This is a genomic window from Acinetobacter sp. YH12058 (genome assembly GCF_013419805.1).
Lineage (GTDB): Bacteria > Pseudomonadota > Gammaproteobacteria > Pseudomonadales > Moraxellaceae > Acinetobacter > Acinetobacter towneri.
The window spans coordinates 1-57,671 of sequence record NZ_VOZL01000009.1 but is presented as its reverse complement, the minus strand read 5'-3'; the positions used below and the strand labels follow the sequence as shown (position 1 = coordinate 57,671).

The 57,671-nt window shown below is 40.7% G+C and carries 53 protein-coding genes and 1 pseudogene (1 of these 54 running past the window's edge); 19 read left to right on the top strand and 35 right to left on the bottom strand.

Annotated elements, in window-relative coordinates:
- The 5 genes from rapA to FTU09_RS07360 form a co-directional block, all read right to left on the bottom strand.
- Positions 1-742 carry the 5' end (the start) of an RNA polymerase-associated protein RapA gene (rapA, locus tag FTU09_RS07380; RefSeq protein WP_180079917.1) on the bottom strand. Its footprint begins 2,096 nt before the window's first position, so 742 of the gene's 2,838 nt are visible here — the first part of the coding sequence; its start codon is at positions 740-742; its stop codon lies beyond the left edge, outside the window.
- A 146-nt stretch (positions 743-888) separates the two neighbouring features.
- Positions 889-1,533: an RluA family pseudouridine synthase gene (locus FTU09_RS07375; protein ID WP_004973024.1), complete on the bottom strand. Its 645-nt coding sequence runs from the start codon at positions 1,531-1,533 to the stop codon at positions 889-891.
- A gap of 486 nt (positions 1,534-2,019) precedes the next feature.
- Positions 2,020-3,321 (bottom strand): glutamate-1-semialdehyde 2,1-aminomutase, encoded by a 1,302-nt coding sequence (gene hemL, locus FTU09_RS07370; protein WP_131260835.1) that lies wholly within the window; start codon positions 3,319-3,321, stop codon positions 2,020-2,022.
- A 46-nt stretch (positions 3,322-3,367) separates the two neighbouring features.
- Positions 3,368-3,988 (bottom strand): thiamine phosphate synthase, encoded by a 621-nt coding sequence (gene thiE / locus FTU09_RS07365; protein ID WP_180079915.1) that lies wholly within the window; start codon positions 3,986-3,988, stop codon positions 3,368-3,370.
- A gap of 642 nt (positions 3,989-4,630) precedes the next feature.
- On the bottom strand, positions 4,631-5,020 hold the full coding sequence (locus tag FTU09_RS07360) for an Mpo1-like protein (RefSeq protein WP_373682974.1): 390 nt from the start codon (positions 5,018-5,020) through the stop codon (positions 4,631-4,633).
- 503 nt (positions 5,021-5,523) lie between these two features.
- On the opposite strand from FTU09_RS07360, the gene FTU09_RS07355 reads away from it, so the two are divergent.
- Both FTU09_RS07355 and FTU09_RS07350 read left to right on the top strand, forming a co-directional pair.
- On the top strand, positions 5,524-6,990 hold the full coding sequence (locus tag FTU09_RS07355; protein ID WP_179996251.1) for a CYTH domain-containing protein: 1,467 nt from the start codon (positions 5,524-5,526) through the stop codon (positions 6,988-6,990).
- Positions 6,991-7,194: 204 nt separating this feature from the next.
- On the top strand, positions 7,195-8,661 hold the full coding sequence (locus tag FTU09_RS07350; protein WP_180079913.1) for a CHAD domain-containing protein: 1,467 nt from the start codon (positions 7,195-7,197) through the stop codon (positions 8,659-8,661).
- A 121-nt stretch (positions 8,662-8,782) separates the two neighbouring features.
- Here FTU09_RS07350 and FTU09_RS07345 read toward each other — a convergent pair whose 3' ends face one another.
- Positions 8,783-9,415, bottom strand: a complete 633-nt coding sequence (locus FTU09_RS07345) for a hypothetical protein (protein WP_180079911.1) — start codon at positions 9,413-9,415, stop codon at positions 8,783-8,785.
- A gap of 108 nt (positions 9,416-9,523) precedes the next feature.
- Here FTU09_RS07345 and FTU09_RS07340 point away from each other — a divergent pair, with 108 nt between their 5' ends.
- A complete protein-coding gene (locus tag FTU09_RS07340) occupies positions 9,524-9,925 on the top strand; it encodes a DUF3144 domain-containing protein (protein WP_004973007.1) in 402 nt (133 codons plus the stop codon).
- A gap of 141 nt (positions 9,926-10,066) precedes the next feature.
- Entirely contained in the window at positions 10,067-11,131 is a 1,065-nt protein-coding gene (locus tag FTU09_RS07335) for an amidohydrolase (protein ID WP_096901876.1), read from the top strand.
- Positions 11,132-11,227: 96 nt separating this feature from the next.
- Here the strand turns inward: FTU09_RS07335 and FTU09_RS07330 are convergent, their stop codons facing one another.
- The 3 genes from FTU09_RS07330 to FTU09_RS07320 form a co-directional block, all read right to left on the bottom strand.
- Positions 11,228-14,044, bottom strand: coding sequence for a pitrilysin family protein (locus FTU09_RS07330; protein WP_180079909.1), 2,817 nt, complete (start codon positions 14,042-14,044; stop codon positions 11,228-11,230).
- Between the two features lie 184 nt (positions 14,045-14,228).
- A complete protein-coding gene (locus FTU09_RS07325; RefSeq protein ID WP_180079907.1) occupies positions 14,229-15,050 on the bottom strand; it encodes a PhzF family phenazine biosynthesis protein in 822 nt (273 codons plus the stop codon).
- Positions 15,051-15,154: 104 nt separating this feature from the next.
- On the bottom strand, positions 15,155-15,715 hold the full coding sequence (locus tag FTU09_RS07320) for a M23 family metallopeptidase (protein WP_180072563.1): 561 nt from the start codon (positions 15,713-15,715) through the stop codon (positions 15,155-15,157).
- A gap of 245 nt (positions 15,716-15,960) precedes the next feature.
- On the opposite strand from FTU09_RS07320, the gene FTU09_RS07315 reads away from it, so the two are divergent.
- The gene (locus FTU09_RS07315) at positions 15,961-16,746 is read left to right on the top strand and encodes an rRNA large subunit pseudouridine synthase E (protein ID WP_180079905.1); all 786 of its coding nucleotides are present in this window, start codon (positions 15,961-15,963) and stop codon (positions 16,744-16,746) included.
- A gap of 95 nt (positions 16,747-16,841) precedes the next feature.
- Here FTU09_RS07315 and FTU09_RS07310 read toward each other — a convergent pair whose 3' ends face one another.
- Positions 16,842-18,545, bottom strand: coding sequence for a M61 family metallopeptidase (locus tag FTU09_RS07310; RefSeq protein WP_180079945.1), 1,704 nt, complete (start codon positions 18,543-18,545; stop codon positions 16,842-16,844).
- A gap of 203 nt (positions 18,546-18,748) precedes the next feature.
- On the opposite strand from FTU09_RS07310, the gene FTU09_RS07305 reads away from it, so the two are divergent.
- From FTU09_RS07305 to FTU09_RS07295, 3 genes are all read left to right on the top strand, one after another.
- Entirely contained in the window at positions 18,749-20,059 is a 1,311-nt protein-coding gene (locus tag FTU09_RS07305) for a D-alanyl-D-alanine carboxypeptidase family protein (protein ID WP_180079903.1), read from the top strand.
- Between the two features lie 283 nt (positions 20,060-20,342).
- The gene (gene slyD, locus FTU09_RS07300) at positions 20,343-20,825 is read left to right on the top strand and encodes a peptidylprolyl isomerase (RefSeq protein ID WP_096901865.1); all 483 of its coding nucleotides are present in this window, start codon (positions 20,343-20,345) and stop codon (positions 20,823-20,825) included.
- Between the two features lie 269 nt (positions 20,826-21,094).
- Complete coding sequence (locus tag FTU09_RS07295; RefSeq protein WP_180079901.1) at positions 21,095-22,537, top strand: deoxyribodipyrimidine photo-lyase; 1,443 nt, start codon at positions 21,095-21,097, stop codon at positions 22,535-22,537.
- Between the two features lie 82 nt (positions 22,538-22,619).
- Here FTU09_RS07295 and yaaA read toward each other — a convergent pair whose 3' ends face one another.
- Positions 22,620-23,399, bottom strand: coding sequence for a peroxide stress protein YaaA (gene yaaA / locus FTU09_RS07290; protein WP_179990676.1), 780 nt, complete (start codon positions 23,397-23,399; stop codon positions 22,620-22,622).
- Positions 23,400-23,849: 450 nt separating this feature from the next.
- Here yaaA and FTU09_RS07285 point away from each other — a divergent pair.
- Positions 23,850-24,595, top strand: a pseudogene (locus FTU09_RS07285) (IS5 family transposase).
- A 73-nt stretch (positions 24,596-24,668) separates the two neighbouring features.
- On the opposite strand, the gene FTU09_RS07280 reads toward FTU09_RS07285, so the two are convergent.
- The 5 genes from FTU09_RS07280 to FTU09_RS07260 form a co-directional block, all read right to left on the bottom strand.
- The gene (locus FTU09_RS07280) at positions 24,669-25,034 is read right to left on the bottom strand and encodes a hypothetical protein (protein WP_004972981.1); all 366 of its coding nucleotides are present in this window, start codon (positions 25,032-25,034) and stop codon (positions 24,669-24,671) included.
- 135 nt (positions 25,035-25,169) lie between these two features.
- Entirely contained in the window at positions 25,170-27,416 is a 2,247-nt protein-coding gene (locus FTU09_RS07275; RefSeq protein WP_180079899.1) for a bifunctional prephenate dehydrogenase/3-phosphoshikimate 1-carboxyvinyltransferase, read from the bottom strand.
- 3 nt (positions 27,417-27,419) lie between these two features.
- Positions 27,420-28,511, bottom strand: a complete 1,092-nt coding sequence (hisC, locus tag FTU09_RS07270) for a histidinol-phosphate transaminase (RefSeq protein WP_004972978.1) — start codon at positions 28,509-28,511, stop codon at positions 27,420-27,422.
- Positions 28,512-28,584: 73 nt separating this feature from the next.
- The gene (pheA, locus tag FTU09_RS07265) at positions 28,585-29,694 is read right to left on the bottom strand and encodes a prephenate dehydratase (protein WP_004972976.1); all 1,110 of its coding nucleotides are present in this window, start codon (positions 29,692-29,694) and stop codon (positions 28,585-28,587) included.
- Positions 29,695-30,045: 351 nt separating this feature from the next.
- Positions 30,046-31,188, bottom strand: a complete 1,143-nt coding sequence (locus FTU09_RS07260; protein ID WP_180079897.1) for an acyl-CoA dehydrogenase family protein — start codon at positions 31,186-31,188, stop codon at positions 30,046-30,048.
- A 240-nt stretch (positions 31,189-31,428) separates the two neighbouring features.
- On the opposite strand from FTU09_RS07260, the gene FTU09_RS07255 reads away from it, so the two are divergent.
- A complete protein-coding gene (locus FTU09_RS07255; RefSeq protein ID WP_179991055.1) occupies positions 31,429-32,439 on the top strand; it encodes a glycosyl transferase family protein in 1,011 nt (336 codons plus the stop codon).
- Positions 32,440-32,525: 86 nt separating this feature from the next.
- On the opposite strand, the gene FTU09_RS07250 is transcribed toward FTU09_RS07255, so the two are convergent.
- A complete protein-coding gene (locus tag FTU09_RS07250; protein WP_004972971.1) occupies positions 32,526-32,795 on the bottom strand; it encodes a YeaC family protein in 270 nt (89 codons plus the stop codon).
- Positions 32,795-33,712, bottom strand: a complete 918-nt coding sequence (locus FTU09_RS07245) for an NAD(+) kinase (protein ID WP_207973958.1) — start codon at positions 33,710-33,712, stop codon at positions 32,795-32,797. Before FTU09_RS07245 ends, FTU09_RS07250 begins: the two co-directional genes overlap by 1 nt.
- A gap of 179 nt (positions 33,713-33,891) precedes the next feature.
- Here FTU09_RS07245 and mrcB point away from each other — a divergent pair, with 179 nt between their 5' ends.
- A complete protein-coding gene (gene mrcB / locus FTU09_RS07240) occupies positions 33,892-36,285 on the top strand; it encodes a penicillin-binding protein 1B (protein WP_096901853.1) in 2,394 nt (797 codons plus the stop codon).
- Positions 36,286-36,357: 72 nt separating this feature from the next.
- Positions 36,358-36,876: a hypothetical protein gene (locus FTU09_RS07235; RefSeq protein WP_096901888.1), complete on the top strand. Its 519-nt coding sequence runs from the start codon at positions 36,358-36,360 to the stop codon at positions 36,874-36,876.
- A gap of 78 nt (positions 36,877-36,954) precedes the next feature.
- Here the strand turns inward: FTU09_RS07235 and FTU09_RS07230 are convergent, their stop codons facing one another.
- Entirely contained in the window at positions 36,955-37,854 is a 900-nt protein-coding gene (locus FTU09_RS07230; protein ID WP_096901851.1) for an NUDIX domain-containing protein, read from the bottom strand.
- A gap of 138 nt (positions 37,855-37,992) precedes the next feature.
- Here FTU09_RS07230 and hemP point away from each other — a divergent pair, with 138 nt between their 5' ends.
- Positions 37,993-38,163: a hemin uptake protein HemP gene (hemP, locus tag FTU09_RS07225; RefSeq protein ID WP_004972965.1), complete on the top strand. Its 171-nt coding sequence runs from the start codon at positions 37,993-37,995 to the stop codon at positions 38,161-38,163.
- A gap of 111 nt (positions 38,164-38,274) precedes the next feature.
- Here the strand turns inward: hemP and FTU09_RS07220 are convergent, their stop codons facing one another.
- The 4 genes from FTU09_RS07220 to FTU09_RS07205 all read right to left on the bottom strand — a co-directional run bounded on the left by FTU09_RS07220 (position 38,275) and on the right by FTU09_RS07205 (position 42,673).
- The gene (locus FTU09_RS07220; RefSeq protein ID WP_004972962.1) at positions 38,275-39,624 is read right to left on the bottom strand and encodes a HAMP domain-containing sensor histidine kinase; all 1,350 of its coding nucleotides are present in this window, start codon (positions 39,622-39,624) and stop codon (positions 38,275-38,277) included.
- A 17-nt stretch (positions 39,625-39,641) separates the two neighbouring features.
- Positions 39,642-40,304 carry a response regulator transcription factor gene (locus FTU09_RS07215; RefSeq protein ID WP_004972960.1) on the bottom strand — a complete coding sequence of 221 codons (663 nt, stop codon included), beginning with the start codon at positions 40,302-40,304 and terminating at the stop codon, positions 39,642-39,644.
- Between the two features lie 143 nt (positions 40,305-40,447).
- Positions 40,448-40,804 carry a NirD/YgiW/YdeI family stress tolerance protein gene (locus tag FTU09_RS07210; protein WP_179988821.1) on the bottom strand — a complete coding sequence of 119 codons (357 nt, stop codon included), beginning with the start codon at positions 40,802-40,804 and terminating at the stop codon, positions 40,448-40,450.
- Between the two features lie 111 nt (positions 40,805-40,915).
- On the bottom strand, positions 40,916-42,673 hold the full coding sequence (locus FTU09_RS07205; RefSeq protein WP_179990673.1) for a GspE/PulE family protein: 1,758 nt from the start codon (positions 42,671-42,673) through the stop codon (positions 40,916-40,918).
- Positions 42,674-42,921: 248 nt separating this feature from the next.
- Between FTU09_RS07205 and FTU09_RS07200 the strand changes: the two genes are divergently transcribed.
- On the top strand, positions 42,922-44,124 hold the full coding sequence (locus FTU09_RS07200; protein WP_179990682.1) for a DUF4010 domain-containing protein: 1,203 nt from the start codon (positions 42,922-42,924) through the stop codon (positions 44,122-44,124).
- Here the strand turns inward: FTU09_RS07200 and tsaA are convergent.
- Positions 44,121-44,876: a tRNA (N6-threonylcarbamoyladenosine(37)-N6)-methyltransferase TrmO gene (gene tsaA, locus FTU09_RS07195; RefSeq protein ID WP_035310989.1), complete on the bottom strand. Its 756-nt coding sequence runs from the start codon at positions 44,874-44,876 to the stop codon at positions 44,121-44,123. The genes FTU09_RS07200 and tsaA overlap by 4 nt on opposite strands.
- A 102-nt stretch (positions 44,877-44,978) precedes the next feature.
- Here tsaA and FTU09_RS07190 point away from each other — a divergent pair, with 102 nt between their 5' ends.
- The gene (locus tag FTU09_RS07190) at positions 44,979-45,758 is read left to right on the top strand and encodes a ferredoxin--NADP reductase (protein WP_004972950.1); all 780 of its coding nucleotides are present in this window, start codon (positions 44,979-44,981) and stop codon (positions 45,756-45,758) included.
- A 58-nt stretch (positions 45,759-45,816) separates the two neighbouring features.
- On the opposite strand, the gene FTU09_RS07185 is transcribed toward FTU09_RS07190, so the two are convergent.
- From FTU09_RS07185 to FTU09_RS07175, 3 genes are all read right to left on the bottom strand, one after another.
- Complete coding sequence (locus FTU09_RS07185; RefSeq protein WP_004972947.1) at positions 45,817-46,002, bottom strand: hypothetical protein; 186 nt, start codon at positions 46,000-46,002, stop codon at positions 45,817-45,819.
- A 20-nt stretch (positions 46,003-46,022) separates the two neighbouring features.
- On the bottom strand, positions 46,023-46,277 hold the full coding sequence (locus tag FTU09_RS07180) for a hypothetical protein (RefSeq protein ID WP_179991052.1): 255 nt from the start codon (positions 46,275-46,277) through the stop codon (positions 46,023-46,025).
- A gap of 226 nt (positions 46,278-46,503) precedes the next feature.
- The gene (locus FTU09_RS07175; protein WP_096901843.1) at positions 46,504-47,124 is read right to left on the bottom strand and encodes a cation transporter; all 621 of its coding nucleotides are present in this window, start codon (positions 47,122-47,124) and stop codon (positions 46,504-46,506) included.
- A gap of 75 nt (positions 47,125-47,199) precedes the next feature.
- On the opposite strand from FTU09_RS07175, the gene FTU09_RS07170 reads away from it, so the two are divergent.
- Positions 47,200-47,601: a MerR family transcriptional regulator gene (locus tag FTU09_RS07170; protein ID WP_136144351.1), complete on the top strand. Its 402-nt coding sequence runs from the start codon at positions 47,200-47,202 to the stop codon at positions 47,599-47,601.
- Between the two features lie 51 nt (positions 47,602-47,652).
- Here the strand turns inward: FTU09_RS07170 and arsH are convergent, their stop codons facing one another.
- From arsH to FTU09_RS07155, 3 genes are all read right to left on the bottom strand, one after another.
- Complete coding sequence (gene arsH / locus FTU09_RS07165) at positions 47,653-48,354, bottom strand: arsenical resistance protein ArsH (RefSeq protein WP_178865848.1); 702 nt, start codon at positions 48,352-48,354, stop codon at positions 47,653-47,655.
- A gap of 72 nt (positions 48,355-48,426) precedes the next feature.
- On the bottom strand, positions 48,427-49,485 hold the full coding sequence (gene arsB / locus FTU09_RS07160) for an ACR3 family arsenite efflux transporter (protein ID WP_179993715.1): 1,059 nt from the start codon (positions 49,483-49,485) through the stop codon (positions 48,427-48,429).
- A 4-nt stretch (positions 49,486-49,489) separates the two neighbouring features.
- On the bottom strand, positions 49,490-49,807 hold the full coding sequence (locus FTU09_RS07155; protein ID WP_004972936.1) for a metalloregulator ArsR/SmtB family transcription factor: 318 nt from the start codon (positions 49,805-49,807) through the stop codon (positions 49,490-49,492).
- 98 nt (positions 49,808-49,905) lie between these two features.
- On the opposite strand from FTU09_RS07155, the gene arsC reads away from it, so the two are divergent.
- From arsC to FTU09_RS07140, 3 genes are all read left to right on the top strand, one after another.
- Positions 49,906-50,334, top strand: a complete 429-nt coding sequence (arsC, locus tag FTU09_RS07150; RefSeq protein WP_154320582.1) for an arsenate reductase (glutaredoxin) — start codon at positions 49,906-49,908, stop codon at positions 50,332-50,334.
- Positions 50,335-50,649: 315 nt separating this feature from the next.
- Entirely contained in the window at positions 50,650-52,032 is a 1,383-nt protein-coding gene (gene yegQ / locus FTU09_RS07145; protein ID WP_131261785.1) for a tRNA 5-hydroxyuridine modification protein YegQ, read from the top strand.
- A 27-nt stretch (positions 52,033-52,059) separates the two neighbouring features.
- Entirely contained in the window at positions 52,060-52,329 is a 270-nt protein-coding gene (locus FTU09_RS07140) for a YfhL family 4Fe-4S dicluster ferredoxin (RefSeq protein ID WP_004972931.1), read from the top strand.
- A 236-nt stretch (positions 52,330-52,565) separates the two neighbouring features.
- On the opposite strand, the gene ahpF is transcribed toward FTU09_RS07140, so the two are convergent.
- The 5 genes from ahpF to FTU09_RS07115 all read right to left on the bottom strand — a co-directional run.
- The gene (ahpF, locus tag FTU09_RS07135) at positions 52,566-54,131 is read right to left on the bottom strand and encodes an alkyl hydroperoxide reductase subunit F (protein WP_096901839.1); all 1,566 of its coding nucleotides are present in this window, start codon (positions 54,129-54,131) and stop codon (positions 52,566-52,568) included.
- Between the two features lie 216 nt (positions 54,132-54,347).
- On the bottom strand, positions 54,348-55,265 hold the full coding sequence (locus tag FTU09_RS07130) for a hypothetical protein (RefSeq protein WP_131261786.1): 918 nt from the start codon (positions 55,263-55,265) through the stop codon (positions 54,348-54,350).
- 56 nt (positions 55,266-55,321) lie between these two features.
- Positions 55,322-56,449 (bottom strand): toxic anion resistance protein, encoded by a 1,128-nt coding sequence (locus FTU09_RS07125; protein ID WP_104852204.1) that lies wholly within the window; start codon positions 56,447-56,449, stop codon positions 55,322-55,324.
- A 30-nt stretch (positions 56,450-56,479) separates the two neighbouring features.
- Positions 56,480-57,271, bottom strand: coding sequence for a hypothetical protein (locus FTU09_RS07120; protein ID WP_004972923.1), 792 nt, complete (start codon positions 57,269-57,271; stop codon positions 56,480-56,482).
- A 172-nt stretch (positions 57,272-57,443) separates the two neighbouring features.
- Positions 57,444-57,671: zinc ribbon domain-containing protein (locus FTU09_RS07115; protein WP_180008988.1), on the bottom strand; the 228-nt coding region annotated here is incomplete at its 5' end.

Here is a 57,671-nt window from a genome sequence, read left to right as displayed (position 1 = left end):
CGTGTTCTTTAATAGATGCTGTGCGAGTTAAATCGAACAAAGAGAATTGCAGATTGAAACGGCGACGCATTTCAATCATCCACTGATATTGCAGCGAATCAGGCACCAAAATCAGGATACGTTCCGCACGTCCTGTTTTGAGTTGCTGATGGATGATTAAACCTGCTTCGATGGTTTTACCCAAACCAACTTCATCTGCCAACAATACACGTGGCGCAAAACGCTTACCGACTTCATGTGCAATATAAAGTTGATGTGGAATCAAACCTACACGCGAACCCACCAAGCCACGCAGTGGACTGCTTTGCATATTGGCTTGCATCAACAAGGCTTCTATACGCAAGTCGTACCATTCTTTATAGTCAATTTGGCTGGCAAGCAAGCGGTCTAAGGGTTTCGAAAGTTGGATACTTGCACCAATACGGGTTTCATTCAGTGATTTTTTTTCTTCACTGCCATCTTGCAAACGACGCACCACGTTATAACGCAATACGCCATGACGGTCTTCGACCGATTCAACCGTCCACACATTGCCTTCTTGGTCTTGAACTTCATCATTTACATTAAAAATGATACGCGATAAAGGTGCGTTATTGCGTGCATAGACACGGGTTTCATCACTTTTAGGGAATAAAATGCTGACCGATCGCTCATCTACATCAATCAGAACACCAAGTCCTAATTCCGTTTCTGTGTCTGATAACCAACGTTGACCAATAGCAAACTGCTGCAATTTTTCCACCTTTATTTAGAAGTTAGGACGTATAAATTTTTGCGCAAAACCAGCTGAGTATTTGAGCAAAAATTCAGGGCGTATAGCAATATATTTTGACATAAAGCGCACTAAAAAGAGAGCCTAAAGCACAGGCTTTGCGTAATCTTTTTCGCTTAAAATGGGACTGGGCAAGTAAACTGTACACGTTGCTCAGTTTGTGGATGCAGAAAACTTAATTCTGCTGCATGTAAACACAAACGAGGCATGAGTTGTTGCTGTTCGGGCGTGGCATACAAAGTATCACCAATAATTGGATGACCTAAATATTGCATGTGTACTCGCAGTTGATGCGAACGACCTGTAATCGGCGTCAGTTGCACACGAGTCACAATTTGCCCCTGCAATTCAAATTGCTCCAATGCACGCCAATGCGTTAACGCAGGTTTGTTATGGGTTGCATCGGCAATGTGTAATGGAGGATGTGCAGGATCATAGACCACAGGCACATCTACAGTGCCTTCACCTTGCAGTTGCCCTGCCACCAATGCCTGATAGGTTTTATCGGTTTGGCGTTCTTGAAACTGACGCGAAATTTGTTTTTGCGCCCATTTCGTGAGTGCAAATACCAAAATACCCGAAGTATCACGATCTAAGCGATGAATCAGCAAAGTGCGCGGCTCAATTTTAACTAGACGACTCATCACACAATCTTGCAAATCTGCTGTTTTACCTGGAACGGTGAGTATGCCAGCGGGTTTATGTATCACCATAAACTCATCGTCACGATGAATCAGGTGTTCGCTTAGAAAATTACTCAATTTCAATTCCGGGCCGATCGTGAAAACAAGGCGGCAATAATAAAAAGCCTGACACAGAATTACAATGCAAAATACATCAATTCCCGATGAATTTTCCGATTTACATTCCTGAATCAGACAATCTGCTGAATTTTAAATCAGCCTGCTTTTAGAAATGTGGGTTTTATAGCATGCAGGAGGCTTTGTTGCATAAATATTTTTTAAGATACTGTTTTAAAGGTTTTTAAAATTTGGATAGAAAAATACAATGAAATCATAGTGCAAGATAGTTGCACAACAAAGCCGTTCTGAAGCTATATCTTTGATGGCGGGAGCAAATGAAGTAATAGGATTCATATTTAGTTTGACCAGGCTATTTTAGTGTTTAACAAGACGCTGATCTAAGCCTTTGATATTAAATTGAAGAGTATGTCTTCAATTTAACCTAAAGCATAGATATTTTGGAGATATCTATGCCTTTTAGGACAGTATTAAGCAGAGGTCAAATTACGCCTTCATTTCCGCAAATGTTTCTTTTGCAGCTTGAATGGTGTAGGCAATATCTTCATCACTATGCGCAGATGAAATAAAGCCTGCTTCAAAAGCAGATGGCGCCAAGTTCACACCACGTTGCAACATTCCGTGGAAGAATTTACGGAAAGCATCGACATCGCAATTCAGCATAGAATCAAAACTGGTGATGTCATCTTGGTCAGTAAAATACAAACCAAACATCGCACCGACTTGTTGCGTCTTGAATGGGATACCTGCTTCATCTGCCGCAGCTTGTAAGCCTGCCAATAATTTTTCCAATTGCGCAGTTAAGTTTTCATAAAAACCTTCGGCACGTAAATGTTTAAACATTTCAATGCCTGCACGCATCGCTAATGGGTTACCCGACAAAGTACCTGCTTGATACACTTTACCTAATGGTGCAATACACTCCATGATTTCGCGTTTACCACCAAATGCACCTACTGGTAAGCCTGCACCAATAATTTTACCGAGTGTGGTCAAGTCTGGTTTAACATTATAATGTGCCTGAGCACCGCCCAAGCTAACACGGAAACCAGTCATCACTTCATCAATGATAAAAACTGCACCGTGTTCATCACAGACATCACGAATCGCTTGCAAGAAACCATCAATCGGTTTAACCAAGTTCATGTTGCCCGCAACAGGTTCAACAATCACCCCCGCAATTTCAGCACCAAACTTTGCAAAACATTCTTTTAAAGTGGCGATATCGTTATAGGGCAAAGTCAACGTGTGTTTGGCAAAATCGGCAGGAACACCCGCAGAAGTTGCTTCACCTTCACCACTGGTTAAAAGTCCTGAGCCTGCTTTGACCAACAGCGAATCTGAGTGTCCATGATAGCAACCTTCAAATTTGACGATTTTGTCACGACCTGTATAACCACGCGCCAAACGAATTGCGGTCATGGTGGCTTCTGTACCTGAGTTGGTCATGCGAACCAACTCAATTGAAGGCATAATTTCGCAAATAATATCGGCCAAAGTCGTTTCATGCACCGTTGGCGCACCAAAACTCAAACCATCTTCAGCTGCAGCTTGCACCGCCTGAATAATAGCAGGATGGGCATGACCTAAAATCATTGGTCCCCAAGAACCTACATAGTCGACATAGCGTTTGCCATCGACATCGTACAAATAAGCACCTTTGGCTTTTTCAATAAATACAGGGGTTCCGCCTACCCCGTTAAATGCGCGTACAGGTGAATTGACACCACCTGGAATATGCTTATTGGCTTGTTTAAACAATTGTTCTTGCTTTGGAGATAAGCTCATGGAGGCACTCAACTCAAAAAATAAAATAAAAAATTAGCTGTCTGCTTTAAGTGTCTGCTTTGAAAAGTGCAGACCAATCATAAACACGATGTGCAACAGTATGCATCGGACGTCTTAATATATCACTAATCACTGCACATAAATCTGCACCTGCTTCAATGACAGGCTGACTGTTTTCAACAGTTAAACCACCAATCGCGCAAATTGGCACATTGAGTTGTTGCTTCGCCAGTGTGAGCGTGTCTAATGTAAGTGTACTTGCCTCAGGTTTAGTTTCAGTTGCATAGACTGCACCAAAAGCCACGTAGTTTGCACCATCGGCAATGGCTTGCTCTGCCAATTCAATCGAGTTATTACAACTGCGACCAATCAATACATCTTGTGGTAAACGTGCAACCGCTTCAACAATAGAGCCATCTTCTTGACCCAAATGTACGCCAACACCATATTTCACTGCAGTTTCAAGATCATCATTAATCACAAATGGCACTTTGTATTGATCACACATCGATTTCATATATTCAATTTCGTATGCCTGCTGAGCTTGAGGCACATTTTTACGGCGATATTGCAACACCGCGACTTCATAAGTTGCCATCGCCCCTTCTAATTTTGCCAAAAGCAGTTCGATAGGATCATCATTGGTAATCAAATATAAACCGCGCATAATCTCAGCCACAAATAATACAAGGTCTGTATTATTACACATTCAGGCGGCATGTGTCAGAACCTCAGGCTCAACAAGTTTTTTTATATAGGCTCTATAAGCTTCTATTTTGTTTGGGTTTTATTGAGTCAAAAACTTAAAAATACCAAATTCTAGTGATAGCGCTAAAAGATAGATTTAGCTTTAATTGAACTGCGCAAAACAAGAACTGCAACCAGTTCAATAAGATATGGATTTTAAAATCCATACGGGTGACTACAGCGAATAACGACATATTTAGGTCGCCCATTTAGACACATGATCATTTGTGCCAGAGCGCATGTGGGGATGCGACAAATGATCATGTGTCTATATTTTTTCATGCCGCTCTATCAGTAACCTGCTTGCTCTATATCCTTGCTTAAAGATGAATGATTTCTGATTTAACACCATTCTGAATATAATTTTTCACATAAAAAAAGCCTAGAGAAAGGTCACTCTAGGCTTGGAAAGTCACAAACTTTTATCAATAAATTTGATGACACATTATTAGAATATTCACTCTATCATTTCAACAAAAAATTAATTTTATTTGTACATTTTTTATGAAAATAATCACATATCGTCTAGTTTTTGCCTAAACGGTATAACTAAGCGCTCAATTCAACTTGGAATTTTATCTTTAGCACGATCTTGCAAACTTAAATGACCACGCAAAACATCGGCAAACATCCGCCAGTCTGAAATAAAACTATACACAGGCTGTTTAAAACTGGCAGGTTTATTTTTTTCAAAAACAAAGTGCCCGACCCATGCACAAGCATAGCCTGCCAGCAAACCATAGAGTACATATTTGGCTTTTTTATGGCGTATGGCTTTACTCACACAATATAAACCGATACTACTGCCAACAACGTGCAAACGACGGCTCATAATGTTGCGGTGTTCAGTTAAATAAAAGCGATAAAATGTTGAATAATCCTGAATTGGCAATTCAAACTTGGGATCTGGTGTCGGCTCAAATTCGGGGTTTAATGCTGCGTTCATGTTCATCATCCTGATGTTTATAGGTTTGAATTATTTTTGCTACGCTCAACGACACTTTAAACTAAGCCAAAAAAAAACCAAACTCAAGGGTCTGTTGACACTTCGTCTATGTTTGCGACAACGCATATTTTTCAGCTGATATAAGGCATGAGACAGGAAATTTAGTCGTTCTAAATAACTGACTCATAACGCAATAGCAGCAAAAAATATGCTTGTCCTGAAAGGCTGTGGCTAAAACTTTCTCAGATTGCGTTATGAAACTTGGCAATAGTCTCGCTATTCCCTACGTTTCATGCCTGATCTGCTCAGTTTTAGCCTACAGCGCAAGCCATTTAGGAAATGCCAACAGACCCTAAAAAAGCCAAGGTCAAGCCTTACTTCTTGGCATATTTTAGTTACAATCAAACGCACTTTTGCAAAACCTTAGTTCTGCAATTTTCACAAATTTATAATACCAATTTGTTTGCCGCTGCTTTGGCGCAACATGCTTTACGTTCAGGATATTTTTCATGGTCGAAGTTGAATTAAAATTTCAAATTCCAGTCGCACGTCGTACTGCACTACTCAAAACTTTAGACCCGAAAAAATCGACTCAAATTCCATTAAAAGCACGCTATTTTGATACATCTGCGCACAGCTTGGCGCATCATGGCATGGCGTTAAGACTGCGTTTAGAAGGTGAGCAATGGGTACAAACTTTAAAAGCGGCAGGTCAAAGTCATTTTCATAGTTTTGAACATAACCATCCACTTGCGCCAACTGAAAATCCAGATACTCCACCACAACTTGATCTGCAAATTTATCAAAGTATTCCCGAAGCACAACAATTGCTAAATCAAGCTTTGGGACAAAATTGGGATCAGTTGCAACTACAATTTGAAACCGATATTCAACGTACCTCACGACTAATGACCGTTGAAGATACTGACATTGAAATCAGTTTAGATGTTGGTCACATTCGTTGTGCAGATGCTGAAGTTGAAGTACATGAAGTTGAGTTTGAACTGAAACAAGGTTCAATTCAGCAATTGCTGGCTTTTAGTTTTGAATGGGTGAAAAAATTTCATTTATGGCTGGATGTGCGCAATAAAGCAGAAATTGGACATTTGCTTTCTGTGCAGCAAAAAGTCAGCCCTGCGGCTCAGAGCAAAGAATTTCAATTCAGTAAAAAAGACCATGCCGACCAAAATTTACGCCTGTTAATTGCACAACAATTACAGCATTTATTGCCCAATATTGCCGCAATTTCTGCTCAAGTTGCCGAACAAAGTCATATTGATCAGGCGCAGTTCGCTTTGCAACATTTACAACTAACACTATCCTTATTTAAAGATTGGTCGAAGCATTTAGGCGATAAATGGGCAATGCAAATTGCAGCATTTAAACAACATTTTGATCACCTGCAGCATTTGGAACACATGCAAGCCACACTCGGCGCATTTTTACAGAACCCGACGACTGCAGAGAACCTAAAAAAAGATACCTTGTACGCCCAAGAAAAATTGGTCAATTTAGTCCGTTCAACGCAAAATGTGCATCACTATTTAGAATTATTGATGTTTAGTTTAGCCGCGAGCGATCACTCAGGTTTAGACTTAAAAACTGCCGCACAAAACACGTTGCAACAGCAATATAAGCAGTTGCATGAACAATTACAGCACAGTGATATTCACGATTTTGAAAGTTTAGATCAACTGGCTTTGCGTATTCAGGAACTAAAATTTAGCTTCCCCATTTTGACGCATATTTATGATGTCAAAAATTTGCAGAAATATAGTAAAGCTTTGAATGATGCACAGCTTGCAGCACAGGAATATCAAGTGTTGGCATCTTCTGCAGCATACATTCAACAAACTGAATTGGAAGCGAGCGACTGGTTTGTTTTAGGTTGGCTCACTGCAAAACAGGAAGTGTATGCACAGCGTTTATTGGAAGCGACAGAACAATTTATGGTGAGCCGTAAATTCTTAAAATAAGTATCCTTAACATCCTCAAAGCACACGCTAAAAATACTGCAATACAACGGCAGCCTTGTGAATATTCATTCGGCTGCTTTGTGTTAAAAACTGAATACAAATTATTTTATTTTTCAAGCTTTTGTTCACAGTTCTCCCCTTGTTCATTTATAGATTTACACTATAGTAAAGAGAACTTATCTTGTTTCATCGAGGGCATTCCCGATGTGTGAAATAGAATTAAAATTTCAAATTCCACACAACTATCGTGCGGCATTTGAAAAAGCATTTAAAAAGAACAAACTGGTTCAACAACAACTCTTATGGGCTAAATATTATGATAGTCCTGAACAGCACTTAGCCAAGCAACGCATTGCCCTGCGTCAGCGTTTAGAGGGCGATATTTGGAAACAAACTTTAAAAGCGCCTAGTCCACAACATTATGAACGCTTTGAGCTTGAACATGAATTAGGACATGATGCGCCTGAATTGTGTGATTTGGCATGTTATGAAAATCATAAACAAGCACGAAAGATTTTAAAAAAAACCTTAGACGGTTCAGAGGTAGATTTAACCCTGCAGTTTGAAACCGATGTTTTACGCTACAGCCAATTGGCACATTATAAAAACAGCCAAATTGAAGTTGCTTTTGATTTAGGTGAAATCCGCCAAGGCAAAAATTCGGTTGAAATTTACGAAGTTGAGTTTGAACTGAAACAAGGTGAAATTGCAGACTTAATTGCCTATATTCAGCCGTGGATTAAAAAATATCATTTATGGCTCGACACACGCAGTAAATCGCAGCGTGGCAATATGCTGTATAACAATGAAACCATGATTCCTGTACAGCAGCAAAGTACCTTGCAATTGCAACACCCCGAAAATATGCATGAGTTGTTGGCGCAAATTACCCAGAATTGTTTGGCACACTTGCTGCCAAATGCAACTGCGATTGCCAGTCAAGATTATGCCAGTGGGCATGTGCATCAAGCGCGTGTTGCCATTCGACGTTTACGCAGTGCCTTAAAAATTTTTGCTGAATATGATGCGTTGGCAAATAACAATTGGGAAAGTCAATTGGCGACACTTTTTCAGCAGTTAGGTTCGACCCGCGATCAAGATGCTTTGCGCGAAAGTCTGATTCCGCAACTTGAAAATGCAGGCTCACCTATTACCGAACTACCACCTGCAGCATCTGAAAACATTGCGATTGATGCAATTTTCCGCTCACCGACCACAACCTTATTACTGTTACAACTTATGAGTTTTGCACATTCGGCTGCGATTGCAGATGCAGAATCAAAACCATTCAAAAAAGTATTACGTAAACGCTTGCAGAAAATGCATCAACAAATTTGTGATGATACAGGTCATTTCCAAACCTTGGATGTGGAATCTAAACACCGCACGCGTAAGCGTGTAAAACGTTTACGCTATACCGTGGAGTTTGTGAGTAGTTTATTTGCAGAAGATGACGTCAAAACGTATTTAAAAACCCTAAAACCATTACAGGAAACTTTAGGGCATTTTAATGATTTAATGGTGGCACAAGGTCTATATGAAAGCCATGCTCAAACTGAACCGAAAACATGGTTTGTATTGGGTTGGATTGCGTCGGAAGAACGTCATATTTCCATACAGATTGAACAGGATTTACAGCAGTTTGCTGAAAGTCAGCCTTTTTGGTCGTAGTTGAAGTTTGATCATCAATCAATGATCACATTTAAGCTCAACAGGGATTCATTTCATGTTGAGCTTATTTTTTATATCTTAGATTAGTATTTAATCTGCAAATTCCAAACTTTCTAAAAGATTAACGATATTTACCAAATACTTTCCATGTTTGGTTATCTGCCAAAGGGTCTTGATAACTGTCACTACGCTGCTTACGTGGCTTATCTCGGGCATCGACCAGTTCAAAATATGGTTCGACACTTAATACAATACCATTCACATAAAAACGGGTGCGCGTGTAGTCACTTTGCCCATGCTGAAACACATAAGTACGCAAATCAATAAACTCACGATGTGCCACCAGTGCTGCATTGTCATCACTGTCTAACCAACGCTGCATGAGCTGAATTTCCTGCGGTTCAAATTGCCCACATTTTTCGATCAGGCTGGCAATCCCCCGAAAAGTTTTCGATTCTTTGGCGCGGGTTTTATTCACTCGAATCCGATCGACATGAAAATAAAATAAGGGCAAGTTCAAATGACTGGGTAAATGCACCGCATCAATGACTGCATCTTGCATAAAAGGCTGAAATAAATCCTGTGCACGTTCAATCAACCTTGTCCATTGTTTATAGTATTCTGCTACTTCTGCGCGTGTTCCATAATAAATCGGCAAGCCTTCAACATGGGCAAGTTGCACGGGTGGCCAAATATTTTGACGTAATAAAGCAATGTCGCTTTTTAAACTTTGTACCGCAATCGCATCTTGCATCAACCACTCCAATTTTGCTTAGGCTATTTTTAGCTTAAGGCAAAGGTTTTGTTTCTGCAAGGCTTTGCCTATAATGAAACATTCAGATTTTTAGCTTAGGAAAAATTCATGGTTCAAAAGATTGAAGCAACCGATGTAACCGAAGAAGAAGCATTAAATGCGGCTTTTTTTGAACGTGCCGATGAATTTATTAAACAGGCCAATGGCTTCTGTCATTTTGAAAAAGGCTCCACAGTAAAACCTGCCGAAATTCGTGGTCAGGTGAGTGCTGCCATGTTATTTGCTACTGCACGTTTTAATACTTGGGTGGCAGCCAATAATTTTAAAGATGGCAATGAAATGCGCGATGCCAAAGACCAAGTTATGTCATATATCTTGCAGCAATTTCAAATGATGCTTGAAGATAACTATGATGAATATTGCGAACAGTTTGAAAACTATTTGCGCTTCCGTCACAACGAAGAATTTCATACCCATAAACATGATCACGACCACTCGCACGATCATTAATTTTGCATATAAACAAAGCCCTACGGGGCTTTTTTATTGCGGCTAATTTTCAAACTTGTAGATTTCGATAAATAACCCTTCCCTTTTGTAACATGATGGCTTTGAATAGTGAAATAATAGCGTCATAAAAACAGGATCATTATGCAGAATCTAGGATTTGCACTCATTGATGCACATATTCATCAGTGGGATCCGTATAACACGCCACACAGCGCACGACTTGCTGTTAAGCTTTTGGGCAAGCATCCCAATTTGCTAGATAAAACCATCCGCCTGATAAAACCGAAAACACTCATTGAAACTTTGGGACGCACCGAGCACGTCACATCGCCCTATTTACCTGAGCATTATGCCCGCGACTTAGGTTTTTATACGGCTGAAAAAGTTGTGCATATTGAAGCCAATTGGCACAACCATAAAGGCAAAGGTGTAGTTGGTGAAACCGAATTTATAGAAAGTCTGGATTTTAAAAATAATGGTTTGGCTTTGGGCGCGATTGTCGCCACTGCAGACCCGCGCGATTCTAATTTTAAGAAAATTCTAAAATTACATCACAAAGCCTCTCCAAACTTCCGTGGAATTCGTAAAATGGCAGCCGTGCATGAAGATCACGGGATTTTCTCTTGGGCAGACGAACCACATTTATATCGGAACAAAAAGTTTCTAAAAGGTTTTGAAGCTTTAGCGCAATATAATTTAAGTTTTGATGCATGGACGTATTCGACCCAATTGGGCGATGTCTTGGCGCTGGCTAAACAATTTCCAGAAACTTCTATTGTACTTGACCATTTGGGCACACCTGCAGGGCTGTTCGGGCAAGTTGGCACACATACAGGCGTGACCAAAACAGCACGGGAAAACATTCTGTTTCGTTGGCAAGAAGATATTGCCGAGTTGGCACACTGTCCAAATGTTTACAGCAAAATTTCAGGGTTATTTATGCCTGTTTTAGGACATCAATTTCACTTGCAAAAACGTGAAGCCTCAAAACAGGAAATTATAGATTTAACTGCACCACTGATTCAGCATGCCTTACAAAGCTTTGGAATATATCGGTTGATGTTTGCTTCCAATTTTCCAATGGATCGAGTGAGCACGTCTTTGGTCAATTTAATTGATGCGACTAGTGATATTGTTGCGGCCTATCATCCAAATGCTTTGCAGCAAGTGTTTCATCATAATGCCAAACAGTTTTATCGTTTATAAAGCTTTAGCCAATTGAGCATAGATAGCAAACTTGAAGACAAAAAACGCATCGAAATGGATGCGTTTTTTGTATCTGCTCAAAATTAAATTGAATCTTTATTTAGACTGCGGCTTTAACGGCAGCACCTCAACATTGGCTTGACCATATTGATCGGCGGCTACTTCAAGCAAATGTTCTAAGCGTAAATATTTCTGAATCACAGCATCTACATCGGCTTTGCTGAGTTTTGCTAACGCTTGATCACATCGCTCACGGTAACGTAAATCACGACCTTGTTCTAATTGCGGTACCAACATACGGTGGATACTGCGTTCATCTTCTAAGGCAGTCACACGTTTTTTCAAAATATCGGCTTTTGCAGCTTCAACTTCTTGCAAGCTGACACCATCACGGCGCAAATCCTGCAACACTTTATGCACCGCCTGTGACACTTGAGTCGACTTGCCTGCACTGTATTGCGCAGAAATACTGAGTGCACCCGATTGTTCAAATTCACTTAAACTCAAACCACTACTAAAACCATAAACCAATGCATTTTTTTCACGTAGTTCTTGCGCCAAACGTGAAGACAATTGCGATTCGCCCAAAATATAACTCAGTACCATCATGGCAGGTGTGTCAGGATGATTCACGCCCAAAGGTAAGGTCAATAGACTTTGATAACTGCCAAATTCACGCTGTTCTGCTAATACATGCAACTTTTTCGCAGGATATGCCGTATAGGCTGAATCTAAGCGTTGATATGCTTCCGTATTACGCGATTGTCCTAAACGCTGAACTAAAGTTTTTTTGATTTGTTTCGGATCAAACTCACCTGTAATGGCAATATGTGCATGATTCATAGCAAAAAATTGACGATATAACTGCTGCACCTGTGCTTGGGTTGCAGCTTGCAGTTGTTGCTTCGCAAATTCAGGCTCGAAGTGATAGCGTAAATCGCCTTGCGGGTAAATTTCAATTAAACGCGCCATAGTCAAAGCAGCCACAGTTTCAGGCTCGGTATAAGGTCGTTCTAAACTGGATAAACTTTGAGAACGAATTAAATCAAACTGACTTTGCTCAAAACTTGGGTTTTGCATGACATCTAAAACAAAATTAAAAAACGCATTAAACTTTTCTTTTTTTGCCACAATTTGAATATGAATCGCATTAGCATCGGCTTGTGCAAAAGCCGAACCACCTGCAGCAATTGACTGATCGGCGATGTCTTGCAAACTATGCTCTTGAGATGCACGCAGCAACAAATACGCGGTTAAATCTAAAATTTCGCCCTGCTTAAATAAAGATTGTGCCGTACCAAAATTTACCGAAATGGTGGCATAGGTTTTATCATCACGCGTTGCAGTTGGAAATAATGCATACTTGGCACCATTTTTTAAGCTGCCACGCTGAATCTTTTTTTCATTTTGAATCAAAGCTTGTTTAGATTTTTGCACATAGTCTGTCACTTCTTGCTGATAACTTTTCACATCTTTCAAAGGTGTAACAGGTGTATCTTGCTGATCTAAATTTTTTGCTGTATTTAGATTATTTTTTGCTGTGAGTGCCTGTTTTTGATCTTCAGGTGTGGGCTGAATATCGCCAATGACCCGATGCTGTGCAGTGAAGAACTGTTTTAAACGCTGATTTAGTTCATCTGCATTTAACTGTTGAATATTGTTTAAATCACGCCAATATTGTGTCCAATCACCCTGATAAACCACAGCATAATCACTCAAGCGACCTCCCAAAGCCACCGCATCATTCATTACACTGTCTGCCTGATTTTGAATCAAGTTTTTGACGCGTTGTAACTCGGCATCATCAAAGTTTTTTGCCTGTTCGATGCTTTGATTCAAGCCAGCTTGTACTTGCTTGGCATCATGATTGGGTGCATACAAAGCCCCCATCAACACCAAATTAAAATCTTGATCTAGCCATATGCTGGACTGCACCATGGTACTTTTGCCGGTTTCTACCAGTGCTTGATATAAATGCCCACTCGGTTGCAACGTATGTAAATAAGGTGAGAGCACCAAAGCGGTTTTGATCTTTTCGTCATTGCCATTTAAATACAGATTAAACTTGGCCAGTTGACTGCCCTTTTGTACCACGAAATTTCGTTGCTGAATTTTGTTGCTGTCTAATCGTGGCACTTGTACTTGTTTGGGAATTTGTCGTGCTGCAATTGGACTAAAATGTTGATCAATTTGTTTTAACACCGCTGCCTGATCAAACTTGCCTGTCATCACTAAAATGGCATTATTCGGCGCGTACCATGTGCGATAAAATTGATTTAACTCCTGCATTTTAATGGATTGCAGTTCATTTAAATCGCCAATGGGTAAGCGTCCGAAATACTGATTGCCATAGGCCGATTTCCACACCTGATCTAACAAGACTGAAAACGGTTGATCCATACGCACTTCGCGTTCACGCTTTACAATCGCAATTTCGGCAGGCACATATTTTTCCTGCATGACCAATTTATCCATGCGTTCCGCTTCAAGATAAATCATCTCATTGACGGCGCGAGTTTCAGGACGAATGATGTTGGTGTATTTAGTGGAGTAATAGTCGGTGCTGGCATTGTGCATTAAACTATATTGATCTAAACGGCGCTGAAACTCCTCGGCAGGTACGTTTTCTGTACCTTTAAATGCCAAATGTTCCAACAAGTGTGCCAAACCACCTTTGCCTTGTGGATCATTCAATGAACCCGTTAAATACACCATATTCATAAAGACTTTATTTTCTTTCTGATTGGGTGCCAAAATGACTTTTAAGCCATTATCAAGTTGATATTCTTGTATTTCTTGCTTAGATTTTACTAAAACTGGCTGCGCGAAAATCACGCCATTAAATGCCAGTACACATAAAGATAAAGTGAGAGTTTTAAAACGTAGCAACTTCTTTTTCCCGATTGATTTCATTCTATTTTTTGATTTGCCATGAAATATGACAATTTTCAACTTGAGCGCAAACAGCATAACAAGCTGCAATTAAACCCACAGTAAATATTTGCAAATGATGTAAGTTAAAACCAAGAAAAAAATCTAGCAGACTTCTCTCATCTCAGCTTCATCTCCAAGATACAAGGTCTAATGCTGTGCATGTTTAAATCATGATTTCGCCCTGCAAATATAACTGCGCATAACCTGAAATTTCGATGCGATCATTAGGCAAAATCTTGCAATACAGTACGCCACCTCGGGCAGAAGCCTGATATGCCACAAGTTCGGTTTGCTGTAATTTTTCTGCCCATAGCGGTGCAATTGCAGTATGAATTGAACCTGTAACAGGATCTTCTGCAATGCCCATGGCTGGTGCAAAATAACGCGATACGCAGTCATACTGTGTATTTGCAGAGGCAGTAATCGCAACATCAACACTCGACTGTGCCGTAATGGCTGTGCGCAACTGTCCCAATTGTTTTAATAATTCAAGGTTAGGCTGTTCATCTAACACATCTTGTACCGATTCATATTCCACAATATAGGCTTGCGCATTGATATAGACGTTTTTAAATGGTTTAGTCAAAGCTTGGCGTAAAATATCGGGATAATCTTCAACTTGTTGGGCAGCACGAATTGGGAAATTCATGCAAATTTTGCCATCTTGCTGTTGCTGAACTGTAAAAATCCCCAATTTTTTCACATGAAATTGAATTGTCTTTGTCTCGGTATAATCCTTAAATAAAACAAAGCCGCTGGCAAGTGTCGCATGTCCACAAAAATCGACTTCTGTTGTGGGTGTAAACCAGCGAATTTCAAAGTTTTCCGCATCTATCATTTTGACAAAAGCGGTTTCAGACAGATTATTTTCCAATGCGATATTTTGTATTAAATCATCGGCTAACCATGTTTTACTAACAAGTACGGCAGCAGGATTGCCTTTAAATAATTCATGGCTAAAAGCATCGACTTGGTAAATTTTCATGATTAAATGGTTTGTCCTAAAAATAATGACGGCTACCTAATATGAATAGGCTTGAAACATAAATGCTAAAAATATGTCATATTTATAAAATATTAGAGCTGAGGTTAGCGTGAACTTGCTAGTAAATATGGATAAGGATTCACAGCCCCATGCCCGCGTAGATAAATGCCATAATGCAAATGTGGCGGCGTGTTTTGGGCATTGCCTGACGTGCCAACAAAACCAATAACTTCACCAGCTTCAACCCAGTCTCCCACATGAATATGTTCGGCATAATCATCAAGGTGTGCATAATAATGTTGGCTTAATGCAGGCCCAGTAATCCAAATGACTTTTCCACCTAAGCGGTCTAAACCAATTTTATGCACAACGCCATCTGTCGCCGCAATGACGGCTGTACCACGCACCGCAAAAATATCAGTCCCCTGATGCTTTCGCCCTTCACTGCGTGCTGCCCCCCAGGTATCTTGTATTTGAGCAAAATTTACACCTTTCACTGGAATTTGTAGTGGAGTCACTGCGAATTCAGTTTGTTGCAATTTCCAGTATAAATACGGGGTTTGAATTCCTGCAGACTTGCCAGACACGGGTGGCTGACATGCACTAAGCAAAGCCAGCATTGAAAAGCTAAAGAAGAGTATAAAGCACCAATGACCTTGTTGCATAACATCCTAATTTATATTCATACACGTTTATCTTAATTTTATGCATTATAGATGCCTAGTCTGTTTCTGTAGTTTAATGCACACACACAAAAATAATTGTCTTTAAGCAATACTTTCCCCTATTCTTATCGCATAATAGACCCATCTTAAACACACTGTATTTGCGATTTAATTGGAAATCGCCCGTTTTTCCTTTTAAATACTCTCAATTTTCCCAATTTGTTGAATTTAAAGAAGCACTTCTTATGAAAATCGTCATCTTAAATAAACCATATGACGTTCTCTCTCAATTCCGTGAAGATGAAAAACATCTCACCATGTCGGCTTTTGTAGATGATCCAGACTTACGTTTAGCTGGGCGTTTAGATATGGATTCGGAAGGCTTGGTATTTTTGACTGATCATGGCGGCTTGAATCAGTTTATTACCAATCCAGCCAATAAAAAATACAAAACCTATTTGGTTCAAGTCGATGGTGATGTCACTGAAGATGCCTTAGCACAATTGTGTAAAGGCGTAGAACTGAAAGATGGAATAACTTTACCTGCGCAAGCGTATAAAGTCGATGAGCCTGAATGGTTGTGGGAGCGTGATCCTCCTGTACGTTTCCGTGCTTCTGTACCTACTTCGTGGATTGAAATTTCAATTTGTGAAGGTCGCAACCGCCAAGTACGTCGTATGACGGCTGCGGTTGGTTTTCCAACTTTGCGTTTAATTCGTACCAAAATTGGTTCAATTGATTTGGTGCAATTGGGTTTACAGCCTGGTGAAACCAAAGAAATTGAACCGTTGTTGTATCCTGATTTTAAAGATGTGCCTGCTGCTGAACCGTATCGCTCGCGTTCTTATGTGAAAAAACCTGGTGGTACGGGTGGCAAGCCAATCCATCAAAAGAAAAATAAAGATGGCACTACCAAGAAAAAATCAGGTACGCCACGTATTTGGCAAATGGAAGAAAGTGAGAAACCTCGTCGTAAGACCAATGGTACTACACGCCCTAATACCAAAAGCCGTGGACGTCGGGCACGTTAATGAGTTGGTGAGTCAAAACTCAACTTGTTCAAGATACAAAAATGGATGCCGAAGCATCCATTTTTTTATAGCTGAACTTTAAATTAAACTTTAACTCAGCCTTTTAACCACTGTTCTACTTTTGCCTGATCTGTAACGCTTAATGCCACTTCTGGCAATTCAATCTGCGCAGCATTCAGTTCAAAAGTCATCAACTCATCACGGCGGAATGCATGAACAGTATAAGCTGCATCCTGTTTGGCATATTGCTCAAGTGATTTTACAGATGCCTTTAAGCCATCAATCGCAACAATCACATCAAGCGCAGAAAGTCCTGCTTTTGCCGCAGCACCTTCACGATGGGCAGCTTGTACCAACACCCCTTCAGGTTTATCTGCCAATTTTAAACCAAACGGCAAAGACTTATCCTGTTTTAGCTGATAATCAACACCAAACTCAGGCAATAACTGATCGAGCGGCAATTCATCAGTCGTGTTGATTAAATGGTGAATTTGCTCCGACCAATCATCCCCAGTTAATTCTTTGCATAAATCAAAGATGGTGCGCTCATGCACTTGAATGCCCTGTTGCGCATTGGCATACAATTTCTGCATTAAGGCATCTAAGCTTGAGCCACGTAAACGCAAGCCCAAATCTAAACATAAAGCCACCAAACAACCTTTGTTATAGTAGCTGGTTCCTGCATTGTTCGAGTTTTCATCTTGACGATAGAACTTGACCCAAGCATCAAAACTGGATTCTGCCACCGTTTGAATCGCACGACCCGGGTTTTGCAAATAACGATTAATTTGTGCTTTGAGCAGCTCCAAATAAGCCGCCTGATCAATTACACCACTACGAAGCAATAACAAATCATCGTAATAAGACGTAAAGCCTTCAAAAATCCATAACAGTGACGTATAGCCTTCCTGATTCAGGTCATAATTCACAAAATTTTCAGGACGAATGAATTTCACCAACCAACTGTGAAAATACTCATGGCTGCACAGACCTAAAAAGCGCTGATAATCTTTAGAAGGTTGTTCAGGTTCGTTAGCTTTCGGCAAATCATCACGCGGTGTAATTAAACTGGTACTGTTTGGATGCTCTAAACCGCCATAGCTATTGCCTGTTGCCATGGTCATAAAGGTATAGTTTTCAAATGGCGCAGAACCAAACATGGTAATTTGTGTAGCACAAATTTTTTCAATATCTTGCTGCATACGCGCAGCGTTCATTGCATGTTTGCCCGAAACCACAAATTCGTGTGGAATATCTGCTGCGGTAAAACTAAAACGGGTTTGTTCTGCCAATTCAAACGGTGCATCAATCAGTTCGGCATAGTTTTTGGCTTTTAAGGTATAACGCCCTTTCACCAAACTTTTTGCTGCCAAACCTGTCGCAAGCTGAAAATGCTTCAGCTCGTCTGGTAAAAATAATTCAACTTCAATAGCTTTATCTTCTTGCCCATCTAAGCCCAAACAGGCACAGGCAGGATTGACGTATAAACGGGTTTGATCGACATAAGCGCCACGCACTGACAAATCATAAGCGTAGACATCATATTCCACCGTAATCAATTCATGATCGGTGTTAAATAAGCGCCATTTATTCTTTTCAAATTTCTGAATTTTGAGGATACGCCCCGCTTCATCATAAGCACGTACCGACTCAAGATGTTTGGAAAATTCACGAATTAAATAGCTGCCTGGAATCCAAGTGGGTAGAGATAAAACCTGAGTAGGATTAGCCAAAAAACGCACGGTGACATGCATAAGATGCTGACGATAATCGTCAAATTCGATTTGATAATGCAACATAATGGGCAATACAAAATGTATAAATAAGAACTTGGCAACAAGCTTAACATTTTTTAGCAATTGATGCGTCAAGATGAGATTTGTCTGCATTTATGGGTAGCCATCTGAGCAAAAAAGGCATAGCATTCCCTAGTCAATTGTTATTGTTTTTGCTGCTTAAAACCATTGTGACACCAATGGATTGGTGTAAATAAGGAACTTCTTTGAAACGTGTTATCTATCTGATTGCGGCGCTCTGCTGGCTCTGCAGCGCAATCACGCATGCCGCATTATTGAATATTCAAGCTGAAAGTGTCGAAGCCGAAGCATGGGCAATTTTAGACCCACAATCTGGGCAAGTGATTGCAGAACACAATAGTCACGTACAACGTGCACCTGCTTCACTCACTAAAATGATGGTGGCCTATATTGTGCTGAAAGATATTCAGGCAGGTAAATTAGACCGACATGAAATTTTGACCGCAACACCTGTGGTAGAACAAGTGATGTGGGATGAATCACAAATGTATCTAAAAGCAGGTGAGCAGATTTCGGTAGATCAATTATTGGCAGGCTTAATTATTATGTCTGCTAACGATGCTGCACTCACTTTAGGTGAACGTGTTGCAGGTGGTGTGCCGCAGTTTATTGCCCGAATGAATCAGGAAGCGCAAGCTTTGGGTATGCAAGACACACATTTTCAGAATCCGTCTGGTGTGACCATGCCAAACCATTATTCTTCTGCGGCAGATATGGCACGTTTGGCACAAGCGATTGTGACTGAAACACCCGATTATTTGGCTTATTCAAAACAGACCAGTTTTACCTATAATCAGCACTTTCACCGTGCGACCAATATTTTATTAAAACAAGACCCAAGTGTAGATGGATTAAAAACAGGCTTCACCAAAGCTGCAGGCTACAACCTTGCCCTAACCGCAAACCGCCCAACACTGGACAGTGATGCACCTGAACGTCGTTTGGTAGTGGTGGTGATGGGAACCAAGAGTGCGCAAAAACGCGCTGAGGTGGCACATCAATTATTAAATTTAGCCTATAGCTATACCCGTAATGAAGTCGCGATTAAACCCAAACAAATGATTGCAGAATTGCCTGTGGTGAAATCGACTTTACGCATGTTTAAGATTGAAAGCAGTCAGCCAAAGTTTGTGACGACATCGCTGTATGAACAGCCACATGCAATTAACATGGCGCAGTTTGATCAAAGCACTCAACGTTTACAACTTCTGAATGCACAAGGTGGATTAGAAACACTTGAACCTGCACAGCGTACACAAACGCATGTCAATATTGAATTGTCTGAAAAATTGCTGACTGCGCCATTGGCACAGGTCATGAAACTTGCAACCGTACACGTTTATCAAAATAATCAATTGATTAACAGCTTTGCGATTGAAGAACATGTCAACATTGTTGAAGCCAATATTTTTGAAAGAATCATGATGTGGTTTGGTAGTTTGTTTAATTTCTTTAGCCATCAACCTGTAGAAGATGAGAAAACTTCACTCGGTTAGAAGCCGATGATCCTCAAGAATTAAATATCACCAAGATGGGCAATGTCCCATCTTTTTTATTGTCATCTACACATCATACAAAGGGCTTAAAATGAGCCTGCAATAAAATCTGCAAATTTATAGGTATGACGCACAAATTTGCATTGAAATTATAAAAATTGCCCCGATTAACTAAAAAATGTCATAAAAAACTCGGAAAAGTGAAGAATTTGCAGAAATGTCTATAACAAATTCCACGTTTCACTTTATGATGTACCCTTAAAAAATTGAATGGATCAATAACATGACTGCTATTGCAAATGACCTCGTGGTTTCTTTCCACTACACATTGACTAACGCAGAGGGTGAAACTCTCGACAAATCTCAAGGTGAACCACTTGCCTATTTGCATGGTGCAGGTAATATCATCCCTGGTTTAGAAAAAGCGTTAGAAGGTAAAACAGTAGGTGAAAAATTTACTGTAAACGTACCTGCAGCTGAAGGTTATGGCGAATACAACCCAGACTTAGTACAAGAAGTTCCTGCACAAATGTTCCAAGGTGTAGACAACATCCAAGCAGGCATGCAATTCCAAGCGCAAACTGATGATGGCGTTCAAATCGTAACTGTAAAAGCAGTTGAAGGCGACAACGTAATTGTTGATGCAAACTTCCCACTTGCTGGTCAAGATTTAACGTTTGAAGTTGAAATCATTGAAATCCGTGAAGCTTCTCAAGAAGAATTAGATCACGGTCACGTACACGGTGCGGGTGGTCATCACCACTAAGATCAGTATTGATCGAAGCAAAAGGCAAAGTATTTTTACTTTGCCTTTTTTGTTTGTCATTCTAAAATTCAGGATAAGCACATGACTGAAAGATCCTTTCAGGCAGACTATTGCGGAAAGATCATTACAGGAAAGATCATTACAGGAAAAATCAACACAGCACATTGTTGTTTTATTGGTCAAATAAATCCTTCACATTTAAGACAATTTTACCCAGTCATGCTTATAATGAAGTCACCTTTCTAGCGCTCACATCAAGCATTCTTCCCATGCAAAACTATAATTTAGTTTGGTTCCGACAAGATTTAAGAATTTCAGATCACACCGCACTTTGGCATGCTAGCCAAGCAGGAGCTTGTATTGGCGTGGTGATTCTTTCGCCTCAGCAATATCGTTTACATCACGATGCGCCCATTAAAATTGACTTTTACTTGCGTCAATTAAATGCACTAAAAGACGAACTCGCACAACTCAATATCCCACTGATTGTTCAAATTACACCATCTTGGGCTGACATTGCACAAACACTGCTCCAACTATGCCAAACATTGAAGGACTCTCATCCGATTCAAAATATTTATGCCAATATTGAATTGGGAGTGAATGAGCTAAAACGTGATCTTGAAGTTCAACAAACCTTGAACCAACACGGTCAGGATTTGGTTTTGTACCATGACCGCACGCTTTTTCCTGTGGGTACGGTGCGCAATCAGAGCATGAAACCGTATCAGGTATTCAGCGCATTTAAAAAGTATGCCTATCAACAGTTGAATGTCAGTATTCCGCGTTGCTTTCCTCTGCCGCAACCACAACTACCCATCCAACTTCCTAAACAATATCTCTCTACAGTGCCAAGTTTAGAACACTTAGGTTTCGACCCGCTTCCAACGGCACAACAAAACTTATGGGCAGTCACGGAACAACATGCACATCACTTGTTGGATGATTTTACACGTGAAAAAATGCACGATTATCAGCAACAGCGTGATTTTCCTGCGTTGTCTGGTACCAGCCAATTATCTGCGTATTTAAACTGTGGCATTCTCTCCATTCGGCAATGTCTGGCTGCGGTTTTTGCTCATTCACAAGGGCATTTTCATCTCGAAAATGTAGGACAACAAACTTGGTTAGATGAATTACTTTGGCGTGAGTTTTATCAACATATTTTGTTTGATTATCCCAAAGTTTCAAAGCACCGCCCTTTTAAAGATCAGACCGCACAGGTGGCGTGGCGAAATGATCCTGCAGGTTTAGCAGCATGGCAACAAGGAAAAACAGGCATCCCCATTGTGGATGCAGGCATGCAACAACTTTTGCAAACGGGCTGGATGCATAATCGAGTCAGAATGATTTGCGCAATGTTTCTGTGCAAAAACCTGTTAATTGACTGGCGCTTGGGCGAACAGTGGTTTATGCAACATTTAATTGATGGTGATTTGGCTGCCAATAACGGTGGCTGGCAATGGTGTGCCTCGACTGGTACAGATGCAGTGCCCTATTTTAGGATTTTCAACCCTGTGAGCCAATCACAAAAGTTTGACCCCAATGGTGATTATATTCGCACATGGCTACCTAAACTGGCTCATTTAGATGCCAAAAATATTCATGAACCATATGCGAAAAATCCAAATCTAAAACTGGATTATCCTCATCCAATTGTAGATTTAAAACTTAGCCGATTACGTGCCATAGAAGCCTTTAAACAGCTTTAAGAGTACAAACAGAAGATTGGTCAGTCTCGCCCCCATCTGCCATAGGTTAGCATGATGGGAGATTCAACGATTAAACCGACAGTTAGGCGGCTTGCTCGTCACGTTTAAAGACCAATTCGCCTTTTAAAGAACTGTCTGCATCAAAATAATAACCTTCACTATTGAATGCTTTTAAGTCTTCTGCGCGTTCTAATTTATTCTCGATGATAAAACGTGCCATCAAACCACGGGCTTTTTTGGCATAAAAACTGATGACTTTATATTTACCATTTTTCTGATCTAAAAATACAGGTTTAATAATTTCAGCCTGAATTTTTGCTTCCTGCACCGACTTATAATATTCATCGGAAGCTAGATTCACCAATAATGCCGACTGGTTATGTTTTAAATCTTGGTTAATTAAATTGGTGATGATATCGCCCCAGAAACGATACAAATTTTCACCGCGCGCATTATGCAACTTAGTGCCCATTTCCAAACGATACGGCATCATTAAATCCAATGGACGCAATAAGCCATATAAGCCAGAAAGCATGCGCAAGTGTTGTTGAGCAAACTCAATCTCTGCAGCAGATAAACTATAAGCATCTAAGCCTGTGTACACATCACCTTTAAAGGCAAACATGGCCTGACGTGCATTGGCAAGATCAAACTCTGCTTGCCAGTCACGAAAACGCTCGACATTCAAAGTGGCAATTTTTTCACTGACACTCATTAAACTGGCAATTTCTGTAGCAGAAAGTTTACGTGCTACATCAATTAACTCTTGTGAATGTTGAAGTAATCTAGGTTGAGTATATTCATCGCTTGGTAATGCAGTTTCATAATCTAAAGTCTTGGCTGGAGAAATTAAAGCGAGCATAAACCACCTAAATAAAAAATACTGCGCTCACTATAGCAGCAGCTTTCAACAAACTCCAATGCGTGTTTTTGTTTAACCCTATCGGAAAAACACGTTGCGTTGTATTGCTAGAAGATGATCTCTTAGATCAATCCAACGTGGAGGCTGAGGTGCTTTTATTTCAGTGTCTGCTTTAAAAAAACATTGATTCACTCTGATCAGTTGAGCTTATTTTTTTTATAGTACTTGCAACATTTCTCTAGGCAATAAAAAACCCACTTAACTCTCCCAAATTAAGCGGGTTAAATAAAAATTATTTTGTTGTATTGTTCTTCCTGCTTAATATACGGTTGCGATGTGTCATTTAGATGACATTTCAATTAAAAAATGAATAGGATCTGTTGACATTTGCTGTATAAAAAAATAGCGAGATAGTAAAATTCAATCGCCAAACCAAATTCACTACTCGCTATACCTCGTAAAATGTTGAATGATCAACACTGGTCTAAGTTAAAAGCTATTCTCGCAATTTTAATATTTATCTCAAATCAAATTTGAGAAATTTTTTTGAGGCAATCCTATATCGTATTAGAACAGGATGCCCTTCGAGAGATTTACCCGAGGTTTTTGGTAATCCAAACTCAATTTTTAAAAAGTACAATCGCTGGTCTAATAAAGATAAGATAATGAAAATATTTAAAATATTCTCAGAGAACGCTGATCGTGAATGGATATTTATTGATGCTACTCATGTTAGAGCACACCAACATTCAGCAGAAATCCCTAATCAGGATATTTCAAAAAGTGTTGGGGGTAATAGTTCTAAAATTCACTTAGCTATTGACTCTCACGGTAACCCGATCGAATTTATTATTTCAGATGGAACCACCCATGATGTCAAAGTTGCCCCTATTTTAGTCGAACAATTAGATTTAACTGACACTGAAATAGTCTGTATGGATAAAGGCTATGATTCTGAAATATTAAGAGAGCAGATTAAAAATTAAAGTGCTAAAGCGAATATACCGAAGAAATCAAACACGAAATCAAGTAATGATCATATGGACTGGTATTTATATAAAATCAGACACTTAGTTGAGAATGCTTTTTGCCGTTTGAAGCAATTCCGAGGAATTGCTACACGGTTTGATAAACTAAAGCGAAACTTTCGAAGCGCAGTTGCCTTAGCTTGTATTTATCTGTGGCTGCCTTTATGAAATGTCAACAGACCCTATTTTTAATTTAAAAATCATGTATAGATTTTAAACATCCAACACATATCGTCCTAGTTTAACCTTTCCACTCAAATTCACTAAAAGATTGGTCTTCTTTCAGAGTATTTTCTACCGCTTGCGCCAATTGATTTAATAAACTTTGCTCTGTAATCCGTTCTAGCCAGTCTTGTTCTTCATTGGGGTATGAAGTAATTTCACAAACAAGATGTCCATCTTCACCACGGCTTTGACAGTTCACAGCCAAAGGCAGCGCATGTTGATCTACACTTACAGCGACTTGTGCACCACTCTGCGGCAACGTTTGAAAGCCATAGTGAGATAAGTTTTGTGAAAGTAAATTCGCCACATAATTCTGTGCCAAAGTGCAATCTTGTAACTCTTGTTTATTTTCACAATTCGCCATAAATTTTAATTTGCGCATGCTCGAACCCAAAGGCTTTTTTCTTGTATGGGTTTAGCATAAGCAATAAAACGCAAACAGCCAAGCAAAAGCTTGGCTGTTTCAGCATAAAGTCTAGGCTTTGCGATTTGTCATCGCAGCCCGTATCGTTTTGGCTTATTCTGTCACTTGAATATTCAGACCTGCCACACCTGCAAGCTCAGTAAAGGTTGGGAAACTTGTCGCTACTGTTTCTGTACCGACAATTTTAATTTCTCCAGAAGTACGCAAGCCTGCGATAGAAAAACTCATGGCAATACGGTGGTCATGATGTGATTCAATCTCGCCGCCTGTGAATATCGCTGACCAGTCACCTGCTTTGCCTTTACCCTGAATGATGATGCCATCGTCAGTGGGTGTGCAGTCAATGCCCATGGTTTTTAAACCATCTGCCATCACTTGAATACGGTCTGATTCTTTCACGCGCAACTCTGCAGCACCTGTCAGTACAGTTTGACCTTCAGCACAAGCTGCAGCAATGAACAATGCAGGAAATTCATCAATCGCCAATGGCACTTGATCTTCAGGAACATGAATCCCTTTTAAAGTACGTGAACCACGAATACGAATATCTGCAATTGGTTCACCGCCTGCAATACGTTCATTTTCCACGCTCAGGTCTGCACCCATTTGTTTCAGAATTTCAATCACACCTGTACGGGTTGGGTTAATGCCCACCGCTTCTAAGGTTACATCTGAATTTTCTGTAATGGCTGCACCCACCATGAAGAATGCCGCAGATGAAATATCAGAAGGTACTTGAATATCTGTACCCACCAATTTACCGCCGCCTTGCAATGAAATACGGTTACCTTCAGTTTTCACTTCATAACCAAATGCACGTAACATACGTTCGGTATGGTCACGCGTTGGTTCAGGCTCAGTCACTGAAGTTTCACCTTCTGCCCAAAGCCCTGCCAATAAAATACCTGATTTCACCTGTGCAGATGCCATTGGCAAATCATAGTGAATACCTTTCAGCGCTTGCGCACCTGTAATCGATACTGGCGGTGTGCCACGTTCACCCGTCGTTTGAATTTGTGCACCCATTTCACGCAATGGTTTAGCAATACGCTCCATTGGACGCTTGGTCAGTGACGCATCACCTGTCATAACAGAATCAAACTGCTGTGCAGACAACATGCCTGCCAACAAACGCATAGATGTGCCTGAGTTACCCATATAAATTGGGCCTGCAGGTGCTTTTAAACCTTGCATACCTACGCCATAAATGGTGACCTCACCATTTTTAGGGCCTTCAATGCTCACACCCATATCACGGAATGCTTGCAAAGTCGCCAATGCATCCTCACCTTCAAGGAAACCTGTCACATGCGTAGTGCCTTCGGCAATTGCACCAAACATAATTGAACGATGTGACACAGATTTGTCACCCGGTACGGTAAATTTACCTTGGAAAGTCTTAGCACCCGGCAAAATCGTAAATTGTTGTGTCACGTTATTGTTCTCCATAAAAGGTTTCTTGGCGAGCATATGATTAAAATGCTGTCGTGCCGCTTGTGCATGTCCAAGCAAGCCCATTAAAGCATGCGAGTCTTCTTGTTCAATCAGTTGGCGAATAATCGCGAGTTGACTTTCAAAGCCATCCACCGCTTTTAACAATGCAGTTTTATTGGCAAAGAAAATGTCATGCCACATTTGTGGATCGCTAGCAGCAATACGTGAGAAGTCACGAAAGCCACCCGCAGCATAGCGGAAAATGTCTAAATTATCTTCCCGATTTGCCAATTGTTCGACTAAATTAAAGGCCATTAAATGTGGAAGATGACTGGTATATGCCAATACCTCATCATGTTTTTCCACATCCATGCAAATTACTTCGGCTTTGGCGCTTTCCCACATTTGAATCAGTTTATTGACTGCCCACGGCGCACTGCTTGGTAATGGTGTCAAAATGACTTTGTGATTGGCAAATAAATCAACCTTACCTGCATGCACGCCCGTATGTTCTGCCCCAGCAATTGGATGCCCGGGTACAAAACCTGCAGGTAAGTCTTCACCAAATACCGCTTTGGCTGCAGCCACGACACTGCCTTTGGTGCTGCCTACATCGGTCAGAATTACATTATCTGCCAAATGTGGCTGAAGTAATCGCAAGACTTTTTCTGTGGCTTGCACAGGTAGCGCCAATACTACTAAATCTGCGCCTTGTACCGCATCTACAGGATTGTTAAAGCCTTGTTCAATTAATCCTAATTCCAAAGCATCTTGCAGCGTTTTTTCAGAACGGGTCGATGCCACAATATGCCGACTTAAGTTTTCTGCCAGCATTACACGTGCCAAACTCGAGCCTATTAGCCCGAGTCCGATAAATGCAACTTTTTCAAACAATGGTTGCGCCATGTTTTATGCCTTCGCTTCCTTGCCCAATACTTTGGCTAATGCACGCAGGAACTTGGCATTTTCTGCTTCTGTGCCAATTGAAACACGTAAATGGGTCGTAATACCCACAGGACGTACAATTACACCTTCTTTCAATAAGGCATTAAAAGTTTGACCCGGATCGGCTTCTACATCTACCAAAATAAAGTTAGCACGTGAAGGCACATAATTCAGACCCAATGCTTTAAAGCCTGCTTCCAATTGCGCCATGCCTGCTTTGTTGGCAATACGTGATTTTTCGATAAAATCTTCGTCTTTTAATGCCGCAACCGCAGCCACCATTGCCAAGTGATTGACGTTAAATGGTTGACGAATACGGTTTAAATAATCGGTCACTTCTGCAGAAGCTAAAGCAAAACCAACGCGCAGCGCCGCCAAACCATAGCACTTAGATAAAGTACGGCTCACGATTAAGTTTGGATATTGCTCAAGGAATTTAAGGCTATTGAAGTTCTCTGGAAAATATTCCACATAGGCTTCATCTAATACCACAATCACCCGTGCAGGAACTTTTTGCATAAAGGCTTCAAATTCAGCCTCTTCAAACCATGTGCCTGTTGGGTTATTTGGGTTGGCAATAAAGATTAACTTGGTGTTGTCTTGAATTGCTGCCGCCATAGCATCCAAGTCATGTGAAAAACCTTTGGCAGGCACTTCAATCGCTTGAGCATTAATCGCTTGCGTCACCAAAGCATATACTGCAAAGGCGTGTTGGCTATACAACACTGAATCTTGATCTGAAACGAATGCGCGAGCAAACATTTCTAGCAAATCGTTTGAACCATTGCCCAAAGTAATACGGTCATGCGCAAAGCCAAATTGTTTTTGAATTTGGTCTTTTAAAATAAAACCACCACCATCTGGATAGCGACCAATTTCAGCAATTTCTGCTGCAACGGCTTCTTTGACTTTGTCTGAACAGCCCAATGGGTTTTCATTTGAAGCAAGTTTGACGATATCTGTAATCCCCAACTCACGCTCAAGTTCACTGATTGGTTTACCTGGTTGATAAGGCTTTAACTTCGAGATGCCTTCATTGGCTGGGACAAACGACATTTTACACTTCCAGTTGACTAGGTGGTGAATGTGGCGCGCATGACAAACATGCACACCACTGAATTAAATACGATTACAACACGGCAGCAGGATAAGAACCCAAGACACGAATTTCTTTCACCAATGGACGGATTTCTTCAATCGCTGCACGGACATTGTCTTGCTCGACATGCCCTTCTAGGTCAATGAAGAATACATAGGCCCATTTTTCAGGCAAGGCAGGACGTGTTTCAATACTGGTCAAGCTAATATTATGCTTCGCAAATGGCGCAAGAATCTCAAGCAACGCCCCTGCGCGGTCATGTGCAGACACCAACAATGAAGTTTTGTCATTGCCACTAGGTGGAACTTTCTCACGACCAATCACCAAGAAACGTGTGGTATTTTCTGGGTTATCTTCGATATTGCTATGTAAAATTTCAAGTTCGTAAATATTGGCCGCAATTTCAGAAGCAATTGCAGCAGAATGCCATTCATTACGAATACGGCGTGCTGCTTCTGCATTGGAGCTGAGTGCTACACGCTCTACACCCGGATAATGTACATCTAACCATTTACGGCATTGTGCCAAAGTTTGCTGATGCGCATAAATTTGTTTAATGCTGTCTTTACGAGTGTTTTCTGACACAAGGAATTGGTGATGAATACGCAATTCCACTTCACCAATCACATTTAATGGCGATGATTTAAAGCAGTCTAAAGTATGGTTCACCACACCTTCAGATGAGTTTTCGACAGGCACTAAACCATAGTGCGCACTACCTGCTTCCACTTCACGGAAGACTTCATCAATAGTAGGCAAAGGACGCACAATCGCGTCTTGACCAAAATGTTTAAGTACTGCGGAATGCGTATAAGTACCAATTGGCCCTAAAAACGCAATACTTTGTGGCGCTTCAAGTGCCAAACATGCCGACATAATTTCACGGAATAAACGTGCCATGGTCACATCAGACAACGGCCCTTCGTTGCGTTCCATAACATTACGTAAAACTTGCGCTTCACGTTCAGGACGGTAAAACAACGGGCTCTCTTCTGCTGCAAATTTTGCTTTCGCCACCGCTTCAGCAAGTCGTGCTCGACGGTTAATCAGCTGCTGAATCTGTTGATCTACAGAGTCAATATCTTCACGGATTTTAGCGAGATCAAGAGAAGTCGTTGTGTTCTGATCGTCTTGGATCATTGTTATGTCGCCCTTCATAAACATTTTGCAAATAGTATAACAATAGTTAGCTTTCAAATGTTGCGCAATACAACTTTCAGTGTTTCAGATTTAAAAACATACAGTTGATCAAAGCATCACCAATCTATACATTTAAGCCGCAACTTTGCACAACGTACCGCTTAAAACTGGGCAACTATGCTTTTCTTTTTTGCATCTCTAATTCTAAGCGGTGTAATTTTATTTTTAAGTGTAATTATCAATCAGCTCATTGCTTTTAAGTCTGATCAAATTCATAAAAAAAGAGCCAGCACTGGGCTGACTCTGGAGATGATCCTTGATCTTTATTCAATTGGACTTTTAGGCATTGTTTTAACGCCCCAATAAACCACGCGCGACAATTTCTTTCATAATTTCATTGGTTCCACCGTAAATTCGCTGGATTCGCGCATCGACAAAGAAACGAGAAATCGGGTATTCCGTCATATAGCCATAACCGCCAAACAGTTGCAGCAATTGATCGGCAATTTTCATTTGCATATCTGTCGCAAAGCTTTTTAAAGCGGCTGCAGTTTCGACGTCCAGTTTGCCCTGCATATACAATTCGACGTTTTGATTATAAAAAGCAGAGGTTGCCAATTCATCAATTTTAGCCTGTGCCAAAACAAAACGGGTATTCTGGAACTGACCAATGGCTTGTCCAAACGCCTGACGCTCTTGCACATATTGTGTGGTCACATCAATTGAACCTCGAATAGCACCCAATGCAGTAGCTGCAATCGCAGTACGTTCACGTGGCAATTCTTGCATTAAATAGGCAAAACCATGCCCTGCCTGTCCTAACAATTGATTTTTCGGCACTTTGACATTGTCAAAGAATAGCTCTGACGTGTCTTGTGAATGCAAACCAATTTTTTCCAAATTGGTGCCTTTTTTAAAGCCTTCTAAATGAGTATCGACCAACATGAGCGACACGCCTTTGGCACGTGCTTGCGGATCTGTTTTTACTGCCAAAACCACTAAGTCTGCATGCTGACCGTTAGAAATAAAGGTTTTAGAACCATTCAGTACATAATGATCATCTTGCAAAATGGCGTTGGTACGCATGGCTTGTAAGTCTGAACCCGCACCTGGCTCGGTCATGCCAATTGCACCAACCACTTCACCCGACACCATTTTAGGCAGCCAGTATTGTTTTTGTTCTTCTGTACCAATATGCAAAATGTACGGCGCAGCGATTTCAGAGTGACAGGAAATACCTGTAGAAAGTGCGCTATAACCTGCACGTGCCGATTCTTCGACCAACATTAGGGAATAATGCGTTGGAACACCATAGCCGCCATATTCTTCAGGCACATCAATACATAAAAAGCCATTTTCACCTAACAGATTCCACACGCTGCGCGGCATGATGCCCTCACGTTCCCACGCAGCATAATGCGGTGCAATATGCTCCTGCATAAAACGTCGAAAGTTATCTCTAAATAATTCTAAATCAGCATCATAAGCCAGCATATCCAATCCTTTATTTTTCAATTGTTGTTTTCAATAGTATCCATGCTATGCATTTTTATACAGGCTGTCATGTGTTATCCCTACAGATTGTCTTACTTTACAGTCAAACTTTAGTCGTCATTTCAGATATGCAATGAAACTTGTGGCAGCTCGTACAAGCTGAAGCTGTGAATAGTGCTGCAAACTGTTGCCGAAGTTTATACACTAGTATACTAACTAAAGATGTGTGTGAACTCGCTTATGCCAAATACAAACCCCAATAAAAGAAATATTTATAAAGATGCAGAACATCCATTCGCACAATTTATTCGAATTATTGGCAAAGGCAAAACAGGCGCACGTTCACTGACCTATGACGAGGCCTATCAAGCTTTTTCTATGATTTTGCGCAATGAAGTGTTGGATGTGCAATTGGGTGCTTTTTTAATGTTGCTGCGTGTGAAGGAAGAATCTGTAGAGGAGTTGGCAGGTTTTGTGCAAGCCACCCGTGATCAACTGCAATTTAAACCGCTTCAGGTCGATTTAGACTGGTCATCTTATGCAGGTAAACGCAGACATTATCCGTGGTTTTTATTGGCAGCGCTGACTTTAGCAAAACATAACTATAAAGTGGTGATGCATGGTGCTTCTGGGCATACCATCAACCGTTTATATACCGAACAAGCACTGCAATATTTAGATTATCCAATTTGCCAAAATGACCTAGACGTTGAACAGCAATTGGCACAGCGTAATTTTGCTTACTTACCATTGGATGTTATTTCACCGATTTTGAGTGAGTTGATTAATTTACGCAATGTGATGGGTTTACGTTCACCCATTCATACCCTTGCCCGTTTAATCAACCCTTTTAATGCCAAAGCCACCATGCAGGCGATTTTTCACCCTGCCTATCGCAGTTCACATCAACAAGCCGCATTTCAGCTGGGTTATCAAAACAGTGCAGTGATTAAAGGCGAAGGTGGCGAGTTTGAACGCAACCCCGATGCCAAAACTTTAATTTGTGGCATCAAAAATGGCGCTTTATATGAACACGAACTGCCTAAACTGACCGATAACCGCAGCCCTATAGAAGAAGAACTGGATTTGGCAGTATTTAAAGCCGTCTGGCTAGATCAGCAAACTCATGAGTATGGTGAAGTCGCCATTACCGAAACCATAGGTATCGCTTTATATACCATGGGCGTTTGTGATGATTATGCTGTAGCGATGCAAAACGCACAGCAGCTTTGGCAAAATCGTCACAACTAAAACGTCATTGAAAATACAAAAAAAGACACCCATCTCAGGTGTCTTTTTTTGTATTTTCAATTTTTCTGAAAGCTTTCTTACATCATTTAAACAAAACGAATCGGTTTAAATTCTTCATGCTTGTGATGATCGTCATCACACTGCTCGCCTTCTTCTTTAGTGCCACGGTCAATATAGCCACTACGCTCAGTTTCAGGCAGGTTTTTCATTTCCCACGCATACACTGCTTGCATACAAATTTGACGTTGCTCTTGGGTCAGCGCAACACCGTTTGGCCACTTGCCAATTTCAATTGCCGTTTTTAAACGTCCAACAATTTCAGGATCGAGTACGGCAAGCATTTGTTCAATATTCATCATTCATCCTGCTGTTGCATTGATTCAAAATCTTGATTCCACCCTAATTTGGTACGACATGCCATATAGAAGTCATAACCTGGTGGATGTAATAAATTTAATTTATAAGGATGTTTGCGGATATGCAAACTATCTCCGACATTTAATGAAACACTATGTTGACCGTCAGCACTAACCATCGGCAATACACGGTTTTCACGAATATTGATTTTAATTTCGCTGTGTCCACCCACCACAATTGGGCGTGAAGACAAGGTATGTGGATGCATAGGCACCAATGCAATTGCATCCATGCTCGGATGTACAATTGGGCCACCACCCGACAAAGCATAAGCCGTTGAACCTGTTGGGGTCGAAACGATTAAACCATCACTGTGCTGACGATAGACATATTGCCCATCAATATTCAGTTCAAAGTCAATCATGTGAACCGACTTACCCGAATGTAGCACCACATCATTTAAGGCAATCGCTTCATAAATGATTTCACCTTTAGAGCGCACTTCCATTTCCAATAAAAAACGACGGTCTGACTGAAAATGTCCTTGCAAAACCTGATCGAGTTTAAAGATTACTTCTGTCGGTTTAATATCGGTTAAAAAGCCTAAACGCCCACGGTTCACACCAATTACAGGGGTATTGTATTTAACCAAAGCGCGCGCTGCGTGCAGCAATGAACCATCCCCCCCCACCACAATCACCAAATCGACCACTTCGCCTAATAAAGCACGGCTGACTGTTTGGGTGTTGTTATAAGGTACAAGTTGAGCAGTGTCAGAATCAAAAACGGGATGCAAACCCAATCCTAAAATATGGTCGTGAATCAGACATAATGTTTCTACGACAGAATATTTGTCTGGACGGCCAATCAGTCCAATGTTCCGAAAGTTCTTATGTGAAATTTGCACCTGCGATATCGCTCCGCTACGATTCGACGCCTATCATAGCACTAACCTAGTTGATTTAAAAAAACTTTAAAACTACATTTCTGCTCAATTTTATGACGATATTTTCCCTTCAGTCACAGATTAATTATTGCAAATTCAGTAAAAGCTTCGCATGATTAGCAAAATTTATCAGGATCTTATCGCGATTTATGAAGTCTGAGCGTGGCATAGGCATAATTGCATTACTATTTTGCATCATCGTTATTGGTGGATTTATTGCATTTAGTATCTACTTGATTCGTCTGGATAATATTGTCAGAGACAAATTTGAAGGACAGCGTTGGGATATTCCAGCCAAGGTTTTTGCACGCCCGTTAGAAGTGTATAGCAATGCACCTGTCAGCCAGACCGACTTTACTCAAGAACTGAAACTGCTTGGCTATAAAAATACAGATAATTATGCTAAATCAGGCAGTTATGTCAGCGATGGTAATACTTTATTTGTGCATACCCGTGGTTTTGACTTTGGAGACAGTGTCGAACCTGAACAGGTTTTAAAAGTCAGTTTTGCCAACAATCAAATTAGTGAAGTGAGCGCCACCAAACCATCTAATACAGGTATTGCACGTTTAGAACCGATGTTGATTGGCGGAATTTATCCACAGCACAATGAAGATCGTGTGCTGATTAAACTGAATAAAGTACCTAAACCGCTGATTGAAGCCCTTATTGCCACTGAAGATCGTAATTTCTATCAACATCACGGCGTTTCAATTCGTGGTACTGCACGTGCTATTGTCAGCAACGTCACTGGTGGCAAACGTCAGGGTGGTTCTACCCTTACGCAGCAATTGGTGAAAAACTTTTATTTAAGCCCAGAACGCACCTTAAAACGTAAGGCCAATGAAGCACTCATGGCCATGCTGATTGAACTACATTACAGCAAAGATGAAATCTTAGAAGCCTATTTAAATGAGGTGAATTTAGGTCAAAACGGTAACTATTCTATTAATGGTTATGGTCTAGCTTCACAGTTTTATTTTGGTATGCCGTTGCGTGAGCTAAACATTTCACAACAAGCCTTTTTGGTCGGTTTGGTACAAGGTCCATCATTATATAATCCTTGGCGCAACCCTGAAGCTGCCAAAAAACGTCGTGACATTGTACTAAACAATATGTTGGTGATGGGTTATTTAAACCAAGAACAATATGAAAAAGAAACTGCGCGTCCCTTAAATGTCATTACAAAACCGACCATTGGCCCTGCCCGTTTCCCTGACTTTTTAGATATTGTCCGCCGTCAATTACGTACTGAATATCAAGAAGGAGATTTGACCAATCAGGGTTTGCGTATCTTCACGACGCTTGATCCGATTGCACAAACCAACGTACAAAATGCTTTTAAAGCATCGGTTGAGCGTTTAAGCAAAGCCAATCCAAAGCGTTTAAAAGAATTACAAGGCGCGGTGCTAATTTCTCATCCTGAAAATGGCGAGTTAGTGGCAGCGGTAGGTTCTACGCAAGATTTTACGGGTTTTAACCGTGCCTTGGATGCCAAACGTCAAGTTGGCTCACTGCTCAAACCAATTATTTATTTAAGTGCGATTGAGTCTGGTCGATATAACTGGGCAAGTCCTGTAGAAGACAGCCAAATCAGCATCCCAATTGATGGTAAATCTTGGACACCACGTAATTATAGCGGCAGCGATCATGGGATTGTGTCTATGTCACAAGCCCTATCTCAGTCTTATAACCTATCTGCAGTTCGTTTGGGACAGGAGTTTGGATTATCTACCTTCCGTAATCACCTCATTAAATTTGGTGTACCAAGTGATGCGGTTCCGCAATATCCATCTATTTTCTTGGGTGCAGTAGATTTATCGCCTATGCAGGTGATGGATATTTATGGCAACTTTGCCACTGGTGGTTTTAAATATCCGACCAAAGCGATTCGCACCGTAGTCGATGCCAATGGACGTTTACTGGATCGTTATGGTTTAACCGTACAACAAACTATTGATCCTTCTGCCGCCTATATTTTGAATTATGGCTTACAGCAAGTGATGAGTTCTGGTACAGGTCGTTCAGCTTACAATAGCTTATCGACAGATTTAAAATTGGCAGGCAAATCAGGTACAACCAATGATACTCGTGATTCATGGTTTGCGGGCTATTCAGGCAATTATTTAGCCGTTGTATGGCTTGGTTTGGATGATAACAAAGTCACAGGCTTAACAGGCTCGTCTGGTGCTTTGCCTGTCTGGAGTAATGTGATGCAGCAATTGCGTCAAAAACCTGTCAACTTACGTCAGACCGAACAAATTCAATGGCATTGGATTGACCGCAGTTCTGGGCATTTATCTGCACAAGGCTGTGAAGGTGCGATGTATATTCCAGTGAATCGTAATAATGTACCGCGTCAGGCAACCGCATGTGGTTTTTCACACTATCAAGTTGAACCCGTTTACCAACCCGATACTGAAACTCAGCAAACAGCTCCTGAAACCAGTGACAGTATCGAAAATTATATCCGTGAAACTGAACCCGTAACAGATGACAATACTGATGGTCGTGTCATCTCAAGTGGCAGTTATATCAATTAAACTTGAGGATATCGGTCAGTTACGCTTATGAAATTATCACGTTTAAGACAAGTTTTTTTCACCACATTCGCTATGGGTGCGATGGCAACGATTGTAGCTTGCCAGAGTTTACCTGAACCGCCTGCTCCTCAGCCTGTGCCTGAAAAACCTAAAACTGTGACGACACCAGAAGGTGTGGTGATTCGTCCTTATGAACGTGAAGAAATTAAGCGTCAATCGTTGCAAGTGGTGGTGCCACAACAAACCGTGCAACAAAAATTAGAGGATGGTCGTAGTTTGCCTGCTTTTCAAAAGTTGATGCAGCAAACCCAGACCGCTTATAAACAAGGTCAATTCAATCAGGCCGAAACAGCAGCTTTGCAAGCGCAGCGACTTGCCCCGCAAGCGGCTGAAACCTATTTATATTTGGCTTTAATTGCCAACCAAAAGAAGCAACCCGCTAATGCAGAAGCCTTGGCACGTCGTGGTTTAAGCTATGCACAAAGCGATGCTATGAAACGTCAATTATGGCTAGTCATTCAAAAAGCAGCACAGCAACAAAATAATGCCAAAAGCCTTGCGCAAGCCCAACAAGCTTTGAAAGATTTGTAAGGACGATAATTTAATAAACTAAAAATCGCTGAGTGTGATTACATCAGCGATTTTTTTATTTGCGCAAACTAGAAAAAATCAAATAAAACGTACACCTGCAATGCCATAGGCATGATGCTGCTCTGCGGTAGTTAAATCATCTTGAGTTAAGCCACCCAAAGCAAAAACAGGAATATCGACAAATTCAGCGATCTGCTGGAATTTTTCCCATCCTAAAGGTGTGGCATCATGATGCGTGGTGGTTACTAAAACAGGACTGAGTAAAATTGCTTCACAACCAATTTGCTGTGCATGTTGTGCCGAAACAATGTCATGACATGCTGCAATATAACGCTGCCCAACTTTTAAATCGCCCTTTTGTAATTGCATCAGTTGCGATTGTTTTAAATGAATTGCTGCAATGGCGTGTTGCTGAATCGTATTTAATTGCTTCCACAATTCCAAATTGACAATCACTTGCCCCAGTTGCTCAATACAATATTCTGACAATTCGACCTTGCATGCAGCATTGGGTTCAACCCGCCAATACAGCAGTTTTTGCTTAGGCAAATTTGCTAAATGTTTTAAATCTTCACTGACTTTAATTGCCTGTTGCCACACTAGTCGTTGCACAATTGCACGATTGGCTTGTGGAAAATTCAGCTCTAAAAGTTGCGGACGGCTAAACCATGTCCAAGGCACTTGAATATCTTTTAATAAAGCTGCGGGTACAGCAGCCTGAAAAATATGCAGATTGACAATCACATCATCATATTCATGGCAAATAATATCAAAAGCATGCCAATGCTGTATGCCAACACCAACTTCTTCAAACACTTCACGGCGGCAAGCATCTACAGGAGTTTCGCCTGCTTCCACTTTCCCACCTGGAAATTCGTGTTTATTGCCCTGATGTTGTTTGGCTTCGCGCCAACCCACCAACACTTTGTTTTGATGAAATAACAGCGCAATTGCCACATGAATATTTGGCTTGGACATGAACCCGATTCCTTTTTTGCAATGTACGTTTTACTGCAAATTGTAGACTTTTATAAAATTAAAAATAATCCGTTGACAGGTTTACATGATAATGATTATCATTTAAAACTATTCTTACACACCACGGAGTAACTCAAAATGAACGCCCCATTTAACTTATTTTCACGTCATTCAGACACTCAGCATGCCCTACCTATGTTACATTCAAATAACTTGTTCGCGCTAGGACGCGAAATTCGTATTTTGCATGCAGGCGAAGAATATCGTTTACGCTTAACCCGTAACAATCGTCTTATTCTCACAAAATAATTAAAATAATCAACACAATAATAAACGTGGAAACAGCAGTATGAATCAGCGCATACTGCTTTTAAGTTCTGACTTGTTTAATTTTAACTTGCTTCCTAAAACCAATCATATTTACAACTGGGCTTTAGGCAACAAAATACGCACTTTTAAACCACCTTGTTCAGCACGTGAAAATTCAATTTTTCCTGCATGCAACTCTATAATTTTCTTACAAATCGACAGTCCTAAACCAGAACCTTGAGTTTTACTGCCTAAAGCACGGTAAAAGCGTTCGCCCAAACGTGCCAAAACGTCATCAGTCACTGCATGACCATTGTCGGCGATGCAAATTTCCTGCATCAATTCATGCGGTTTCGCTTCAATCCAAATACGTCCTTGAGGTGCTGCATAACGCACTGCGTTGTCAATCAAGTTGCGCAGGCAGCTAAATAGCAATTCAGGATTGCCTTGCACTTGTATCGGTTGAATATCTGACTGAATCTGAATGGCTTTTTCCTGAATAAACGGCGTCAGACTTTGTAAAACTTCCTGCACCAAGTCTGCTATAGATACCGCACTTTTATTTAACGATGCCGCATCTGTCGGGTCTAAACGTGCCAATAACAGCAAATTTTCCAATACTTGTGTACCACGACTGACATCACGCTGAATTTGCTCTAAATCTTGTGCCAACTCAGGTTGTTGTTGGTATTTACGTTTTAGCACCTGCAAACGCAATTGAATGGCAGATAAAGGAGAGCGTAATTCATGCGAAGCATCTGCTGTAAATCGCTGTTCTGCAATTAAAGACTGCTCTACTCGCCCCAACAATTTATTCAATTGCTGCAGCATGGGTTGCAGTTCTTTCAATTCAGGTTGTGTGGGGATAATTGGCGTCAAATCATGTTGATTTTTTTCTGCAATTTGTTGGGAGAGTTGCTGAATCCGCTTAAATTGACGACCAATCATAAAATGCACAATGGCCCATTGCAGCAACCACAACAGCAATAAAATAGCGGCATAACCTAAACTGGTTGCAGCAATTTCCTTGAAGCGATATTTAAGCGGCTGCGCGACAATCACATGCAAGCCATCTTCCTCTGCCACATAGCTGCGCCAAATTTGTCCATCTTGCCAGTGAAATGAAAAACCATGCTCAGATACCACGGCAAGCTGAGACAAGTGAAGCTGAGAAATGTCATGTTCATCTTCAGAGGTAGTCAAAATCAGATCATCTAATCCCAATTGATAGGCAATATGAAATTGCTCACTCAACTCATCGACCTGATTGCCTGCATGGTCACGCAAGTCTGCTCGCAGCAACATATCGGCTATTTCATCCATAATGTCATCATGCACGCGCATGGTCTGATAACTGGCAACCGCCAATAATAAAATCAGGGCGAGTCCACCCGCCAAGACTGAACTTAAAACGGAGCTTTTAACCAGTTTGGACTGTAAAGAAATGACCTGTTTAGACATGCGGAGATCAAACTGAATTAGTTATCTTGCTGCATACGATAGCCTAAACCTCGGATGGTTTTAATGCGGCTACTGCCAATTTTTTTGCGTAATTGATAAATAAATACTTCAATCGCATTACTTTCAATTTCATCGCCCCATGCATATAAAGACTCTTCGAGCTGTTCACGAGTCACCACATGCTGCGGGTTTTGCATCAGTTTATGTAAAATCTGGAATTCCTTGGCCGTTAAATTGACCTGTTGATCATCCACTTTCACTTGTTTGCTTTGCGTATCTAAAACCAAGTTGGCAAATTCAAGCTGCTGTGTCGGATGACTTTGCGCACTGCGTAACTGACTGCGTACCCGCGCCGATAGTTCTTCAAGGCTAAACGGTTTGACCAAATAATCATTGGCACCTAAATCAAGTCCCTGTACCCGATCTTGAATACTATCGCGCGCAGTAATAAAAATAACAGGTGTGTCCTGTTGCTGCTGTCGTAAAGCGTGCAGAATTTCATCACCGCTATTTTTAGGCAACCCACGGTCTAACAACACACAATCATAATGATGCTGCTGAATCGCTAAAATGGCATGATCACCACGTTCAACCCAATCGACATTATAACCATCCATTTCCAGCCAAGTTTTTATACTTTCTGCTTGCGATACATCGTCTTCAGCCAAGAGTAAGCGCATATCTTCCTCTGTTATTTATGCTTCAAAATTTTATGATTTCAAAATACTTTACATGATAAAACCACATACACCTTACAGCGTATGTGGTTTTTGAGTGAAATCAGTTTTGTGTAGCAACTAATGCTGTTTTACACAGCGTAGATTTAGAAACGAACTTGATCTACATCTATTTCAATACGTTTTGTAGGCTTGTGATCAATATCCACTTCACCAATTAAGGTAACAGGCGTTTTGGCAGAAACTGCTTTGCCATTCCATAAGTCATCATCAATATCGACCGTAATAGTGCCTGTGTTATCACGGAACTGATATTTTTCATCACCAATAGATTTCACCACATAACCTTTTAACTGCACTTTGCTGTCATCTTTCAGGCTTAAAGCTTGTTTTACAGTTACATTTTGATGTAGTGCTTGGGTGTTAATGCTGTCGTTTGCCATGGTGATTGAAGCCATTGCCATTAAACCTGCCATCAACATTGCTTTCATTGTAAATTTCATTGCTTCACCTTTTTGTGTTGCTCATTTCGTTATGGTGATTAAAACAAAGCAAGATGAGCTGAATCTTAAGATTTCCATTTTTTAAAATTCATCGTAAAAAGTTTGAATCTGCTAATTTAATGGCACGACTCGCAACACTTCCTCTAAAGTGGTCATGCCTTCTAAAACTTTGCGTGCGCCTGCAATACGCAACGGTTCAATGCCCTCTTTTTTAGCTTGCTGACGTAATTCATTTAAATTGGCATTGGCACTGATGAGCTGTTTGGTGTCTAAACTTAAAGGCATAAACTCATAAATTCCGACCCGACCTTTATAGCCCGTTTGACGACATTCATCGCATCCGACAGGTTTAAACACTTGTGCAGGCATTTCCATAATGTAGTCAAAGGTCAAATGTTCCCAGTCTTTTTCATTTATTGAGCCTTCCTGCTTACAATGCGGACATAGCTTACGCACCAAACGCTGTGCCAAAACGCCTAAAATTGTGGCAGCAGTCAAAAATGGCTGCACGCCCAAATCATGCAAACGAGTCAAACTTGACGGCGCATCATTAGTATGCAGTGTCGATAAAACTAAATGCCCCGTCAGTGCCGCTTGAATCGCCATATTTGCGGTATCCTGATCTCGAATTTCTCCGACCATAATAATGTCAGGGTCTTGACGCATTAAGGCACGCACACCATCGGCAAAACCTAAATCAATTGCAGTATTCACCTGCATTTGGTTAAAACTCGGTTCTAACATTTCAATCGGGTCTTCAATGGTGCAGACATTGACTTCATCGGTAGCCAATTGCTTTAGCGATGAATACAGCGTGGTGGTTTTACCCGAACCTGTAGGGCCTGTAACCAAAATAATGCCGTGACTATGTGCAGTCAGGGCATGCCATTCATTCAACAAACGACTATCAAAACCCAATTGCTGAAAACTGCGTACCAATACTTCTGGGTCAAAAATACGCATCACCAGTTTTTCGCCAAACGCCGTTGGTAAGGTCGATAAACGCAGTTCAGTTTCTTGTCCTTTTGGAGTTCGGGTTTTTAAACGTCCATCTTGCGGTTTACGTTTTTCGGCTACATTCATACGCCCTAAAATTTTAATCCGTGAGATGACTGCGGTAAGCGTATTGGCAGGCATGTTATAGATGGTGTGCAACACGCCATCAATACGAAAACGTACTTTGCCTGTGTCTTTACGTGGTTCGAGGTGAATATCGCTTGCGCCTTGTTCAAAGGCAAATTGCAGCACCCAATCGACCAACTTCACAATATGTTGATCATTGGCATCTGGGTTTTGGGTATCGCCCAATTGCAATAAAGCCTCGACCCCTTTATTTTCACGGTCGTGTGCAGAAGATTTTTGTGATGAATGTACTGCACGACTCACTTGGTAATATTCAATCAAATAGCGCTGTAATTGATCTGGGCTGAGTAAAACCCGCTGAATTTTTTTGGGCAATAAACTATGTTCTAAGTTGGCAACCCATTCTTTTTTATAAGGTTGATCTGTCGCAATTAATACCGCATCTGCAGTCACTTCCACCGCTAAAATACGGTTACGCAGCGCAAATTCCTGCGACATCACAGCAGTTAAAGCGGCAACATCGGCTTTTAACGGATCAATAATATAGAATGGCAAGCCTGATTTATCAGCCAGCCATTGGCATAAACGGTTTAAAGTTAAAGTGGTTTGGGGATGACTTTGATCGACCAAATTAAAGTTGGCAATCCATTGTAACGGATGCCATTTTAATTGATCACGTTGACGATGCGTGGTTTGTACCAAAGCCTGATCACGTTCGGTAATTTTACGATCTTTGACTAATTGTTCTAAGCACCAAGTACTGTCTATTTCAAAATTAAAATTCATTGTTATATGCCCCAAAATCTGGGTTTACTATAGCAGAGTTTGCTTTCAGGGCTGAATGACTTCTTTAATACAGTAATCTTGTATGGTTCGATTAAGCCATAATTTTAGAGTGAAAATAGATTCATAAATGGCGATAAACACAATTCAAATATATGATGTTTAAAATAACACCTTGTATTTGGAATGTTGCTGTGGATTTTCTGACTCCTCCATCTTTGGTTACAACCAATTTTCCCGAACTGCTCACCATGTTTGCAGCAGCACTTGGCTGTGGCTTACTGATTGGATTAGAGCGTGAACGCAGTAAAAAAAATGGACAACATCACCGTTTTGCAGGCGTACGTACCTTTGGAATTTGCGCATTATTAGGTGCCATTTGCTTCTTATTGGGCACGAGCATTGCCATTGTGGGTGCGTTGATTGTTGGGGGAATTGGCTTATATTCCCTCAAAAATCAAACGGAAGATGACCCCGGCGCTACCACCGAACTTGCCTTCGTGATGACCTATTTTATTGGTGCATTGTGTTTATGGAATATTCCATTGGCAGCAGGTTTATCGGTTATTTTGACAGGTTTACTCATGACCAAGCACACCATGCATGGCATTGTCAGTCAGTGGATTACCGAAGCTGAACTACGTGATGGCTTGTTTTTACTGGCTTTGGTGTTAATTGCCTTGCCACTGACGCCTAATACTGCACTATGGGGCAATGTGCTTAATCCTTATGTGATTTTAAAATTATTGATTTTAATTCTAAGTGTGCAGGCTTTGGCGCATATCGCCAAGCGTTTACTCTCAAGCAGCAACGCCCTCATATTATCTGCAATTGCTTCAGGTTTTGTATCAAGCACCGCAACCATTGCCAGTTTAGGCATGGAAGTACGCGCAGGTCGTGGCGACGCACGTGCCAATGCAGGTGCAGCGCTGATGTCTTGCGTGGCGACTTTAGCGCAAATGTTGATTATTGTGGCGGGTGTCAATCTGATTTGGTTTAAGTTATTAATTATTCCAAGTTTGGTCGGAATCGCGATTTTGGTTGTAGCGGGTGTCTGGTTGCTCAAAAAACATAAAAGTACGACAACAGCAAAACCTGAAGCCGACACCCGTATGTTTAGCCTTAAAGAAGCCGCTATTATTGTGGCGACCTTAACCGCAATTCAAGCGATGGTATACGGCTTGGAACAAACCCTTGGGGATGCAGGTTTAATCATTGGTACCCTGCTCGCCTCGTTATTTGAGGTTCATGCCGCAATTGCAACCGTGGTGATGCAAGGTCCACCGAGCCAGCAGGTACTTTTGTATGCCTTAATTTTAGGTGTGGTGGCACATGCGATTGCCAAATGCGTCAATGCCGCGCTCATTGGTGGTTTGCGCTTTGCACTGTATTTCGCCCCTGCCCAAATTCTGCACATGCTGGCGTTGGTGGCTATTTTATATATGCTGGTTTAATCGACAGCGATTAAAACAATTTTTAGGATATGCACTGCGTGCTGATCAACACGGAAACTGACATCAAAATCTGCAAAATTCATGGTGTAAATTCGTTCAGCATCATCCTGATATGCAGGTCGTGGATCTAAAGACAAGACCTGTTCCAATTCCTGCACAATTTGTGGTTGCAATACGCCTGAGCCGAGTAACTGATTTTTTTGCGCTTCTGCTGTGTCCATCCATAGCACTGTTTTTCTTATGGGTTCATCTTGCGCATAACCACTTTGTGCATCAGGCACAGCATCTGAATATTGGATATAAGGTTTAATATCCAAAATAGGCGTGCCATGCAGTAAATCTGCCCCTGTCACATAAACTCGCAGTGACTTACCCACTTTTTTGACCTGTTTAAATTGCACCACAGACAAACCAATGGGTGCAGGTCGATACATGCTGCGCGTCGCAAACACACCTATTTTTTGATTACCACCCAAACGTGGCGGACGCACTTGTGCACGAAAACAGGGGTTTTGCTGTTTCTGTACGGTTGGATGAGCATCGGTTTGGTTTTTATTGTCGTGAAATTGCCAGATTAACCATAAGTGACTAAACGCTTCGATCCCTTCAAATGCCAACACATCGTTATAAGGCGCCTGCATTTCAATATACGATTCGACTTGTACCAGATTCGGTTGACGAGGAATACCAAATTTTTCTCGGTAGGGAGAGTGCATAAATCCGATTATTGGCATTTTTAGATCAGTCTTCATCACTTTTTCTGATAAGCTCAATTAAATATATTCAGTTTATAGAGAATGATTTTAGATTAGAATAGCAAGCTGTTCTAATTTGATAATTTATTGAGACCTTTAATGGCTGCTTTCAACGTCGAAAAGATTACTCACGTACACCACTGGAATGACACTTTATTCAGTTTTAAAACGACTCGCGATACCGCACTACGTTTTAAAAACGGTCAATTTGTGATGATTGGTCTGGAAGTAAATGGCAAGCCTTTAATGCGCGCTTACTCGATTGCCAGTGCTAACTATGAAGAAGAGCTAGAATTCTTCTCAATTAAAGTACCTGATGGCCCTTTAACGTCTATTTTACAAAAAGTAAAAGTGGGCGATGAATTGCTGGTTTCTAAAAAACCTACAGGCACTTTGGTACTGGATGATTTAAATCCTGGTAAAAACCTATACTTACTTTCTTCAGGTACAGGTCTAGCTCCATTTTTGGCAACCATCCGCGACCCTGAAACTTATGAACGCTTTGAAAAAGTGATTGTGGTTCACGGTACACGTTTCATTTCTGAATTGGCTTATCAAGATTTAATTCTAAATGAATTACCAAATCACGAGTTTTTCCAAGAACTTGGTATTCGTGAAAAACTGGTATATTACCCAACCGTTACACGTGAAGAATATCCAAACCAAGGACGTGTGACCACGGCAATTGAATCGGGTGAAATCTTTGAAAAAATTGGTTTACCACGTTTTAACCCTGAAACTGACCGTGCCATGTTATGTGGTAGCCCTGCATTCTTAAAAGATGTTGCAGCATTACTTGACCAACATGGTTTAAAAGAATCACCACGTATGGGTGAATTGGGCGATTACGTGATTGAACGTGCTTTCGTTGAAAAATAAAAGCTGTTGAATCTAAAAAACCGAGCTAAATAGCTCGGTTTTTTGTCATTAGCATCAATTAACGTACACTGCGACCTTCTTGGTTAGCACGTCCTTCACAGTGTGCACCACCACCAATTACAAACCCACGCTCTGCCTGACATGAACCAATCATACGACCACTCGAATCATAAGTTGTCACTTTTGAAGCACAACCTGTCATCAAAATAGCCGCTGTTAATGCGATTAAACTAGAAATTTTCATTGTATTACCCCTCTAAAAAATTAGTCTTGTTGCAGTGAAATCTGCGAATTATTTGGTATGGTTGGCAATAAACCCGTGCGCTCATCTACTTTAGAATAGTTAATGCCTTGTATGTTGGCACCACCATAACACACAGCTTTAGCCCCCAAAAGAAAGCCCTGTGTAGCGACACATGAACCAATCACTTGCCCTGCAGTATCATAAGTCACTACTTTAGAACTACAGCCAGCCAAAGCAATCAGGCTTGCTATAGAAAATAATTTAATTAGTTTCATTTAACCCTCAATTTAAAAAAAATTAAATATTATTCATCGTGTAAATTATTTTTAAATACATCAATTTATTTTTAATTTTAGTTATATATTATTTTTTGTAAATAGCAATTTGGAATAACTTATCGTTATTTTTACTTCAAATTTTAAAATTATTGCGACTACAAAAAATTAAAAGCACTCCATCTAAATCACTCAAATCAGATGGAGTGCTTTTTACGTTTATTCTTTATTCTGGTACATTCATTCTTCGTTCAGCCAAAGCTTGCTGAATCACATGATATCCCGCTGTTAAGCCCAAACTCGCCATAATCACGGCTACCACAAGATCTGGAATCAAACTACCCGTACCAAATACACCCACTGCCGCCAAAATAACTGCGAAATTACCAATCGCATCATTACGGCTACATAACCACACCGATTTCATATTCGAATCACCATCTCGAAATGCATATAAAATCAATGCAGTAACCACATTGGCTAATAAGGCGATGATCCCAATAATACCCATGGTTATGGCTTCAGGTGGAATACCCTGTATATAGGCATAGATAACCTTGCCCATCACCACCACACCAAACAAGGCCATCGTGATGCCTTTGACCAAAGCCACAGTAGCACGCCAATACAAACTTGCACTTAACACCGCAAGTGAAATCCCGTAATTGACAGCATCTCCAAAGAAATCCAGTGAATCTGCCCATAGGGATGATGAATGGGCATAGGCACCACCTATCAACTCGATAAAAAACATGCTGAGATTGATCACCAATGCAATCCATAACGCGGTTCTAAATTTACTATTCGGTTTGATTGGCGCAGGTTCATGACTACACGTACATGCCATAGACACACCTTCTTTCAAAATGAAACTGTTTCGATTATGCTCATTTAAAACTATAGACTTAGTCCAAGGTCAAGTATGGCACAATATTTAATTCATGAATTAGCTAAAAAAGTTGGAGTCAGCACAGATACAATTCGTTTTTATGAAAAGAAACACTTACTCACCCCAAGCTTTCGTGCCGAAAATAATTATCGCTATTACAATGATGAGGCACTCAAGCGTTTGATTTTTATTAAGCGTTGTCGTGCTTTAGATATGAACTTAAAAGAAATTGAAGCTTTGATTGAATTAGAAAAACAGCCAAAGCAAAACTGCTGCGCCGTGAATGAATTGATTGATGAACATTTAAGGCATGTAGAAGATAAAATTGCCGAGTTGCAGCATTTTCAGCTACAACTTCAGCAACTTAGACAAGCCTGCATCACACAAACAACTATTGATGATTGTCAGATTTTAAAACGGCTCGAAGCCGAATAATCACTCTCTCAGCCTTTTCTCATGCGGTTTTGCTTATCTAAAATTGAATTATCAAGACTTCTGATTAACACGTTGCGACAACTGCTCGGCAGTTTCCACACGTTCAGAATAACGATCTACCAAATATGCTGCTTGCCCGCGAGTCAGCAAAGTAAATTTATATAACTCTTCCATCACATCGACAATACGGTCGTAATAGCTAGACGCTTTCATGCGGCCATCTTCCTCAAACTCTAAAAAGGCTTTAGGAATAGAAGACTGATTGGGAATGGTGATCATCCGCATCCAACGTCCTAAAATACGCAATTGATTGACGCTGTTAAATGACTGCGACCCGCCACACACTTGCATTAAAGCAAGCGTTTTACCTTGTGTGGCACGAATTGCACCTGCAGCAAGTGGAATCCAGTCAATTTGTGCTTTAAAAATTGAGCTCATCGAACCATGACGTTCTGGGCTACACCAAACCATACCTTCTGCCCACGCCAACAATTCATGCAGCTCTTGAACTTTGGGATGTGAAGCATCGCCATCTTCAGGTAAAGGCAAACCTTTGGGATGGAAAATTTTTACCTCAGCGCCAAAGTGCTCCAAAATTCTGCCCGCTTCCTGTACCGCCAAACGACTATAAGAACGCTCACGGTTTGAACCGTACATCAATAAAATACGTGGCGGATGGTTCAACGGCTTTGCCTGCACCTGTTCAAAACTTGGTGTAGGCAATAAATCTAAATCAATATTGGGTAATACCATGCTGCATACTCTTAAAACTAAAATGGGCAACGCATGCCCATGTTTTTATCTTAAACCTCAAAATGAAGAAAATTACTTTGAACTGACAATCGACTCATTTTGATAAAACTTTTTACGCAGCCATAAAGACACACTCACCAAAGCAATCAACACAGGCACTTCAACCAAAGGGCCAATAATCGTGGTAAATGCAACGGGAGAAGCCAAGCCAAACGTTGCAATGGCAACAGCAAGTGCTAATTCAAAATTATTCCCTGCTGCGGTAAAGGAAATGGCGGTCGTCCGTGGATAATCATTGCCCATCCATTTGCTCATAAAGAAGCTAATAAAGAACATGGCAACGAAGTAAATAATCAATGGAATGGAAATGCGTAAAACATCCATCGGCAAGCTCAGTACTTCTGCGCCTTTTAGTGCGAACATCGCCACAATGGTAAATAGCAATGCCAACAGACTAAATGGGCTAATTTTGGGTAAAAAAGACGTTTGATACCAATCTAAGCCTTTGCTTTTCACTAAAATCAAGCGTGTTAAAAAGCCCATCAAAAAAGGAATACCCAAATAGATTAAAACAGCTTGGGTGATTGTCCAAAAACCAACATCAATCACTTGTCCTGCCACGCCAAAATACGGCGGCAAGAAACTCAGAAACAGCCATGCATAAGTACTAAAGAATATAATCTGAAAAATACTGTTAAACGCAACTAATGCAGCCACGTATTGGTTATCACCACAAGCCAAGTTGTTCCAGACCAAGACCATCGCGATACAGCGTGCCAGACCAATTAAAATCAAACCTGTCATATATTCAGGATAGTTTTGCAAGAAAATAATCGCCAAAGCGAACATCAAACACGGAGCAATCAACCAGTTTTGTACCAAAGACAACAACAAGGTTCGGCGGTCTTTAAACACTTCTGGCAAAGCTGCGTAATCGACTTTTGCCAATGGTGGATACATCATCAAAATCAAACCAATCGCAATGGGAAGATTGACTGTTCCCACACTCATTTGATCTAAGCTTGCCGATACTGCAGGAAATACCACGCCAATCGCAACACCTAGCCCCATGGCAATAAAAATCCATAAGGTCAGATTACGATCTAAAAAAGAAAGTTTGGACTGTGCCATGTGCTTACTCGCAATGTGTTGCAATTGTAGGGTTGATGTGCGTCATCGGGCTGACATCTTGCTGCGCGATAATATTTAAAACAGCAAACGCCCATTCGGGTAAATCTGGGTTCAAACGGTAATACACCCACTGCCCCTGACGTTGATCTAGCAAAATAGATAAATTCCGTAACAACGCCAAATGACGTGATATTTTCGGTTGATTTAACTGCAATTGTTCTGTCAATTCGCATACACAAATATTGTGTTGAGCCATCACCAATTTCAGAATGTCCAGTCGGGTTGGGTCTGACAAACATTTAAAAAAATCAGTTTGATTCATTTTTTATCTGCACTTCAATATTAACTATTGCGAATATACGCATATCCATATATAAATGCAATATTGAATTTTTATCGGACTAAAACGGGTCACTACACATGAGCAACAGCATCAAAATTTTTCATAACCCTGCCTGTGGAACGTCACGCAATACTTTAGAATTAATTCGTAATACAGGACAAGAACCTGAAATTATTGAATATTTAAAAACCCCACCTACACAAGCTGAACTTACTAGCATGATTCAACAAGCAGGTTTAAGCGTGCGCGATGCAATCCGCAAAAATGTAGAACCATACGAACAGTTGCAACTTGAAGGTAGTTCACACAGCGATGCGGAATTAATTGCATTGATGGTCGAGCATCCGATTTTAATTAATCGTCCATTTGTCGTGACCGAGTTAGGTGTGAAATTGTGCCGCCCTTCTGAACTGGTCTTAGACTTGCTCACTCAACCACAACTAAAAAGCTTCAGCAAAGAAGATGGTGAGGTGGTCATTGATGAACATGGGCAACGAGTACGTTAACACGCTTTTATCCATCAGAAATTGATTATAGGCAATGAGTCAAATTGGTATGAAAGTCCCTTCTCTTAGATTCTGTATGGCTCAGGATGAGGAACTTTCTATATCAAGATCATTTACAACAGATGCTCTCCATGTGATGGATAAAACATGCTTTCTAATTTCAGATCAAAACGACCTTGCAAAACCACTGATTGAATTTTTATCTCCCTTCCCAAGCAGCACGAGTTTTCTTCTGAATCCCGAGCTATTTACTAGGTTGAATCCTAAATTTAGATTCATACAATAAAGCCATATTTCTGCTATTGCTTTTTGATCATGACCATTTCCCACGTCACCGAACTTCTCTCTCCTGCTGGTTCTTTAAAAAACATGCGCTATGCCTTTGCTTATGGTGCAGATGCAGTCTATGCAGGTCAGCCGCGTTACAGTTTGCGCGTGCGTAATAACGAATTTGATCATGAAAACTTAGCAATTGGTATTCAAGAAGCACATGAATTAGGCAAAAAGTTTTATGTGGTGGTGAACATCCAACCGCATAACAGCAAACTCAAAAACTTTATTCGTGACCTAGAACCTGTGGTTGCCATGCAACCCGATGCGCTGATCATGTCTGACCCAGGTCTGATTATGATGGTGCGTGAAAATTTCCCCGACATGCCTGTACATTTATCGGTACAAGCCAATGCGGTGAACTGGGCAACGGTGAAATTCTGGCAAAATATGGGTTTAACCCGTGTCATTCTTTCGCGTGAATTGTCGATTGATGAAATTGAAGAAATTAAAAACAACGTGCCTGGCATGGAAATTGAAGTATTTGTGCATGGTGCGCTGTGCATGGCCTATTCAGGTCGTTGCATGCTTTCAGGCTATATGAATAAACGTGATGCCAACCAAGGCGCATGTACCAATGCCTGCCGTTGGGAATATAAAATTCACGATGCAAAAGAAGATGAAACAGGTGACGTAATTCCTGTCAAAAATCTTTCTGAAACTGCCGATGCAGATGAACAACACATGCAGGCACAGCATCAATTTAACGAGCCTGTGTTATTACAACGTAATGACGAAGATATGTTTGCTGCCGAAGAAGATGAACACGGCACTTACTTTATGAATTCTAAAGATTTACGTGCAGTGCAGCACGTTGACCGTTTAACTAAAATGGGCATCCATTCACTAAAAATTGAAGGTCGCACCAAATCTTATTTCTACTGCGCACGTACTGCACAAATTTACCGTAAAGCCATTGATGATGCACTTGCAGGCAAACCATTTGACCCTGCATTAATGACTCAATTAGAAGGCCTAGCTAACCGTGGTTATACCGAAGGTTTCTTGCGTCGTCATGTGCACAGCGAATACCAAAACTACGAAACAGGTTCATCAAGTTTTGATCATCAGCAATTTTGTGGTGAAGTCTTAGAACGCAATGGTGACTACATTAAAATTGATGTAAAAAACCGTTTTGTAGTGGGCGATTCTTTAGAATTGATGACGCCACAAGGCAATATCTATTTCACTTTAACTGAAATTAAAGATAAAAAAGGCAATCTGATTGAAGATGCCAAAGGTTCAGGGCATATTGTAGAAATCCCTATACCTGCAGATGTCGATATGCGTTATGCCCTGCTGATTCGCAACTTACCAAATTCGACTGCAGATATTTCTGCCTCATCGTTGGCTTATCAAGCCAACTAAGTGGCAATAAACTAAGCGAGTATTGCGATGGCACTCCTGATTACCGACCAATGCATCAATTGCGATATGTGCTTACCCGAATGCCCGAATGAAGCAATTTATGAGGGTGAAAAGGTGTATGAAATTGATGTGGCGCGTTGCACAGAATGTGTTGGGTTTTATGACTATCAAACCTGCGTTTCAGTCTGCCCAATTGAATGTATTATTCCGCATCCTGAGCATGTCGAAACCAAAGAGCAGCTACAGGAAAAGTTTAATCAGTTGAATTTATTTGGACAAAATAATAAGGCTAATTAGACTGAAATGAATCTAACTGCTGTAAATCAAACTGGATGTTAAAAATAAAAAAAGAACTGAGTTGTTAGCCGACTCAGTTCTTAAAACCAAAAATAGAATAAATAAACTTTTAATACTGTGCGATAACGCACTTTACTGAACATAGCGCCTGAGTATTGGGGAACTCAGGCGCTATCTTTTTAGCGAATACAATTTAAGGATGGTTAATCCGCGTATTCAGATGTATTCGTTCAGACTTATTGACCTGAACGGATGATGTAATCAAATGCTGAAAGTGATGCTTTCGCGCCTTCACCTGTTGCAATGATGATTTGCTTGTACGGTACAGTTGTACAGTCACCTGCCGCAAATACACCTTTTACATTGGTTTCATTGCGCTCATTTATCACAATCTCACCACGATTCGTCAGCTCTACTTTTGACTCTTTTAAGAAGTCCGTATTTGGTAATAAACCAATTTGTACGAAAATTCCTGCAAGTTCAACAGTATGCTCAACATCTGTCGCACGGTCTTTATATTTCAATGCAGTCACTTGTGCGCCATCACCAATCACCTCAGTCGATAATGCATTGGTAATTACAGTAGTATTTGGCAAGCTGTTCAATTTGTTTTGCAAGACTTGGTCTGCACGTAATTTAGTATCAAACTCTACCAAAGTCACATGCTCTACAATCCCTGCAAGGTCAATCGCTGCTTCTACACCTGAGTTACCACCACCAATCACTGCAACACGTTTGCCTTTAAACAACGGGCCATCACAGTGTGGGCAGTATGCCACGCCGCGGGTACGGTATTCTGCTTCACCAGGTACATTCATCTCTCTCCAACGTGCACCTGTAGACAAGATCACCGTTTTCGATTCAAGTGTTGCGCCATTTTCCAAAGTCACTTCGACCAAACCATTGGCAGTTTCATCAGCACCTTTAATGGCAGATACTTTTTGTAGATTCATAATATCGACATCGTATTCACGCACATGCGCTTCCATTTCTGCCGCAAACTTTGGACCTTGTGTTTTTTGGATAGAAGTGAAGTTTTCAATATCCATGGTATCCATCACCTGACCGCCCATACGCTCAGCCACAATACCTGTACGAATACCTTTACGTGCTGCATAGATTGCAGATGTATTCCCTGCAGGGCCGCCACCAATTACCAAGACATCAAACGCCTCTTTGGCATTCAGTTTCGCTGCATCTTTGCTCGCAGAATCTGTATCTAATTTAGCTACAATTTCTTCCAAAGTCATACGACCTTGACCAATGTGGTTGCCATCTTGGAATACCATCGGCACAGCCATAATTTTGCGCTGCTCAACTTCTTCTTGGAAGAATGCACCATCAATCATGGTTGCTGTTGTGCCAGGGTTGTAAATCGCAATGAGGTTCAAAGCTTGTACTACATCTGGACAGTTGTGGCAGCTCAACGATACAAACACATCAAAGTGAGATGAAAGATTCAATTCTTTGATTTGCGTTAATACTTCATCCGATACTTTTGGTGCATAACCAGAAGTTTGCAATAAAGCCAAAATTAATGAAGTGAACTCGTGCCCCATTGGTAAACCTGCGAAGAATACGCGCGGTTGCTCACCTACTTTTGCAATCCCAAAACTTGGTGCACGTGCGTTGTTACCGTCAAAACGTGCAGTAACTTGTGGCGAAAGTGCTGCAATTTCTTCAACCAATTCTTTAATTTTGGCAGATTTATCAGAACCATCTAAAGTCGCGACAAGCTCGATTGGGCTTTCAAGACGTTCTAATAAAGTTTTAAGTTGTGTAGAAGTATTTTGGTCTAACATGGCTAACGTCTCCAAGGGAGTAAATTTATTTGTTGATGTCATCTTACGAAAAATAGTTACATAGGGGAAACGGTTTATTTTTATATTTATGATCGTTTTTTTAAATGATAGTGAGTTTCAAGCTTACTATTTCATTTAAAATACCTAAAGCTATTCAATTTAGACATTAACATAAAAACTGAATGTCTGCCTTAAGCAATTGAGCCTAATCATTTTTTATTCAAGTTGTTGTTGAATCCGCAGAATACGCTGCTGTAAATGTCGCGATAAAAACCAGAGTACCGCAGACAGTATTAACATAAGCGCCATAACCGCGAGATTCATATAATAAACCAGCGTATTTAATTGCTGTGCTTGCTGCACTTGCTTATGTACGCTTTGCGCCATAGGCGTTAAAGCTTTGCCATAAACTTGCTGCTGCATCGTCCATAATTGTTCAGGTTTAAATCCATAATGTAAAAATTGCGGATCTTGCTGCTCTGCTTTGACCAAGGTCAACACTTGCGGAATGGCTGCATCTTTATCTGCGGGATGATGCATCAATGCCGTTTGCGCCAACAAATAGGCTTTAACAGGCGCTGCCATTTCTGCATTTTGTAAATAACGCGCCAATTCACTTTCTTGAATGTGCTTTTCATAATGCACAATTTTGGCATATACCTGCTGCGTATCATCTTGTCGGTCATGCTGAACATAACTCAATGCCGACCAAAGTAAAATAAAACTCAGCAACCAAGCTACAAATTTCAAGACAAAGGACTGAAAGCGAATATAAAAAAAACGAATTTTCTTGAGTAGATGAACTAGTACGAATGCACCAATAAATGACACCGACAGTTTTAAAATCAACCAACCCAACCAGTTCAACAAACTGAAAAAATAATCAGGTTGCTGCCCTAAATTTGCCAAAGTCGCATCGACACTTGCAGGCATGTGTAATTGCTGAACTTCAGTGCTTAAACCAAAGAAGCTATAAATCACATCTTGCTGAATAAAAAAGCCAATTGCCGATATAAGCACCACCGTCATAGACAGCACAGCCAAAAAACTGAGCTTTTTTTGACGCTGCTGTAATGCCACAACACCTGTTTTTAGCTGCTGTGGCTGAATGGCATATTCATCAAGTGGGGGCAAATCCGACTCCTTATCAGGTAAATTTCAGATTAAATGAAGTCATTGTCAAAATGCATTTATTGACCAGACTGTTGACTTGAACCAATCACCAATTGATTCAGATTCTCCTGTAAGGCTCGCAAACGCGTAGTCGCTTCTGCACGTTTTTGCATGCCTTCTTTTTGTACCTGGATCACATCGTTCACTGTTTTAATGAGGGTATTTTGTACGTGTTCAAGGGTTTCAATATCAATCACCGAACGCTGATTGGCTTTGGCAGTATCAACCGAGTTTTGATGCAATAAATCTGCATTACGGCGCAGCAATTCATTGGTGGCATCATCAATACTGTTGGCCAGTTGCACACTGTTTTTCTGCTCATTTAAAGAAATCGCCAAACTAATCTGGTTTTTCCACGCAGGTAAGGTAATGTTTTTAATCGCATAAAATTTATCGACCAACATTAAATTATTGGACTGGATAATCCGAATCATCGGCAAAGTTTGCATGGCAGATTGTTGCAACACCTGCAAATCACTCACCCGCTTTTCTAAATTATTAGCAAGATGATTGAGATCATAAATTTTTTGAGTCGTGGTCTGATCCTGCGGCTGCGCGGAAAATTCAGAAATTTGCTGCTGAATTTCCTGCTGTTTTAACTTACCTGCTGCAATATAAATCCCCAATTGTTTATATTCATCTTGCACACCATGAAACATTTTATCCAGTGTATCTACACGGTTTTTTAAACCATTTTGTGAGCTTTCAATTTCTGTGACCAGACTATCAATTTGCGCTTTGGTGCTGTTAAAGTTTTGATCAAAACTTTGTTTAGCGCCTTTTAACTTATTGAATAAACCACCCAAAAAGCCACTGCTTTTGTTTGGATTTAAAATACTGTTGGTATTTAACTGCTGTGCAACCTGCACCACCTGATTCAGCTTTTGCCCTGTGACATCCAAATCCTTATTTTGCACCAAACCTAAAAGCTCATCGGTATAACTTGACGTTTTAGTGGCGATATTTTTGCCATATTCTGCAACCGAATGATGGCTAAGATCGCTTAATTCTTTACGCGCAGCCAGCACCTCCTGAAAGTCATCAGGCTGTAAGCCAATTTCCTGCAAATTGAGTTGCTGAAATTGTTGCTGAGTCTGTTCATCACTCACTTGCACAGCGACGTTGCGTTGTTCAGAAGTTGTCATATTTCGCCTCTATCTAATCAAAACCATGCCTTATGATTGCGCAGGTTTTTCTAAGGATTTTCTTAATGTCTTAATTAAATGCTCACGACTTTGATCCAGCTTTTCTAGCTGACTGTGTGAGCCACTTTGCTGACTTTGTTTGACATGATATTGCCATGCAGGAATGAGTACCTGCTGCGCTTCTTTAAAGCGATCTAACAAACTAAAAGAGAGTTGCTGTGAAAGTTGCATTTGAGTAATCGCAATATCATTACTACTTTGCAAAGTCTTTAAACTATAAATTTTCTTGGCCAGTCGTTCGCTAAAATTATCCAAAGGATGCTGATTGCGCACAAATCGTGGATATTCCACTAAAAACTCATCGGCAGCTTGAATGTATTTCGCCATTTGCTCACGCAAACCAACCAACTGCTGAAAACGTGATTGTGATTTCTGAATTTCGATTTGCAGCTTTTGGCTTAAACGATCTGCTTGTCCTAATAAATGATCTAGGTTTTTATAATATTGCACTTGCCCCGCGCCATATTCCAAATCTATGCCTAGCCACTTTTGTAGTGCATTAAACTTACGTTGCTTTAACACTTTTTTAGATTTGCCAAGCGCCTGAATCAACTGCTCAATGGTCACACTCAATTGCTGAGTTAAATGTGGATCCACTCCATCCAATAAAACTGACTGCGCTTGAATCACCTGATCTGCATAATGATTTAGACGATATTGATCATTCAACAACGGAACTAAATCATTGCGTTGAATCGCCAAAAGCTCTGCACGATCCACCGTAATCTCTTGCAAAGGCAGTAACACTTCAAACTGAGCCATAGACCATCACAACCCTCTTTACATGATTTTATAGTACGTGTTTTTCGGCTAAGGTCATGTAATATTTTGCAATTTTTTATTTCGATCTGCTTAAATGCTTTTTTATAGATTCGCATAACATCAGTCACAAGATGCCTGATTCAAAACACCAGTGCTTGACATCCTCACCCCCTTAAAAGAGGGTGATTCCTACAGCTAGACGCTTATGCCCAAGCGCAAGAATGTTTAGAGCTGAGTTTATATCTCGATCATGAACTGTACCACAGCTCATGTACTCCCATTCTCTTATTCCAAGATCTGTCCTACCTTTGGGACTACTTGAGGTGATCTCACCGCAGCACGAACAGATTTGGGTGGTATAGGCTTCTTGGACTTCTTCAAACAATACGCCTGCGTTCTC

Bases quoted from the DNA above. Each gene is read 5' to 3' on its own strand.
- hemL (WP_131260835.1), bottom strand. From the start codon at position 3,321: ATGAGCTTATCTCCAAAGCAAGAACAATTGTTTAAACAAGCCAATAAG.
- thiE (WP_180079915.1), bottom strand. From the start codon at position 3,988: ATGCGCGGTTTATATTTGATTACCAATGATGATCCTATCGAACTGCTT.
- FTU09_RS07360 (WP_373682974.1), bottom strand. From the start codon at position 5,020: ATGAACATGAACGCAGCATTAAACCCCGAATTTGAGCCGACACCAGAT.
- FTU09_RS07355 (WP_179996251.1), top strand. From the start codon at position 5,524: ATGGTCGAAGTTGAATTAAAATTTCAAATTCCAGTCGCACGTCGTACT.
- FTU09_RS07350 (WP_180079913.1), top strand. From the start codon at position 7,195: ATGTGTGAAATAGAATTAAAATTTCAAATTCCACACAACTATCGTGCG.
- FTU09_RS07345 (WP_180079911.1), bottom strand. From the start codon at position 9,415: ATGCAAGATGCGATTGCGGTACAAAGTTTAAAAAGCGACATTGCTTTA.
- FTU09_RS07340 (WP_004973007.1), top strand. From the start codon at position 9,524: ATGGTTCAAAAGATTGAAGCAACCGATGTAACCGAAGAAGAAGCATTA.
- FTU09_RS07335 (WP_096901876.1), top strand. From the start codon at position 10,067: ATGCAGAATCTAGGATTTGCACTCATTGATGCACATATTCATCAGTGG.
- FTU09_RS07330 (WP_180079909.1), bottom strand. From the start codon at position 14,044: ATGAAATCAATCGGGAAAAAGAAGTTGCTACGTTTTAAAACTCTCACT.
- FTU09_RS07325 (WP_180079907.1), bottom strand. From the start codon at position 15,050: ATGAAAATTTACCAAGTCGATGCTTTTAGCCATGAATTATTTAAAGGC.
- FTU09_RS07320 (WP_180072563.1), bottom strand. From the start codon at position 15,715: ATGCAACAAGGTCATTGGTGCTTTATACTCTTCTTTAGCTTTTCAATG.
- FTU09_RS07315 (WP_180079905.1), top strand. From the start codon at position 15,961: ATGAAAATCGTCATCTTAAATAAACCATATGACGTTCTCTCTCAATTC.
- FTU09_RS07310 (WP_180079945.1), bottom strand. From the start codon at position 18,545: ATGTTGCATTATCAAATCGAATTTGACGATTATCGTCAGCATCTTATG.
- slyD (WP_096901865.1), top strand. From the start codon at position 20,343: ATGACTGCTATTGCAAATGACCTCGTGGTTTCTTTCCACTACACATTG.
- FTU09_RS07295 (WP_180079901.1), top strand. From the start codon at position 21,095: ATGCAAAACTATAATTTAGTTTGGTTCCGACAAGATTTAAGAATTTCA.
- yaaA (WP_179990676.1), bottom strand. From the start codon at position 23,399: ATGCTCGCTTTAATTTCTCCAGCCAAGACTTTAGATTATGAAACTGCA.
- FTU09_RS07280 (WP_004972981.1), bottom strand. From the start codon at position 25,034: ATGCGCAAATTAAAATTTATGGCGAATTGTGAAAATAAACAAGAGTTA.
- FTU09_RS07275 (WP_180079899.1), bottom strand. From the start codon at position 27,416: ATGGCGCAACCATTGTTTGAAAAAGTTGCATTTATCGGACTCGGGCTA.
- hisC (WP_004972978.1), bottom strand. From the start codon at position 28,511: ATGTCGTTTGTCCCAGCCAATGAAGGCATCTCGAAGTTAAAGCCTTAT.
- pheA (WP_004972976.1), bottom strand. From the start codon at position 29,694: ATGATCCAAGACGATCAGAACACAACGACTTCTCTTGATCTCGCTAAA.
- FTU09_RS07260 (WP_180079897.1), bottom strand. From the start codon at position 31,188: ATGCTGGCTTATGATGCTGATTTAGAATTATTTAGAGATAACTTTCGA.
- FTU09_RS07255 (WP_179991055.1), top strand. From the start codon at position 31,429: ATGCCAAATACAAACCCCAATAAAAGAAATATTTATAAAGATGCAGAA.
- FTU09_RS07250 (WP_004972971.1), bottom strand. From the start codon at position 32,795: ATGAATATTGAACAAATGCTTGCCGTACTCGATCCTGAAATTGTTGGA.
- mrcB (WP_096901853.1), top strand. From the start codon at position 33,892: ATGAAGTCTGAGCGTGGCATAGGCATAATTGCATTACTATTTTGCATC.
- FTU09_RS07235 (WP_096901888.1), top strand. From the start codon at position 36,358: ATGGGTGCGATGGCAACGATTGTAGCTTGCCAGAGTTTACCTGAACCG.
- FTU09_RS07230 (WP_096901851.1), bottom strand. From the start codon at position 37,854: ATGTCCAAGCCAAATATTCATGTGGCAATTGCGCTGTTATTTCATCAA.
- hemP (WP_004972965.1), top strand. From the start codon at position 37,993: ATGAACGCCCCATTTAACTTATTTTCACGTCATTCAGACACTCAGCAT.
- FTU09_RS07220 (WP_004972962.1), bottom strand. From the start codon at position 39,624: ATGTCTAAACAGGTCATTTCTTTACAGTCCAAACTGGTTAAAAGCTCC.
- FTU09_RS07215 (WP_004972960.1), bottom strand. From the start codon at position 40,304: ATGCGCTTACTCTTGGCTGAAGACGATGTATCGCAAGCAGAAAGTATA.
- FTU09_RS07210 (WP_179988821.1), bottom strand. From the start codon at position 40,804: ATGAAATTTACAATGAAAGCAATGTTGATGGCAGGTTTAATGGCAATG.
- FTU09_RS07205 (WP_179990673.1), bottom strand. From the start codon at position 42,673: ATGAATTTTAATTTTGAAATAGACAGTACTTGGTGCTTAGAACAATTA.
- FTU09_RS07200 (WP_179990682.1), top strand. From the start codon at position 42,922: ATGTTTGCAGCAGCACTTGGCTGTGGCTTACTGATTGGATTAGAGCGT.
- tsaA (WP_035310989.1), bottom strand. From the start codon at position 44,876: ATGAAGACTGATCTAAAAATGCCAATAATCGGATTTATGCACTCTCCC.
- FTU09_RS07190 (WP_004972950.1), top strand. From the start codon at position 44,979: ATGGCTGCTTTCAACGTCGAAAAGATTACTCACGTACACCACTGGAAT.
- FTU09_RS07185 (WP_004972947.1), bottom strand. From the start codon at position 46,002: ATGAAAATTTCTAGTTTAATCGCATTAACAGCGGCTATTTTGATGACA.
- FTU09_RS07180 (WP_179991052.1), bottom strand. From the start codon at position 46,277: ATGAAACTAATTAAATTATTTTCTATAGCAAGCCTGATTGCTTTGGCT.
- FTU09_RS07175 (WP_096901843.1), bottom strand. From the start codon at position 47,124: ATGGCATGTACGTGTAGTCATGAACCTGCGCCAATCAAACCGAATAGT.
- FTU09_RS07170 (WP_136144351.1), top strand. From the start codon at position 47,200: ATGGCACAATATTTAATTCATGAATTAGCTAAAAAAGTTGGAGTCAGC.
- arsH (WP_178865848.1), bottom strand. From the start codon at position 48,354: ATGGTATTACCCAATATTGATTTAGATTTATTGCCTACACCAAGTTTT.
- arsB (WP_179993715.1), bottom strand. From the start codon at position 49,485: ATGGCACAGTCCAAACTTTCTTTTTTAGATCGTAATCTGACCTTATGG.
- FTU09_RS07155 (WP_004972936.1), bottom strand. From the start codon at position 49,807: ATGAATCAAACTGATTTTTTTAAATGTTTGTCAGACCCAACCCGACTG.
- arsC (WP_154320582.1), top strand. From the start codon at position 49,906: ATGAGCAACAGCATCAAAATTTTTCATAACCCTGCCTGTGGAACGTCA.
- yegQ (WP_131261785.1), top strand. From the start codon at position 50,650: ATGACCATTTCCCACGTCACCGAACTTCTCTCTCCTGCTGGTTCTTTA.
- FTU09_RS07140 (WP_004972931.1), top strand. From the start codon at position 52,060: ATGGCACTCCTGATTACCGACCAATGCATCAATTGCGATATGTGCTTA.
- ahpF (WP_096901839.1), bottom strand. From the start codon at position 54,131: ATGTTAGACCAAAATACTTCTACACAACTTAAAACTTTATTAGAACGT.
- FTU09_RS07125 (WP_104852204.1), bottom strand. From the start codon at position 56,449: ATGACAACTTCTGAACAACGCAACGTCGCTGTGCAAGTGAGTGATGAA.
- FTU09_RS07120 (WP_004972923.1), bottom strand. From the start codon at position 57,271: ATGGCTCAGTTTGAAGTGTTACTGCCTTTGCAAGAGATTACGGTGGAT.